The organism is Rhodococcus sp. P4_F3_2 (assembly GCF_056401335.1).
The window spans coordinates 57,539-113,362 of the sequence record NZ_JBFUJN010000006.1 but is presented as its reverse complement, the minus strand read 5'-3'; the positions used below and the strand labels follow the sequence as shown (position 1 = coordinate 113,362).

Below are 55,824 nucleotides of genomic sequence, written 5' to 3'. Positions count from 1 at the left end.
CGGCAGAGATCGACAGGGAAGCAGCCGTGTGCCGCAGATCGTGCGCTGTCACGCGAGGAAACGGGGAAACCGATCACCATCAAACGCGCACTCACCAACCCTCGCATGATCGGGAAGAAGCAGAGCGGCGACAAACTCGTCGCCACCACCATCCCGCCGATCCTGCAGCCCCGAACCTACAAGCGGCTGTGCGAACTGCTCCTCGATCCGGAGCGCGCGAAGTACACCGGCGACCGCACCCAAGTCGCACTCCTCGGTGGCGGGCTCGCCAGGTGCGGAGGCTGTGGCCGACCCATGTACGCGGCATCCACCGTCGGGCGGCCCACCGTCTATGCCTGCTCCACCCGCAGCAGCGACTGCCCCTCCATCGTGTCCGTCCAAGCTGAACTCCTTGAGGCGGATGTCATCGAGCGGGTCCTCGCGCGGTTGTCGTCCCCGAAGTACCGGAAGGCGTTGACGAAGTCGGTCAACGAACTCGGCTCCCGCGAGGAAGGCGAAAGCCGGGTTGTCGAACTCAATGCCCGATTCACTGCTTTGGGGGAGGACTTCGCCGACGGGCTCATCGACCGCGAAACCATGCGCGCCGGCACCGACCGCGTACGAGCGAACATCGCCGCAACCGAACTGAAGATGGCGCAACGGGAAGTCCTCATCGACCTCCCCGAACCATCAGCTGAGGACATTGTGAAGTGGTGGGAAGAGGCAGACACGCGCCGGCGCCGCGATGTCGTGTCCATCGTCGTCGACCATCTCACCGTCAAACCCACCGAGCGGCGAGGCCGCGACGGACTCGACCCGCACCGCGTCGACTACGTCTGGAAAGCGCAGTGAGTGGACACCGCGTTAGATCTCTACAGGCGGCCTGCCGTGTCGAAAACTCGGGTGTTGTTCCGCTCGGACTTCTTTAGCCGGAAAAACGTCGGTGGTGGCGTAGCTGCTAGCCGTTCGATGATGAACGGAAGCGCGTGCACCAATGTTGAGGCTGGACCGGCGATTGTGTGGTAGCCCGTCGCATGCACTTGATGTATTCCGATCCAGTGTAAGCCGGCGGCCCGACAAGCTTCGCGTTCATTTTCCCTACGGAGTTGCATTAGATCGCCGGTGACGAACACGTCGCATCTGTGCATCGCTACGTGGTCGAAGAGTTCGATGTCGTCCATGCCTTTACTGCTGATTTCCTTCACCCCGACGAATTCATGTCGCCGAAATATGGAAGCGAGATGCGAGATCATCCCCTGATTGACATTCTCATCTAGAAAGAACTTCATGCGCGCCGCCCGACGGATTCGACCTGACGATCGAAGTCAACGGCGTCGGCCACATCCATCGGGCTGACAGTTGGGAAGTATTCGCTCACATACTCTGCGGAAACTTCGCCCCCCTTGACCAGGTTTGCGATGGTGCCATAAGCGACTCGCGTTCCGCGTATGGTCGGCCAACCGCCCATGCGAGTCTCACGCACCTCAAGGTGTGGACGAGGATTGAGGAAGTCGACGACTTTCTCACCCTTCCAATTGATAAAGGGTTTGAAGACGTCCTCCAGGCTTACGAGGATCTGCTGACGAGGTGACTTGACCAGGTCGGTAACTGCCTCGCCTTCGACCAGAAACACCGAAGTACCATCTGTGGTCAGCGTATACCGAGAAGGATGATCGGTGAGATCCATATCCTGGAGCGATTGAAATGCCCGTCTGATTCGCTGGAGGGGGATTTCTTTGCGCAAACTTGCGACGGTTCGAAGTGCTACGACATCGCGAAATGAGTACAAAGCGCGTGGCTTTCCAGCAACTTCTGGAGCCAACAATGGGCTTGGCCCCTTGCGCCACGCGGCAAGTTGGCCGGATGTTGCCCCGGTGAGGGTACAAACGAGATTAACTGGAAACGACAATTCGATCACCCCCTTCAAGTCGTGGCCAGCCGATTGCGTCCATTGTGTCAGTGAGGTGCGGATCATGAAAGCGTGTTGATTCGTCGGAGGGCTGAGACGGGCACGCGCGGGTACCGTACTCCATGTCGACACTTCACCTGTCGGCCGGGCCTCGGGGGTGTTTGCCGCATCCGCCGGGGCTGATCTTTATCGTCCGCGAATCATCGCATGCCGCAACCGGCCAGCATCACCCGAACCGTACTTACCGGTCTCAAAAACGGGAAGGCCCCACCAAACGGTGAGGTCTTTGCCGTGGGATCAGTAGGTCGGCGGAATCGGCCCGCCAGCGAGTTGTACATGCGCAGTCCACTGAGTTCCGTCATGCCATCTGACATACGCAGGGTTGGATTGATCCTGATACCAACCCGGAGGGCAGTGGGGAACGGGCTGCGGAGGGCCGGCATGTTGCCGTTGCTGCCACCACTGGAAGGGGGTTTTAATGCTCCACCAAATCGCGATGGCAAGGTACTTGTAGAAGAGCCAGCAAAGGTAGAACGTCCACCACATCATGAGAAGGCCGATGTAGAAGGACCAGGTGACGATTCCCATGTTCCCGTATTTGGTTGGGATTTGGGGTGAGCGAATGGGTGTGGACCAGTAGAGCGGTCCTACGCCGCCTCCGATTCGGAGTCCCACAGTTGCTGCCCTTTCGGTGAATGTTGTGACGCTACTCGGCGAGTTCGATGATGCCGATCTGGAACTGAGGGACGACGATCTCTTTGCCCGATGATGTGAACTGATACTCGCCATCAACGACGACGTGCAACTTCACGGTATCGCCCTCAACGAATGACTCAAGCCCCGTAATTGTTCCGACCAATTGTGCATTCTGGGAATTGCCGATCCCAAGAGGGGAAGTCCCGACGTTCGCCAGGAAACGATCAGTTCCAGTGATGGTGTCGAACTGGTAGATCGACGCGTAGAGGACTATCCGTCGATCCTTGTTTGCCCATGGGTCCTTGACTATCAGTGCGAGATCCCTATCGTCGATTTCCTGGTACGTGGCAGGGTCGGTAGATGTGGGGTCTTTGCGAAGCATCAACTGTGTGTAGGTCGCGTCGTCGATTGTGACGGTTTCCGRCTTCGATCCAGCGAGGTTGGCGACGACGGTTGTGCCCACAACGAGCGCAACGACGCCCGCAGCTAAGGCGATGAGAAACCAGATGACCTTGGTGAGCGCGGTCATCGGAGGCTTCGCGCTTACCCTTGCTAGGTTCGTCGAGCGCGCTTGTGTCTGACTGGTCCATTGCTGCCCGTCCCAGTACCGCACGATTGTGGGGTTCTGCGGGTCTGGGTACCAGCCGGGCTGTGAGTTCATCGTCGCGTCCTTGCTCGGCCCCGTAGTGGGGAAGTGTCAGCAATACATACCAGACAGTCCGGACACTAGCGAAGGTGTATGTGGAAATACTTGGCTGGTGCTCTGAGTTTCAATCGGTGTATGGCCAAAACTGAACCGATTGTGATTTCTCCGGCTGTCGTCGACGGTCTCCGCATGATCTTCGCGCGCCTCGCGAACGACACATCAGCGTTTCGCAGACCGGCGGACATCACCGAATCGGTAGATCGTGACGTCATAACGCCGCGTCTGCTCACCGCCGTTCAAGCTGGCGAGTTCCTTGGTGTGGACCAGACGACCGTTCGAGAGCTATGGCGAGATGGCAAGTTGAAATGCGTTCATATTGGTCGGGGGAGGAAAGTGTCGACTGTCGAACTTTGGCGCTACATCAACGAGCATGAGCAGTTTGACCGCGATCATTGAGTGCTGTTGTGGGTCAACCATTCTCCGTTTATGCGGAGAGTGGTTGACCGAAGTTGTGAACCGGCGACCATTCTGCCCACTTTTTGCCCACAAGCTATCGGCACAGAGCCACACAGCGTGCGCTTAAGCGGAACAGTATGACGAGGTGAGTGGGCGTCCAGCGCCCCTACCTGCAGTGGAATAACGGTTCGAGTCCGACTGGGGGCACCGCGTAGTCCAACATTCGGTGCGATATCGAAGAACCCCGCTCGTCCTCATACGGACGGGCGGGGTTTTCGTGGAGCAACGACTGCTCACCAAGTGGCTACTGGGCCCAGACGGTCGTTCCGGCAGGCGCATTCAGTGTGTTGACGAGATCGATGCCGGCTACGACAGCCGCGCCGCCGCCACCGAGGATCGTTCCGGCCACACCGCCGATTCCGGCTCCTGTTGCGAGGCCACCCAGGCACAGTGCCGCAGCGACGGGGAGTCCGACGATGGTCAAGCCCAGCGGAGCGCCGACAGCGCAACCGATTCCGGCGCCGACGATGGTGCCGAGCAGGCTGCCGACCTGAGTGCCGAGACCGAGCTGACTCTGGAAGTGCGCAATCGCCCGATCATTCTCCTCGGGCGAGGCTACCGGCGTCCATTCCTTTGCCGCAGGCGCACTCTCGGGTCGAGGTGTTGCCTTCGCCGAATCGGTGATCGGTGTCAGTGTGAGGGTCTTACCGTCTTCACTGATCGTGCGATCGAAGGGGAACTGCAGATCCCCGAGGTTGTATGCGAGAGGCAGGGAAACAAGGTCGGCTCCCTTGCTGTCCTGCAAGACGACGGAGTTGCCGTCGCCGGATACCTTGAACAGCCCGGCGTCGATAGTGGTGACGATCGACTTGTCGACGATCTTCGCTTCGTAATTCACGTCGGTCGACGGATCAGCTGACGCGATCCCTGTTGATGCTCCGACTGCAGCGACCGCTAGAGCAGTCACAGCCGCCTTCTTGAAGAAACCCATAGTTCAACCCCGTGTTCGCCTGCGTGTGCTCGCAGAAACTCGACAACTTCGGACATTGGTAAACCCCCGACAAAGCCTTCGTATTAAAGCAGACCGAAGTGACAGAAGGGATAGTTGCGCTCGGGCTGACCGGAAGCGGCCGGTGCAATCAAATTTGCAGTGTGCAGTACCAAGGGATCGAACGTGTGTGCGAAAATGTGGAGATGCGGCTAACCGAGCGATCCCCGGACCGCTGCCCGAACGGACACCCGCTGACGGCCAATACGTGCCTCGTCGGCTGGGAGGTGTGCGGTTGTGCCTCGACCGAGAATGGCGGGCATCGGACCCATTATTGCAGGCGCTGCGGTGAAACTGTCCGGACGCCAGAGTGCGTCGGCGTGGATCCGCAGAAAAGTCGATGGAGTTGAAGGGGTGCCCTGCCTGCTTGGGTGGGGCAACCAGGCAGGGCAGTGGTTGGCCGTCCCTCTCAATACCGACCCACGGCGAACCATTGGCGTTGAAGGTACCCACCGTTCGTGACGCGCGCCACTTACGTACCAGTACCTTCGTTAGCCGAGGTCAGTGGTGGCGACGACGGAAGTCACCGACGTCCCCGCGGGGACGTGGTTCATGGAGAAATCGCGGTCCCGGTCAGGGTTGACGACGCTTGCCACCAGGAGCATGGCGGCGACAAAGAGAACTCCCGCGGTGAGGTAGGCGATTTTCACGGGCAGGCGCGGGCGTCGATCTGAATTCGTGGACATTCGCGTTCTCCATCGGTACATGTTGGACGAACGCTTAGTTTAACAATCAACTAATAAAAGGGGTCCGAACAGTGACGCAAGATACGAAAAGACCCTCGATCTCGGGGGAAATCGAGGGCCTTTCCGGTCGAACGTCGGTGTCGCCAAGCACATAGCGTCACCGACCCACTATCGGTGTCGAGCGTGACCCCTCATGTCCGACCCCACTTCTCGACACTATCCAGTAATTTGCGACATTGTGGACGATTCAGACATTGTCATTCGGATGGGGGACACCCCCGCCCGCGACACCTACTTTCGTCCAGCCGCCCATTTCATTCCCCAGTTGTAGGCCCGATCGAGATCTGACTGACTGCCGTTGATGTACTGAACTTCGCGGGTCACCGTCACGCCCTGACCTGAACTCTGGATGAGAGCGATTGCGCACAACCGCTCCTGGTTGCTGGCCGAATCGAGCCGCACTTCCACCTCGGGGCCGTTGGTGGGATACAGGGTGACGACGCCGTCCACGGCCGCCCAGTTGGGGGCGCCGTCGTAAATCATCGCGAAGATCAGGATTCGCCGGAAAGCGCTTGGGTCACCGAGATTGACGTGCATGTTCTCGCCGCCGGTGTTCGCACCACTTCGGTCGTCGCCGTCGAGGGAGATGTAGGGCGGAGAAGTCAGTGAACCGAAACTGTTGCCCAAGGCCTGAACTACTCCCTTGGACCCGTCGGCAAGTTCGTACAGGCATCCGAGGTCCAGGTCGACCGCGCCAGAACCTGCGCCGGCGAGTTTGGCGAGGAAACCGGTCTTCTTCGGTGGTGCTCCCTGCGACCAGTTGAGGTTCACGCGCATATTGCCTTGTCGTTCACCCGCCTTCGCGAGGTTGACCGTCGGTGCCGATTTGGTGAGCGTGATCTTGCTCAGGCTGACCGGTGCTTGCGACGGAGTGGACTCGCCGGAACGTCGGGTGTAGTCGATTGCCATCGTGATAGTCCTTGTCTGAACTCGAATGAGTCCGATCGTGTTACCCGTCGAGGAATCTCCACCGACGTGATCGGCGATCTCCGGCCATTGTCCCTCATGTCTGATTTCAACCCATCGGCATCAAACTTGCCGCACCAACTACCGGCAGACCAGTAGTTTGCTGATTACTGTGTCTGTGGGCAGACCTGACTCCGAAATAGGTCGGACGTACTGGTTGACACCGCAGTGCCTAATTACGAGAGAATTGCTGAGTCGGACGTCCGATTCGAATTGCGTCGTGGGAGCGGGAGGTAAGTGATGTCGGTCCTGTCTCTTCTGCAACCCCACCAGAGAGAAAGATTGACGCCCGCGCAGCGCGATGACGTCACTCGTGAGCAGATAGCCGTCACCTTCGGCGTGCTGCCGTGGGCCGCTGCTGTCCACCTCGTCGTCACACTCGGGCTGACGTTGTATGTGATTCCGCCGGACAGCGGACCGTTGCCGCGTCTGTGGCCATTCCTGTCCGGAGTGATCGGGTTGGTGGGGATGTGCGTCGGTCTCGCCATTCATTTCAACCTGATCGCACCCACGTACCGGATGTCCTACGCGTTTCTCATCGTCGAATTTGCTGTAGTCGGGATCCTGTATTCCTCGCTCGCCCTGGTCCTGTACCCGATCCTGGACGATTCCGGCGACCTGATCCTGATAGCGGTCACCACATCCATCACCGGTGCCGGAGCCGTGGCCACCGCGATGTTGCGGATGGTGGGGGTCACCTGGATCCTGTCCAATATGGTCATCCTCGGGGTGGCATTCTGGCTTCAACCGGGGCCCGAGTTCGAACGAATTCTCATTGGAATGATCGCCTACGGCGCAGCTCTGATCGGCGGCACGATAGTGGTCTCGGGCAACCTGGAATCTCGCTACCGAGCTGAATTGAGCGCCGCGTCGGAACGATCGGTTGTGCAGATGCTTCTCGAGGATTTCGAAGGCAACGCGGGGGACTTCGTGTGGGAGACGGACCAGAAAGGCAAGTTCAACCGAATCCCGACGCGGCTCGCGGTCGAAGCGGGGCTGGATTCCACCGAGTTGCAGGGAACGGCGTGGCAGGACCTGTTCATGGAGTTGGGCACCCTACGGATCCCCGGCGGAATCGATGCGCTCATGGAGTTGCAGAAAGCCCGCCACACGAAGACCGCATTCGTCGACGTGCTCGTTCCGGTCCGAGTGCACGGTGAAATCCGGTGGTGGCAGATCTCCGGACGCCCGCGCCCCGGCCGCACGCCTGACGAGTTCGTCTGGCGGGGAGTCGGTTCCGACGTCACGGAAGTGAAACTGCAGAGTGACGAGATCGTGCGGATGGGTCGGGTGGACGCACTCACCGGTATGCCGAACCGGCACAGCTTCTGGACCGAGCTCGAGCGACTGCTGCGCGATCCGTACACAAGCGAAAGTGGTCTCGCGTTGGCGATGCTCGACCTCGACAACTTCAAATCGGTCAACGACACACTGGGTCACACCGTTGGCGACGCGGTTCTGCGAGAGGTCGCGGATCGCCTGTCCGAGGCCGGTGGGATGTCACAGTTGTTCGCACGTCTGGGTGGAGACGAGTTCGCGATTCTTTTCACCGATGTAGGTGACAGTTCGCAAGTTCGTACTCTGCTCGGCCGCTACATCGAAACTCTGCATGAGCCGATCACAGTGGCCGGCACGCGGTTGGAGATCGGATGCAGCATCGGGTACTACCTCCCCGCCGAACTGCCGTCCTCCGCCGACGAAATGATGGGCGCTGCGGACCTCGCGTTGTTCGCGGCAAAGGAATCCGGGCGCGGGGCCGTGCGTGAATATCGAGACTCGATGAAGTCCGTGGCCGATCGGCGGGCCCGCCTGCTCGAAGATCTGGGAAACACCGTCGCGGAGAAGGACCTCGAACTCGAGCTGCTGCCCAGGATCGACGTGCTCTCCCGCGAGATCGTGGCCGTGGAGGTCCGCGTGGTCTGGCACAACGCCCGCCTCGGAGCTGTGACGTCCGCCGAATTCATGAGCGTCGCAGACGACACCGGTTTGGCTTATTCACTAGGAACGACCGTCTTCGAGCTGGCGTGCGAGGCGGCGTCGCGTCTTCCTGATCACCTGCGGGTAGCCGTCGCGGTATCGACGCGTCAGCTCGAATCGGATTCCTTTGTCGACTCGATAGGTGATTCGCTTCGACGATCGGACGCCGGCGCACATCAGCTCGAGCTTCAACTCAACGAATCCTCGGCGATCACCGACGAGTCCAAGTCTGCATTGCACGCGATCGCGGACATGGGAATCGCGCTGACCGTGGACGAGTTCGGTGCCGGATTCTCCTCGCTCGCATCACTGTCCGGCCTTCCGTTCACCAGAGTCCGGATAGAACGCTCCATTTCGGGTGCGGCGCCTGGTGGACGGCCGATTCTCGAAGCTGTCGTGGATCTGGTCGACGCGCTGGGAATGGAGGTCGTCGTCTCGGGAGTCGACGGTGAGGAGGACTTGAAGTCCGTGGCCGCTGCAGGGGTGAGGACTGTTCAGGGATACATCGCCGGCGGGGTCATGTCGGTCGACGCGGTCGCAGCGGCGGTAGCAGGCCGACGTGGATGACCCGGCGGTACTCCGTAGGCGTCGTGTCGAGACGTCTGTGCGCAAGCTCGGTCGCAGCGGCACGGAACAACACCTCTCGGATTACGATCGCCGTCGCTTACTCGATCGACGCCTGCGGTTCACCGCGCGCGTACTTCCGTGGTCGTTTCTGACTGCGGCGGTTGCGTTGTCAGCGATCGTGGTGCTCCTGCCGGTGGATGCCGGATGGTTCAGCTTCGCCTGGTCGAGTGTCATGCTGTTGTCGAGCGCTGGGTTCAGTGTCTATTGGCTCCGGCGCTCGCGTATGGGAGTCTCAGAGTCCCAGACCGCCGAATTGGTGGTGCTCACAGTCGAAATCATTGTCTGGGGAGTGCTCCTGGCGTGCTTGGCTCTCGTTCTCTTCCCGATGCTCGATCCTGGTGACGAATTGGTACTGAGTTCGACCTTGATCGGTGGGATCGCGGTCGGCGTGTTTCCCACCATGATGTTTCGCGGAATCACTGTCGTCTGGATCAGCCTGGTGGGAGTCGGGCTGGCCGGGGCGTTCTGGACGGAACCGGGTACATCGCGTTTCGTGCTGATCGGGGTGCTGGTCATCTTCGTAGGTTCGCTCTACAGCGGAACTTTGCTGTTGGCCAACCTCTTCGAGAGACGGCTACGCGCCGAACTCGTAGCCGAGGACGAACGAGATCTCGTCGAATTGTTGCTCAACGATCTCGAAGACGGAGCGCAGGATTGGCTCTGGGAAACCGATTCGCGCGGTATCGCCAGTACCGTGTCGTATCGATTTGCCGAGCAGGTCGGTTTACCGGCAGCGCAGATTCGGGGCCGCACCATGCACGAGATCCTGATCGGGATCGGCGCATCTCGAACAGATGCGGGCAGGAAGTCCCTTGATCTTCTCACCGCGAATTTTCAAGCCGGGACGGCGTTTCGGGACCTCACCATGCAAGTTGTCGTAAGGGGCGATACTCGCTGGTGGTCGATGTCAGGTCACCCCGCCAGCGGCGACGGGGCGGACTACGGGTGGCGCGGTGTCGGATCCGATATCACGCACTCTTATCACCAGCGTCAAAATATCTTGCGACTGGCGGAAGTCGATTCGCTAACCGGGCTCAAGAATCGGTACAGCTTCAACTCTCAGCTCTCGTCGAGGCTTCGGGACGGACGCAGAGTGTGGTTGGCGATTCTGGACCTGGACAACTTCAAGTCGATCAACGACCGGTTGGGACACCACGTCGGAGACGACGTGCTTCGCGATGTTGCGAGCAGGCTGCACAGCGTTCTGCGCTCGAACGAGATCTGTGGGCGACTGGGGGGTGACGAGTTTGCCATCGCCTTCGACGACTCCGCCTTCGACGACTCCGCCTTCGACGACATCGCGAGTGCAGATGAGGTTGAGGAACGATTCCAAACGATTCTCGACTCATTCGAACGACCATTTTCACTGGTCGGCAACCAGATTCGCATTCGTGCCAGTCTGGGGTACGGCTCGATGCCCGACGACGCCGACAGCCTCGAAGACCTGGTGATTGTTGCGGACCTCGCGCTCTACCACGCAAAGGAGAGCGGTCGGAACCAGATCCGCGCCTTCGATGCGACTTTGCGGGATCGTGCGACAGGTAGGGCCAGAGCACTGTTGGATCTTCGGCGTGCGTTGATCGACGAAGAGTTCGAGTTGGTCTATCAACCGCAGGTTTCAGCCGCGACGGGAGTTGTTGTCGGGTTCGAGGCTCTGCTGCGGTGGAACCATCCGACTTCAGGTCTCGTCTCGCCGGGAGACTTCATCTCGGTCGCCGAGGAAACCGGCTTGATCGTGCCGATCGGTGCAGGTGTTTTGCGGGCTGCCTGCACGGCAGCGACAACGTGGCCGGAGGACATTCGGGTTGCCGTCAATGTTTCTCAGGTGCAACTGCGTTCGAGTCGATACGTCGAATCGGTACGCCAGACACTGAACGAGGTGAACCTCCACCCCAGCCGACTCGAGATCGAAGTGACCGAATCGCTGGTCATCGACGACGCCGACCGAGATGTGTTGGTACAGCTCTCGGCGCTCGGAATCGCGATTGCGATGGACGACTTCGGTACAGGGTTCTCCTCGGTTGCCAGCTTGGCCCGGCTGCCGCTCGATCGGTTGAAGATCGATCGGGCGTTCGTCGCACCGCTGGACGCGGATCCCTCGAATTCGAGGTTCGCTGTCCTGCGAGCCGTCATCGCGATTGCCAAATCTCTCGGGCTGGACACCGTTGCCGAGGGCGTGGAGACGGAGAGGCAGCGCGCGATAGTGACGGAGTGCGGATGTGACGTGATCCAGGGGTACTTGGAGGGAATRCCGATACGGGCAGCCGAGATTCCGGACTATTTGAATGAGCGACCAGGCGGTCCGAGCAGGCTGGGTGTCGCGGCTACCACTGAGTGAGAACTTTGCGCCCGTTTTGGCGATCGATGTGTGACGGTACGCCGAAGTGATTCACATCGAACTGCAGAAGGGTGTCTTCGTGGTGGTCGGATCGGCGTACTTCCCAGGGCCGATGTTGGTGGGTAAGAAGGCAGTGGTCACAGGCGGTTCCCAGGGAATCGGCGCAGCGATCGTTCGAGCATTTGCCTCGCATGGCGCGTCAGTTCTGGTTGTGGACATGGCACCGCTGGGCGAGGTCGAATTCGACTCAGCTGCAGGTGGTTCGATCAACCATCTCGAGTACGACGTGCGTGCGCAGGAGGTCCCCGTCGCGTTGACCGAGTTCGCGCCGGACGTTCTGGTGAACAATGTGGGTCATTTCCTGAACCCGCCGACAGCGTTCGCCGGTACGGATCCAGGATTCTGGTCCGAGGCGGGCAACATCAATTTCGATCACGTCGTGCGCCTGACCCATGCCCTGCTTCCCGGCATGATCGATCGCGGAGTCGGTGGATCGATCGTGAACCTGACGACGGTGGAGGCGCATCGAGCGATCCCGGGCCACACCATGTACTCGGCATACAAGGCCGCGCTGACGCAGTTCACCAGAAGTCTTGGTGTGGAGATCGGTCGAACCGGAGTGCGCGTCAACGCCATTGCCCCGGATCTGATCGAGTCGGTACAGGTGCCGTATCGCAGGATCGTCCCTGCCGACGACTGGGACAAGTGGCCGGGGTGGGCGCCGCTGGGTGGACCGGGCCAGCCGGTCGACATTGCCGGCCCCGCGCTGTTCCTGGCTTCAGACCTGGCGAGATACATCACCGGAACCGTCATCCACGTCGACGGCGGCTCGCACGCTGCCGGAGGCTGGTTCCCCACCGAAGAAGGCGGCTGGACCAACCGGCCCCGAAAGGCTTGACACATGACAACTTTCAGTCTGAACGTTCCTAATTTCGGCACCACTCTCGCGGAGAACTCCTACGGGAAACTCGTGCAGGTCTGTCAGAGCGCGGAAGCTGCCGGCTTCGACCGGGTCCTCGTCACCGATCATGTGGTGATGGGCTCGGACAACTCGGCATATACGTGGTCGGCGTTCCCCACCGAGCCTGACGCCAACTGGCTCGAACCGCTGACCGTCCTGGCTTTTGTTGCCGGACAGACGAAGACAATTCGCTTGGGGACAGGAATCGTCATCGCGGCGCTTCGCGGGGGAGCGGTACTTGCCAAGACTGCCGCGACACTCGATCTGCTGTCCGGTGGCCGCCTCGACCTTGGCGTCGGAACCGGTTGGCAGAAACGCGAATACGACGCGGTCGGTATGGACTTCGGTAAACGAGGACCGTTGCTCGACGACGCTCTCGCTGTGTGCCGGGCCCTGTGGAGTTCGGCGCCGGCGAGCATCGACACTCCTCGTCTGAAGTTCGACGACGTGTATTGCGCGCCCCGTCCAGCCGCTGGAATCCCGATCTGGGTATCCGGTTCGCTCTCCAAAGCCGTCGTACGACGCGTCGCAACCTGGGGTGACGGGTGGATTCCGATCATGGGCGCCGCGGACGACGACCTACGTGAAGGGATCGATGTCATCGGGAAGGCCATGGCGGATCTCGGACGCGATCCAGCGGAATTGCAGGTCCGTGGGCGACTGACCGTTGTTCGCGGGGCTGACGGTTCGATCGATCTCCCGGCGACGATGATCGGTGCCGAACAGCTGCTCGAATCCGGTGCTACCGATGTGCTGGTCGCGCTGGCAGCTGTTGATCCGGATCCGGACACGGCGATGTCGGAGTTCGGCGAGCTGGTGTCGGCCTTCGCAAAGGTGACCCGATGACTATTGCGTTGAAGCGATAGTTCTATCGTGCGAAGTGTTGTAGTGCAGCCTGATCGAGGAGAGAACACATGACCGAGAGCATCGTCGTGGATACGAGCCTGGAAGGGTTGCTCGATGCCCGGATCAGCTGCCGCGCCTACGAGGACCGTCAGGTGCCACGTGAGGTGATCGAGGAGATCCTTCGGCTGGCGCAGAAGACGCCCTCGTGGTGCAACACGCAACCGTGGCAGGTTGCGATCACCGAAGGAGAGGGCACAGAACGATTCCGCGCCGGCCTCGGTGAGTACGTGATGGCCAACGCCCAGGAGTCGGACTTCGAGTTCCCCCGCGAGTACCAGGGCATCTACAAGTCGCGTCGGTTCGACTGTGCGATGGCGCTGTATTCGAGCGTCGGAATCGAGCACGGTGACCGCGCCGGTTCCGCGGCACAGACGATGAAGAACTTCGAGCTCTTCGGCGCTCCCCACGTCGCGATCATCACCACCGACGAGGCATTGGGCACCTACGGCGCTGTCGACTGTGGGTTGTACGTGAACAGCTTCCTGCTCGCGGCCCAGAGCCTGGGGGTGGCCACCATTCCGCAGGCGGCGCTCGCGGGTAGCTCCAAGTTCATTCACGAGCACTTCGGCATCGACGACACGCGCAAGGTCGTGTGCGCGATCTCGTTCGGGTACCCCGACACCGACCACCCGGTGAACGGATTCCGCACCGAACGCGAAACCGTCGACAACGTCGTGCAGTGGATGTCGAACTGATGGGGATGTCGAACTGATCACCTGCTGGTCGGGGGATTGAGTGTTGCGTAGTTCCACCTGAAAGACTGGTGGCATGTCCGACACACCCGAACTGTTCGATCGTCTGCGCCGATTTCCCGATGTCGAGGCACCCAATCTCTTTGCCGTCGACGCGGCTGATCGTCTGATCCTCGACGAGGCCGCCGACGCTCTTGCCGCGGCACCGGCGGGCACCGTCGTCGTGATCGGCGATCACTACGGTGCGCTGACCGGCGGTGTTGCGCTCGTTCACGGAATCGCCGGCGTGCGGGTTCACCAGGATCCGCTCACCGGAGAGTTGGCCCTCGCGAACAATGCGCGCGAACTCGGTTTCAGTGACGCCTTCACCTCCCACGGACTGGACGAGGAGTTGCTCAGCGGCGCCCGCGTCGTGCTCATGCAATTGCCGCGTAGCCTCGCTGAACTTGCCGAGATCGCTCAGCTGATCGCGCTCCACGCCGACCCGGCGGTTCGTGTCTTCGCCGGTGGGCGTGACAAGCACATCACCCCGGCGATGAACAAGGTTCTCGGCGAATCGTTTTCCGACGTCAGCGCCTCGCGTGGGCGTCAGAAGTCCCGCGTACTCAAGGCATCGGAACCGAAGGCCGATGTTGCCATCACGTTCCCGATGACCGAACGCCTCGACGAGTTCGACCTCGACGTCGTTGCTCACGGCGCCGTGTTTGCCGGTGCGAGCCTGGATATCGGCACCCGCTTGCTCCTGGAGAACCTCGGAAAGATTGCGGTCGATCCGTTGAGCGACGTGATCGATCTGGGTTGTGGCAGCGGCATTCTCGCGGCGGCGATCGCGCGGAAGTTCGCGGATGTCCACGTGATCGCAACGGATCAGTCCTCGGCAGCCGTCGCTTCGGCTCTGGCGACCGCAACTGCAAACGGCGTCGGCGATCGGGTGAGCGGCCTGCGCGACGATGCCGTGAGTTCGTTGCCCAGTGCGAGTGCCGATCTGGTTCTGTTGAACCCGCCGTTCCACGTCGGCGCGGCGGTGCACACCGGCGGAGCACTCAAGATGTTCGAAGCCGCCGGTCGCGTCCTGCGTCCGGGTGGCGAGTTGTGGACTGTTCACAACGCGCATCTGGGGTATCGCGAACCGCTGAAAGCCGCGGTGGGACCGAGCGAGGCGATGGCGAAGAACGCGAAGTTCATCGTGATGAAGTCGGTCAAACCGTCCTAGTATCGAAGAGTGTTGATCTTCCGGAAATGCGCCGGGAACTACAACCGACGCTTCGACGTTGTAAATTACGAGTGCTTTACTTTTAGTTAGGTACACGGACCGTGCCGGAAACTCGGATCCGTACGGCGAACCCGCGACGCACCCGTCGTAGGCCACCACGATGAAGGGATGATCACGGTGCGCACCACCAGCAACCCGGTGTTCCGCAATCTGCCCAAGCAAGAGGGCAACGGATACGCCTCGTTCGGATCTGCGACGGCGGGCGCCTCGCAGGCAACCCAGCAGTTCGGTCAGCCGCAGTACGCTCCGGCCGAGCCGTACCAGACCGGTCCCACCTCGCGGGCCATGACGATCGACGACGTCGTCACCAAGACGGGCATCACGCTCGGCGTGCTGACGATCTCGGCACTGGTGTCGTACTTCCTCGTCAACAACAACGCCGACCTCGCTACCCCGCTGGTCATCGGCGGCGGTCTCGTCGGCCTCGTTCTGGTTCTGGTCGCGACGTTCGGCCGCAAGATGGACAACCCGGCAATCGTGTTGGCGTACGCCGTCGCCGAGGGTCTGTTCCTCGGTGCGCTGTCGTTCATGTTCACCGATATTCAATTCGGTGGCGTCGGCGGATCGGCACTGATCGCGCAGGCAGTCCTCGGCACCTTCGGCGTGTTCTTCGGCATGCTCGTGGTTTACAAGACCGGCGCGATTCGGGTGACACCGCGTCTGACGCGAATGATCATCGGCGCGTTGATCGGCGTTGTCGTTCTGGCGCTCGGCAACCTCGTCGCGAGCTTCTTCGTCGACGGCGGACTGGGACTGCGTGACGGCGGAACGCTCGCCATCATCTTCAGCCTCGTCTGCATCGGCATCGCAGCCTTCAGCTTCCTGCTCGACTTCGACGCCGCTGATCAGCTGATCCGCGCACAGGCGCCCGAGAAGGCAGCCTGGGGCGTCGCATTCGGCCTCACCGTCACCTTGGTCTGGCTGTACGTCGAGATCCTGCGTCTGCTGAGCTACTTCAACAACGACTAGTTCTCGAGTCGTTCCGTAACACGAAGAAGGGCCCCGCGAGGGGCCCTTCTTTTGTCGTCTGTGGGCGATTACGGTGCTTGGATACCTAGCAACTGCTTGGTTTGGAGCGAAGGGGAGCGAATGTCGACAAACACCACCGAACCCGTGCTGGTGGCGGATGCCGGAGCAGTGCGAACGCTGACCTTCAACAATCCGGGCCGCCTGAACGCTTTCGATGCGGCCGGCTTTCGAGCGTTGACCAAGGCGCTTGACGACGCGGCGTCGGACGAAGCCGTGGCCGTGGTGATCGTCGAGGGCGCAGGCAAGGCATTTTCCAGTGGCGTCGACCTACGCGCACTCGCCGAACCAGGCACCGACAATTCAGACTTCGGCAATGCATTCGCGCCGCTGATCGTTGCGCTGGCGGAGTTCCCGAAGCCATTGATCGCCGCGGTGCACGGCGCTGCCGTAGGCATCGGCCTGACCATGCTGCTCTACTGTGACGTCGTCTACGTTGCCGAGAACGCACGCCTGCGGGCACCGTTCACGTCGCTGGGTACAGCTCCCGAAGCTGCCAGTAGTTGGTTGCTGCCCAAGGTGATCGGAACGCAGCGAGCCGCCGAGCTGATCCTGTCGGCCCGGTGGCTCAGCGGCGTCGAAGCTGCCGCCTACGGACTGGCGACAGCCGCCGTACCGGCCGACCAGGTACAGGGCCCGGCAGAAGCCGGGCGGCCGCTTTCTACGTGCTCAGGGGATCAGCTGAGGCGCTCGATCACCATTGCCATGCCCTGTCCGCCGCCGACACACATGGTCTCGACGCCGAAGGTCTTGWCCTGCTCCTGCAGGTTGTTGATCAGGGTGTTGGTGATGCGGGCACCGGTCATACCGAAGGGGTGACCCAGGGCGATCGCGCCACCGGAGATGTTGAGCTTGTCCTCTTCGATGCCCAGTTCGCGAGCGGATCCGAGGACCTGCACGGCGAATGCCTCGTTGATCTCGAACAGGTCGATGTCGGAGATCGACTTGCCGGCGATCTTCAGGGCGTTCTTGACGGCCTGGATCGGGCCGAGGCCCATGATCTCGGGGGACAGGCCCGAGACGCCGGTGGAGACGATGCGAGCGAGCGGGGTCAGGCCGAGTGCCTTCGCCTTGGTGTCGGACATGATCACCAGTGCGGCTGCGCCGTCGTTGAGCGGGCAGGCGTTGCCGGCGGTGACGGTGCCGTCGGGGCGGAAGACGGGCTTGAGGCCGCTGATGCCCTCGTAGGTGGTGCCGGCGCGGGGGCCGTCGTCCTTGGAGACGACGGTGCCGTCGGCGAGCGTGACGGGCGTGATCTCACGCTCGAAGAAGCCGCGAGCGATGGCTTCCTCGGCGCGGTTCTGGCTGCGCACTGCCCAGCGGTCCTGGTCTTCGCGGGTGATGCCGGTGGCCGAAGCGACGTTCTCGGCGGTCTGGCCCATGCCCAGGTACACATCGGGGATCAGGCCTTCTTCGCGAGGATCGGTCCAGGCGACTCCACCCTCGGCGAGCTTGGCGCTACGAGCCTGCGCTGCGTCGAAGAGCGGGTTCTTGGTGTTGGGTAGGCCGTCGGCGTTGCCCGTGATGAAGCTGGAGACGGACTCGACGCCGGCGGAGATGAAGACGTCGCCCTCGCCTGCGCGGATGGCGTGCAGTGCCATCCGGGTGGTCTGCAGCGAGGAGGAACAGTAACGGTTGACCGTCACACCGGGGAGGAAGTCGTAGCCGAGCTGAACGGCGACGACGCGGGCGATGTTGAAGCCCGACTGGCCGGCGGGCTGGCCGCAACCGAGCATGAGGTCGTCGATCTCGGTGGGGTCGAGCTCGGGGATCTTTGCCAACGCGGCGGCAACCATCTGGGTTGCGAGGTCATCCGGGCGGATGTCCTTGAGCGAACCCTTCATTGCGCGGCCGATGGGCGACCGTACTGCTGAGACGATTACTGCCTCGGGCATGAAAACTCCTTTTGTGTACTGCTCGTGGGCGGCTTGAAACGCCGTCGAGCAGGGCAAGTTGAATGCAGCTTCGACTTACAATTTACGTTGCCGCTCCCAGATGGTGGTCACGCAGTCTCACTCAGTTGACGTCGGGGCGCTGAACTGCGGGTTTGGTGCGTCTCGCGAAGGCTTTCCACTGAGTTGCCGCTGCCGTCAGTCGGGCTGCGACGGTGCGAGCTTGCGCCGCCTCCGAGACGTGGGGAAGTTCGGGTAGCGGGCCACCCTGCCACTCACCCAGAGCCGACGCGAGAACCGGGACGATCTGCTTCGCCGCGAGCTCGTAGCCGGCCGCCGACGGGTGGAAACGATCAGCCGAGAACATCGTGTCGGGCGAGGCCAGGAATTCCTTGGCCAGCAGGTCGGCTAGTGGAACGGGATGACCCCCGGCGTTTCTGGTCGCGGACGCCTGGGCGAGCGCGAGACGATGACCCCATTCACGCACCACGGAGCGCAGTGGTTGCGGGATAGCCGTGACCACCCCCAGATCCGGGCAGGTGCCGACAACAACGACGGCGCCACTCTCGCGTAGCCGTCGTACCGCGTCGCCGAGGCGTTTTGCCGAAGCATGAATTGCGTTCTTCGCCGTGACGTCGTTGGCGCCGATCAGGATCACGGCAGCATCCGGGGGAGGGCCGGCGACGAACATGGCGTCGACCTGCCCACTCAACCCGCGTGAGGTGGCGCCGCCGATGGCCTTGGTGCTCAAACGGATTCGCTTCCCGGTTTCACTCGCAAGCAGCTTCGCGACCTGCACACCCGGAACTTCCGACGCCGTCAGCGCGCCGACGCCGGCCGCCGACGAATCGCCGAAGATCATCAAGTGGAGATCGAAGGGCACGGCCCGCCACCAGAGTTCCGGGTTGTCGGCGCCGGGTGCGTACACCCCGTCCGCCTCGGGTGGCTTGGCGATATTGCGACCGATCACCCCACGGGCCGCCCCCGCCTGCGACATCAGATAGTTGTAGCCCAACCAGGAGAGCGTGCCTGCACTCGATCCGGCCACCACCGTGGCCACCGACGCTTTCAGTCCGGTTCGACTCACACTTGCCAATCTAGCCGGATTGCACCACCTTCGCCCGACGTCCGCGCGCACCGTTTTCTTTCATCTGGGAACATGGACGAATGCGCATCGCGGAACACGTCGTCGACCTCATCGGCAACACCCCACTCGTCAAACTCACGTCCGTCACTGGCGAAAACTTCGGCACGGTGGCAGCCAAGGTCGAATACCTCAACCCTGGCGGTAGCTCCAAGGACCGCATCGCCGTCAAGATGATCGACGCAGCCGAGGCTTCGGGTGAACTGAAGCCTGGCGGCACCATCGTCGAGCCGACTTCGGGCAACACCGGAATCGGCTTGGCACTCGTGGCGCAAAAGCGTGGATACAAGTGCGTTTTCGTCTGCCCAGACAAGGTCAGCGAAGACAAGCGCAACGTCCTGCGTGCCTACGGCGCCGAGGTGGTCGTGTGCCCCACGGCCGTCGCACCGGACAACCCGAACAGCTACTACAGCGTCTCCGACCGCCTCACCCGTGAGATCCCCGGCGCCTGGAAGCCCAACCAGTACTCCAACCCGGGCGGACCGGAGAGCCACTACGAGACCACCGGTCCCGAGATCTGGGCCGACACCGACGGCAAGATCACGCACTTCGTCGCGGGCGTCGGCACCGGCGGCACCATCACCGGCACCGGCCGCTACCTCAAGGAAGTTTCGGGCGGCAAGGTCAAGGTCATCGGCGCAGACCCCGAAGGCTCCGTCTACTCCGGCGGCACCGGTCGCCCGTACCTGGTCGAAGGCGTCGGCGAAGACTTCTGGCCGTCGGCATACGACCCGTCCATCCCGGACGAGATCATCGCCGTCTCGGATGCCGATTCCTTCGAGATGACGCGTCGCCTCGCCCGCGAAGAGGGACTGCTGGTCGGCGGTTCCTGCGGTATGGCAGTCGTCGCTGCCCTCGAAGTAGCCAAGCGCGAAGGCCCCGACGCTCTGATCGTCGTCCTCCTCCCGGACGGCGGCCGCGGCTACCTGTCCAAGATCTTCAACGATCAGTGGATGGCGTCGTACGGATTCCTGCGCACCCCACTCGACGGCAAGACCAACGTCCCCACCGTCGGCGACGTCCTGCGCGGCAAGTCGGGCGAGCTGCCGGACCTCGTTCACACTCACCCGTCGGAGACTCTGCGCGACGCGATCGAGATCCTGCGCGAGTACGGGGTGTCCCAGATGCCCGTCGTCGGTGCAGAACCGCCGGTCATGGCAGGCGAGGTCGCCGGAAGCGTGTCCGAGCGAGATCTGCTGAGCGCGGTATTCGAAGGCCGTGCGCACCTTGCGGATTCCGTCGAGAAGCACATGAGCAAGCCGTTCCCGCTCATCGGTTCCGGCGAGCCGGTCTCGGCTGCCACGAAGGCGCTCGGTGACACCGACGCACTCATGGTCGTCGACGACGGCAAGCCGGTCGGTGTCATCACGCGCCACGATCTCCTGGGTTTCCTGAGTTCGGATTCCTGAGTTCGGATTCCTGCGCCGGTGCCGGCGCCATTAGGCTGGGGACCATGAGTGAGCAACGCAGCAAGGCCGACAACATCAGCTGGCAGGGTTTCTCCACGAAAGCGGTGCATGCGGGTTACGAACCCGATCCGCTGACCGGTGCGGTCAACGTGCCGATCTACGCAAGTTCCACCTTCGCCCAAGACGGCGTCGGTGGAATGCGCAGTGGCTTCGAGTACGCGCGAACGGGCAACCCCACCCGTCGCCCGCTCGAGGCGAACCTTGCCGCGCTCGAATCCGGAACCTACGGCCGAGCGTTCAGTTCGGGAATGGCGGCCACCGACTGCCTGCTCCGTTCGGTGCTTCGACCGGGCGATCACCTGGTCATCCCCGACGACGCGTACGGCGGAACCTTCCGTCTCATCGACAAGGTGTTCACGCAGTGGGGGATCGAGTACACCCCGGCTCCGGTGTCCGACGTCGATGCGGTGCGCGCGGCGATGAAGTCCAACACCAAGCTGGTCTGGGTCGAGACGCCCACGAACCCGCTGCTCAATATCGGTGACATCGAGCTCCTTGCCGAGGTCGCCCACGAGGGCAACGCAAAGATCGTGGTGGACAACACCTTCGCGTCGCCGTACCTGCAGCAGCCGCTGCAGCTCGGTGCCGACATCGCGCTGCACTCCACGACCAAGTACATCGGCGGACACTCCGACGTGGTCGGTGGCGCTCTCGTCTGCAACGACGAAGAACTGGACACCGCGTTTGCCTTCCTGCAGAACGGATCCGGCGGCGTTCCCGGCCCGTTCGACGCGTTCCTGACGTTGCGCGGAATCAAGACACTGGCGCTGCGCATGGAGCGTCACAGTGACAACGCGGAGAAGGTTGTCGAATTGCTCGACGGCCACCCCGCGGTTGCCGGCGTCATCTACCCGGGCCTGGCTTCGCATCCGTCACACAAGGTCGCGGCCAAGCAGATGCGACGCTTCGGCGGCATGATCTCCGTCCGCCTCAAGGGCGGCAAGGCGGCAGCTCTCGACCTGTGCTCGCGCACCGAGATCTTCACGCTGGCAGAATCTCTCGGCGGCGTCGAATCTCTCATCGAGTTCCCCGGCGCGATGACCCACGCCTCGACGGCCGGTTCCGCTCTCGAGGTTCCCGACGATCTGGTTCGCCTGTCGGTCGGCATCGAAGACGCCTCCGATCTGGTCGGCGACATCGAGCAAGCGCTGTCCTGATCTTCGCTCTACAGTAATTCGACTTCGAATCTGCAGTGCGCCTTCACACCTCACGAGGGTGTGGAGGCGCACTTTCTGGAGGCATGCGTGAATCTCGAACAGATAAAGGCTGCACAGCAACTGCTCGCCCCGGTCATGCGACGCACCCCGGTCGTGGCCTCGCGAGTGTTGTCCGAAACCACCGGCTTCGCCGTGAGCTTGAAATGTGAAAACCTGCAGCGCACCGGCTCTTTCAAGCCGCGCGGTGCGTACAACCGCATTGCCAATCTTTCCGCAGAGGAACGGGCAGCGGGCGTGGTGGCGGCCAGTGCCGGTAACCATGCGCAGGGAGTTGCCTGGTCTGCAACAGAACTGGGAATCAAGTCGACCGTCTTCATGCCGACGGGTGCGCCGCTGCCGAAGTTGGTGGCCACCAAGGCATATGGAGCTCAGGTCCACCTGCACGGTTCGACTGTCGACGACGCGCTCGTGGCCGCTCGCGAATTCGCGGACCGGACCGGAGCGGTTCTGGTCCACCCGTTCGATCACGAGGACGTCGTGGCGGGGCAGGGGACTGTGGGGCTCGAAATCCTCGAGCAACTGCCTGAGGTCGGCACGATCCTCGTCCCGACCGGCGGCGGCGGTTTGATCGCCGGAGTGGCCGCAGCAGTCAAAGCTGTATGCCCGCAGGTCCGCATCGTCGGAGTGCAGGCCGAGACGGCGGCTGCCTGGCCGGCGTCGTTGGCAGCCGGGAAGCCGACCGCCTTGGCGTCGATGTCCACGATGGCAGACGGTATCGCCGTTGGCTGCCCTGGCGAGGTTCCGTTCGCCGAAGTTGCCGCCCATGTCGATGCCGTGGTGACGGTCAGCGAGGAAGCGCTGTCCAAAGCGCTCCTGCTGTGCCTCGAACGCGCCAAGCTCATCGTCGAACCGGCCGGCGTTGCGGCCGTTGCGGCCTTGATGACCTGCTCTCCGGAGGAGCTGGGACTGACAGGGCCGGTGTGCGCCGTGCTTTCCGGCGGCAACATCGATCCGCTACTTCTCACGCACGTCATCTCGCACGGTCTGCGAGCGGCCGGACGGTTCCTCGGCGTTCACATCACCATCGACGATCGGCCGGGCGCACTGGTCTCGTTGCTCGAAGTGGTTCGGGCGAACGGCGCCAGTGTGGTCGACGTCATCCATTCCCGTACCGGTGGCGAACTCGCGCTCGACGAAGTGGAAGTCTTCCTCACCGTCGAGACGCGGGGTCCGGACAACAAGGCGGAACTTCTCACCGCCTTCGACCGTGCCGGCTACGCCGTACGACTGCAGAACTGACGCGACTTACTCGTCGGGCCATCCGCCCAGAACCGTTACGCGGTACTCCTGGTCGACCAGCCTGGCGGGTACGTCGAGTTGATGTAGCCAGTCGATGGCCGAACCGCCCATGCCGACCGCAACCCGACTGAATGCGGCGGCCTGGGCGCAGGAAGATGCAATCACCGACACCGTGCGCCACATCGGCGTCGCCGTCGATTCGCGGTGCAGTGGTTTGACGGTGCTGGCCGTGGCGATCCCGCAGTCGGAAGGAAGCGCTACCTGGCACGTCGGGTCGCCGGGCAGGTCTTGAACCTGAATCTGCCAGCTGTCTTCCGGCGCCGGGCCGGCAACCGCGATGTCCCCGCCGAGGCCGACCAGTACTCCGCACCCGAGAAGCGTGGCGGTCGATGCCGCGCAGTGGTCCGCTGAACTGGCGCGGGCCGTCGCGGACAGATCGAGAACGACGTCGTCCGGGCTGTACACGCGGTTGTTCTCGACGCGGATCTTCCACCAGGAGTGAGGGTCTGCCGACCCGGCCGTCGGCGTGAGTTTGCCGTCGGTCAGTCGTGCGACGGCCAACGCGTCTTCGAGGAAGTGCGCGAACATCGGAGTCACGGCGACGCCGTCGACGTTGCTCGCGGCGCTGACATAGGTACGAATCTCGGAGTCGGCACGATCTCGATTGGTGGCAGCGTCGGCAGCGGTGAGGTATCCGCGAACCAGGCTGGCCGCGGAGGGAAGGACATCAGGGTCGGTGACGACAACCCGGGCCTGCACACCCCACGTGAGCCACTCGGAGGCCGAGCGCGGAGTGCTCACGAACCGTTGGAGACGGCGTCCGGGGTTCCGAATCCGGCGACCACGACGGGCCGCTTCGCTACGGGATTCTTGGTGTGAGAAGCCGAGGTGTCCGGCGCGAGTGCCGTGGCAGTGGGAGAAGAAACGAGTGAAAGTCCGCCGCTTGCGAGCGCTCCCGCCACAGCCGTGGCTGCGAGGGCGAGGCGAACGGGTCGATACACCGTAGTGCGTCCCCGGGCGGGTCGTGGCCGATCGTCGCTCATGCACTCAGCTTGCACGCCGAACCTGAGAAAAGCCTTGGTGTCTGTAGTCATTTGCGTAACGCCCACCGAGATAAATGAGACATTGGTTACAGGAGTCGCGAGACTGAGCCGTGTCGAATGCATGTTCGAAAGGGTAGATGTTCGCACCGACAAGTTTCGGGTACGACCACGTACGTAGATTTTCAGAGGTTTATCGGAGGTTCGGATGGCAGTCGGTGTCCTGGCGATCGCTGTGTCGATCGGCACCGCACTGGGCGTGATGAGTGGAACTCTCGGAGCGCCCGCACAAGTCGAGAAGAACGAGTCTTCGAATGCTGCAGTCTCACTTGCAGCCTGGAACGGACCGGCACGAACTCAGGACACACCTGAGGGAATCGTGCCTTCCGTACCCTCCAACTTTCCGGGAGCGACATTGGCGCCCGTTGGAGCGGTGGCGGTGTTCGCGCCGTGGATCAAGAAGGCCGGTGCTCTGTGCTCGGAGATCACGCCCGCGGTGATCGCTTCGCTGTACTCGGTCGAGAACGGATTCAAGTACGGACCCGATACCGACATCTCACCGGAAGGTGGGCGCGGGCCTGGCCGCTTCACCACCGCAGCGTGGACGGCATACGGCAAGGACGGTGACGGCGACGGAAAGATGGACATCCTGGGCGTTGCCGATCCGGTGATGACAACCGGATACCGGTTGTGCGATCTCGTGAAGCAAGCGCAGTCCTGGCAGAAGTCCGGTGAGGTCGAGGGCGATAACGTCGACCTCGCGCTCGCTGCCTACGACGTCGGGCCGGACGCAGTTCGCGAAGCGGGCGGCGTCCCCGCCGACAAGGCGGGCGAGGTTCCCGCGGAGCAGGCGGTCGCCGCTCCGTTTGTCGCACAGATCAAATCGTTGCAGGACTCGTTCGCTCTGATGCTCGCACCCTTCGACTACAACAACCTCGCCGCTGCCGTTGGCGGCGTCGTCGAGGCCGGTCTGAAGTTCCTCGGATTGCCGTACGTGTGGGGCGGCGGAAACATCAACGGGCCCTCGATGGGCGGGTTCGACTGCTCGGGTCTGACGTCGTACGCGATCCACGCGGCCACCGGAGTGACTCTGCCCCGGACCTCGGAGACGCAGTGGGGCGTCGGCGTCGAGGTCCCGCTGGATCAGGCGCAGCCCGGTGACCTGTTGTTCGGCAACTGGCAGGCAGGCGGTCCCGGCCATGTGGCGATCTATGTCGGGAACGGACAGATGCTTCACGCACCCACATTCGGTCCACCCGACGGAGTCGGGTGGCGCTTCTTTTCAGAGCTGGTACAGCCGATCAGCTGTGGTAAGGCTCCGCGCTCAGCAGCGTGACCTTCATGGTGCTGCCGTTGGGCAGGTTGTACTCGCGCGTGTCGCCGACCTTGGCTTCGAGCAGCGCGCCGCCCAGCGGTGAGTTCGGGGAGTAGACCTCGAGCTTGGCGTCACGTGCGCCTTCTTCGCGGGTAGCGATGAGGAACGTCTCGGTGTCACTCTCGTCGCCGTCGTAGTAGACCTTGACTACGGATCCGGGCAGTGCAACACCGGACTGAGTGGGGGCCTCGCCGACCTTTGCGCTGTTCAGCAGCTCCTGGAGCTGGCGAATGCGGGCTTCCTGCTGACCCTGCTCTTCGCGGGCAGCGTGGTAGCCGCCGTTCTCTTTCAGGTCACCCTCTTCGCGACGCTCGTTGATCTCGGCGGCGATGACCGGGCGATTGGCGATGAGCTGGTCGAGTTCGTTCTTGAGCCTGTCATGTGATTCCTGGGTAAGCCAGGTCACCTGGGTCTCGGTCATCTCGATCACTCCCTAGTAGTCGGAGCCGGGGGCTCCCTCGACGATCGCTGCAACAGCAGCGAACAACGACTCGGAAGCACCACCAGGGATGCAACCTTGCCGTCAAACCTTGCGTCAATGCAGCAATACACGGTTCCACCCGGAACCGTGTATCGGGCAATTCTATCACGCATGACTACCCGCCCTGTCCGGCGCCAAACGTCCGGCAGGGTGGATGCGTTCCGAGGTCAGCTCTTGGTCAGGTACTCCGGAACGTCGAAGCTACAGCCGTAGACGTCGGCCATGCCTGGCGGCTGGGAGGTCTTGACCTCGGTGTTGAACTCGAGGGTCTGATGCTCGGAGGACGGGACGTAGACCTCACGTCGTCCGGTTTCGGATCCGTCCTTCGAGCGAGCGCGCACGATGCACATCGCGTCACGTGACGAGTCGTCGCGCGTGACGGTGAAGCGAATCTTCACCGTGGAGTCGTTGGCGATGTCGAACGAGATGGTCTCGGTCTCGATTTCCTTGACCGCAAATTTTCCGTACGCGTAGTACGCGATTCCGCCGCCTACGACGATGACGAGTGCGGTCAGAGCCCACACCATCCACTTGCGGGGACTGCTCGTGCGAGTTGTGCTCGGGTACCGATCTTGGGGAAGCGGTTTGCTCATCACTCTGCTCTCGAAGACTCGAGTTCACGTGTCGTGCAGCAACTGACTGTGTCCCGCCGAATTACCGAAGGGGTCACGGCTGCGCCAGGAACTCTCGGGTGGAACTATAGAGGACGTGTCCCGTCGCGCCGTCGGTAGGTTTGTCGGCAGTCGGTACGTTTGACGGCAACCACCCGGAGTAATCCGAGCGGTGCACAGCGTGTGACTCGAAGACTGCCGGTGACGGCTACAGGTGAACTGCCGGTGACGGCTACAAGTGAACTGCCGGCAACGGCTACAGGTGAAGTTGAGGTGAACGAACACGTGAGCGGATTCCGGCTCATGGCCGTCCATGCCCATCCCGACGACGAGTCGAGCAAGGGTGCGGCCACCACCGCCCGTTATGCAGCCGAAGGCCACGAAGTGATGGTCCTGACGCTCACCGGGGGTGAGCGTGGCGACATTCTCAACCCGGCCATGGACGTTCCCGGTGTCCGCGATCGAATCAGCGAAGTTCGCCAGGAGGAGATGGCCGAGGCCGCTCGCATCTTGGGCGTGAAGCAGCGCTGGCTCGGTTTCGTCGATTCCGGGCTCCCCGAGGGTGATCCTCTTCCGCCGCTGCCCGAAGGGTGCTTCGCCCTCGTTCCGCTCGAAGAGTCGACGCGCGCTCTGGTCAAGGTGATTCGCGAGTTCCGTCCCCACGTCGTCACGACGTACGACGAGAACGGCGGATACCCGCACCCGGACCACATCCGGTGCCACGAGGTGTCGATGGCTGCCTACGAGGCCGCCGCCGATCCCGAGTACTTCCCCGAGGACGGTCAGCCGTGGGAAATCAAGAAGGTCTACTACTCGCACGGATTCATTCGTAAGCGCCTCGAACTCTTCCAGGAGGAGTACGAGCGTCGCGGTGAGCCGTTCCCGATGGCGGACTGGCTCAAGAAGTGGAAGACCGAGCGCGGCGACATGATGGTCCGAGTGACCACTCAGGTCACGTGCGGCGACTACTTTCCCCAGCGTGACGACGCTCTGCGTGCGCACGCGACGCAGATCGATCCCAACGGTTCGTTCTTCGCTGTGCCGCTCGATATTCAGCAGAAGATCTGGCCCACCGAGGAATTCGAGCTCGCCAAGACGCGGGTCACCACGTCCATTCCGGAAACCGACCTGTTCGCAGGTCTCGAAGAGGACGCTCAGAAGTGAATGCTCTGTCCGCCGAGGTAGTTCTCGGCACCACACAATTTCTTGCTCAGACCCCGAGCAACCCATCCGGCCCGGAGTTCGGAAAGTCGTCTCCGGTCGGCCTGCTGGTGATTCTTGCGCTGCTCATCGGTGTGATCCTCTTGGTTCGGTCGATGAATCGCCAGCTCAAGAAGCTGCCGGAAACGTTCGAACCGGATCATCCTGAACTCGATCAGCAGGCAGACGAAGGCACCGACCGGGGAGCGATCACAGCTCCGAGCCCGGCGGAACCGAACGTCTCTACCGAGAAGAAGCCGAAGCAAGAATCCTGAGACGAATGAGGTAGCGACGATGGACCCACGGCTGCGGAACAACCTGGGTGGGTCCTCGAGCCCCTACCTGCGTCAGCACGCCGACAATCCGGTCCACTGGCAACAGTGGGGCGAAGAGGCGATGGAGTGGGCGCGCGAGCGCAACGTGCCGATCCTTCTCTCGATCGGATACTCGGCGTGCCACTGGTGCCACGTCATGGCGCACGAGTCGTTCGAGAACGACGAGATCGCGGCCGTCATGAACGCGAACTTCGTCTGTGTGAAGGTGGACCGCGAAGAACGTCCCGACATCGACGCCGTCTACATGAATGCGACGGTCGCGATGACCGGTCAGGGCGGCTGGCCCATGACCTGTTTTCTGACTCCCGACGGTTCACCGTTCTACTGCGGCACGTATTACCCGCCGACGCCTCGCGGCGGAATGCCGTCGTTCACACAGCTTCTCGAAGCGATAGCCGACACCTTCACGAATCGGCGCGACGAGGTCGACAACGCGGCGCTGTCGATCGTCACGGAACTTCAGCGCGCGTCTGGCGGAATTCCGTACGGCGGAGCGCCTATCGACGCCGAGCTGCTGAACGCGGCGGGTCGAACGATCCTCGGTGACGAGGACATCCCGCGCGGGGGATTCGGTGGGGCACCGAAGTTTCCACCGTCGGCACTACTGGAGGGGCTGCTCCGACAGTTCGAGCGAACGGGTGCGGGCGAGATCCTCGGCGGCATCGAGCGCACCGCCGAAGCAATGGCACGCGGCGGTATCTACGACCAGTTGGGCGGGGGGTTCTCGCGCTACTCGGTCGATGCCGAGTGGGTGGTTCCGCACTTCGAGAAGATGCTCTACGACAATGCGTTGCTCCTGCGGTTCTACGCGCACTTGGCGCGGCGAACCGGCTCGGACCTGGCCACCCGCGTCGCCAGTGAGACCGCAGGGTTTTTGCTCTCCGATCTGCTGACCGAGAACGGTTGCTTCGCTTCGGCTCTCGATGCCGACACCGACGGCGTCGAAGGCCTCACGTACGTATGGACGCCGACGCAGCTGGTCGAGGTACTCGGGGCGGAGGACGGGCAGTGGGCGGCGGACTTGTTCCGGGTCACCGATACCGGAACCTTCGAAGAGGGTGCGTCGGTATTGCAATTGCTCCGTGACCCCGACGACTGGTCGCGCTGGCAGACGGTCTCCGACGCTCTACGCGCCGCCCGGGCTCAGCGTCCACAGCCTGGCCGCGACGACAAAGTGGTGACGGCCTGGAACGGGTTGACCGTCACGGCTTTGACGGAAGCGGGACTTGCCCTGGATCGACCCGACTGGATCGCGGCGGCGGCCGAGTGCGCTGGCGCTCTTCTCGACCTTCACCTGGTAGACGGCCATTTGCGTCGCGCTTCCCTCGGCGGGGCTGTCGGCACCCCGACGGCAGTGCTCGAGGATTACGCAATGTTGGCCACCGGCCTCCTGGCTCTCTACCAGGCAACGGGATTCGCGCGGTGGCTCGACGCGGCGCAGCAGTTGCTCGACGTCACGCTCGACCACTTCGCCGATCCGGCCGAGCCGGGAAGCTGGTTCGACACGGCCGATTTCGCGGAGTCCCTCGTCACACGGCCCCGAGACCCGTTGGACGGCGCGACGCCGTCCGGTGCGTCGAGCGTCGCCGAGGCTCTGTTGACCGCGGCGGCGTTGACCGATGCCGATCGATCCTCTCGTTACGCCCAGGCCGCGGCGGACGCGCTGGCGAGGGCCACGCTGCCGCTCGAGCGTGCGCCTCGGTCGGCGGGACACTGGCTCACAGTGGCGGAAGCGTCGTTGCGTGGTCCGATACAGGTGGCCGTCGTCGGGGAAGGTTCGCTGTTGGCCGATGCCCGGCGGCTTGCCCCGGGTGGTGCAGTGGTTGTCGGCGGAGCGCCGGATTCTTCACCGCTGCTTGCAGATCGCCCCCTTGTCGACGACGGTGAAGCTGCCTACATCTGTCGGGGATTCGTGTGTGATCGGCCGGTGACGACGGTGGTGGAACTGGCGAATCAGTTGAACACGACGAGCCATACCGCGATGTAGTGGCAGATCGCTGCGATGACAGTGGCAGCGTGGAAGAACTCGTGATGCCCGAACGTCGTCGGCCACGGGTTGGGCCATTTTGTCGCGTACAGAATTGCGCCGACGCTGTAGAAGATTCCGCCGACGAGCAGCAGCACCATCGGCGCCACACCGACCTGGTGTGTCAGTTCACCGACCACGGGAACGATCGCCCAGCCGAGGAGAAGGTAGAGCGGTACCCCTACCCATTTCGGCGCGGTGGGCCAGAGCATCTTGAGGGCAACGCCGGCCAGTGCACCTGCCCACACGATCGCAAGAATGATCTTGCCGGTGTGGGTGGGAAGGCCGAGCATGGCGAACGGTGTGTAGCTGCCGGCGATGAAGAGAAAGATCATCGAATGGTCAGCACGCTTCATCCACGTACGGCCCTTGACGGTCTGCCACTGGATGCGGTGATACGTCGCGCTGATGCCGAAGAGGCCGCAGATCGTGATGCTGTAGATCGCGGTTGCCCAAGCCGCCTTGGCGCCCACCTGAGCGCCGGCTACGGAGACGAGAACGATGCCCGCGACGACGGAGACACCGAGCGCCCACAGATGGATCCAACCGCGCATGCGTGGTTTGACCGGAAGCTCGTCGAGCCCGAATGCCGTCATGTGCAACCCCTCTCGTTCCGTGCTGTTGCGAACTACGTAACCTACGGTACCGTAGGTTACGCACCAGTAGCATAACCTACCTGCGGGTTTTCGACGCGTACAAAAAGCGTGACGGCGCTCGCATGTGGCTGTCACTGCCGGGCGTAGTCTTTGACACCATGGTGATGTCACGGTGAATCTGCGCGGACTGCTGTACAGCATCTACGAGCGACGGCTCCTCAGTCATCTCGACGGTCTCGCGCACCCACGGCACGTAGCCGTGATGTGTGACGGAAACCGGCGATGGGCTCGCGAGAACGGCTTCACCGATGTCAGTCACGGGCACCGCATGGGCGCGCTCAAAATTGCCGAATTGCTCGAGTGGTGCGACGCCGCCGGAATCGAGATGGCAACCATCTACCTGCTCTCGACCGAGAACCTGCGCCGCGAGCCGGAAGAACTCGACACGCTCCTCGAGATCATCACCGACGTCGTCGAAGAGATCTCCGGGCCCGGCAAGAACTGGAGTGTGCAGATCGTCGGTGCTCTCGATCTTCTGCCCCCCGAGCAGTCCAGGCGCTTGCGGGAAGCGGCGGCGGGGACCAGTGGCCGAACCGGGACACATGTCAACGTCGCGATCGGATACGGCGGGCGTCAGGAGATCGCCGACGCCGTCCAGTCGCTCCTGCGCGACAAGATCGGTGCGGGTCTGAGCGGAGACGAACTGATCCAGGCCGTCACGGTCGACGGCATCGACGGTCATCTGTACACGTCGGGACAGCCCGATCCGGATCTGGTGATCCGCACCTCCGGCGAGCAGCGGCTCTCCGGATTCCTGTTGTGGCAGAGCGCTTATTCGGAAATCTGGTTCACCGAGGCGTACTGGCCCGAGTTCCGTCGAGTCGACTTTCTTCGAGCCTTGCGTGACTACGCGGCGCGGCACCGCCGGTTCGGCGTCTAGTGAACCTACTTTTGTAATCTATTGCACAGCAGTGCAATTCGTTGGCGTTTGGATTCTCTGGGTTCCGAAAATCGCTGTGCTCTAACGGGTCGTCATGTCATGACTCGTGCGTGTAAGGCTGGTGGTGTAGCTACATCACGGTGACTGCTGGAGTATCTGGAGTCGGTGTCTTCGGTCGTGGCCAACCGCCGTTTCCACAGGTCATTTACGCTTTGTGCTTTGAATAGCGCAGCTACCCGCAGGATCGTAACCGGCTTCGTCAGTTTCTCTGGAACCCCGATGCTTTGGTGGAACTGCGTACGTAGTCCGCGAGATTGCACTACCGGGGAACGGCGGGATTGGTCGGTCGGTTCTTGGGTGACGGCCCTGATGTGAATGTAGTGCCGTTTCTGCTGGGCAGTCCTGCTCGATGGCAGGTTGCGATCCAGCCCTCAGGTATTAGCGATGACCGCTGCGACAATTACGGCCACCACCATCACGGCGAGCGACAAGTAGCCAAGGATCAAACCGGCCAAGGCCATCCCGCCGCGCTGCTCGCCGGTGGCTTTGATCTGGGCTCGGGACACGTGCCCGACTGGAATCGCAAGTGGAGCAACCACTATTCCTAGTACAAGAGCAACGACTGCTATTGAATTGGTGCGCGGACTGTACGGGTGACCACCTGCGACGCGATCGGCGGATACGAATTGGCCGTCCGGCGTGTAGCCGGCAACCTGGTAAACCGGTTGCCCGGTGTCTGTGAAGCCGATCGGTACTGGAGCTTCTGGCTGCTTCTTCTTGCGGCTCGCACTGTGGCAATAGCGACGATCACTATCAGAATCAAGAGGGAGAAGAATAGTAGTAGGGTCACGGTCCGTGACCGTACCGATGCTATTCATCAACCGTTAGTCGTCTAGTCGGATGACACGTGGTTGTTGTCGGCGCTTCTATCGGCGCGGAGCACGTCGCGCCCAGTTGGCGTCTAGTGATCCGAAATCTGTTGTGGTGCATCAGTTGGCGATTCGGGCTTCGGCTTCCGTGGTGGACTCATGGCGATCCTCCTCGCTATCTGAGCAAGGATGGCCGGGTCTTGGACATGAACGTGAATAGGTACGCCACTAGTGTCGGTCGATCGGCGCACGTGAGCCGCGAGATCAAACTCGGGAGTCGGTGTCGGCTTGATCCGGTGTTTCTCTTTGTCGGTCATCAAAAACAGACTAGTCGGACTGATGCGTATAAACTCCGCCGGTGACTACGAACCACGAAGTCGCAAGATACCTACTGTAGGGGCCAGAATGAAGACCAAAGACATCGCCAAGAACAACGGATTAGAGCCAACTGCTTTCGACAGGTGGCTGAAGCAGTCGCGTCATCCAAGTAAGTCTGGACTAACAGGTCTCAGCGTCGATGACAGTCTGAATACGGACGAACTGGTCCGCGAGTTCAACCAGCACCTAGCGGAGGAACGCGAGCGCAACGCTCAGGAGCAGGGGCGACTCGCTCAGGAGCAGGAGATTGTCAACCAGGCCGCAGCCGTGAAACAGCAGGCTCTGGCGAGCATGCTCATCACATCCGGCTTCAATTTCGAAGGCTACAAGATCACAAAGTACTCGGACTACATCTCAGGCGACTCTGCCGTGTCGATGGATCGTCCATCGCACGGCTGGCTTGGGGGTGTGAACAAAGATGTTGGAGGAGACTTGTTGGCCTCCCTAGCGCGAATAAGGCGTGACGCGCTGGCAGAACTGAAAGAAGAGGCATACTCGCTGGGATGCAACGCCGTCATCGGCCTTGATTTCGACTACCTGACGATGGACCCTGAGACTGCCACCAGTGGGGGTGGAACACTGTACCTCCCCTTCTTGTTCGCCGTGACCGCGAATGGGAATGCAGTCGTCATTGAAAGTGACGAGCGCACTGCTCTGGGATAACAGGTCTGCTGTACGAACCGGCGACGGCGAGCAATGGCGTAGCTCGTGTGTGATCGTCCTCGTCGTCGCTTCTCCTCAGCGCGAGGAAGAGGACCGCCAGGTCGCGAAGGGGCTGCGTGTCACTGTTGGCCTTCGCAAGAATCTGATCGGCGGTTTGGGCCAGACGAACGTCGGGCATGACCAGCGGTACAGCCCCGTAAATTGATCGCTTTGTCGCGGCTGATGTGCCAATGACACGTATTGCCCATTCACTGTTTCCCGGGTCTTTGACGTTTCGTCAAGAACGTTGTTTTGGTTTTGGCAGGTTCGGTGCATAGGGCAGCACCGGCGTTTCGGCGCCTAGAGCTTGCGCAGTCGGAGCCGGTTGATCGTGTGATCGGCGTCCTTGCGCAGTACCAGGGTTGCGCGGGGGCGGGTGGGGAGAATGTTCTCCACCAGGTTCGGGTGATTGATCGAGTTCCAGATCTCCTTCGCCGCGATGGTCGCGTCACGGTCGGAGAGGCCGGAGTAGTGGTGAAAGTGAGCGTTCGGATCGGCGAACGACGTGTTGCGTAGCGCGAGGAACCGCTGGATGTACCAGGCTTCGATGTCCTCGATGCGGGCGTCGACGTAGATCGAGAAGTCGAACAGATCGGAAACCATCAGACGCGGGCCGGTCTGCAGGACGTTGAGGCCCTCGATGATGAGGATGTCAGGCTGGCGGATCAGGTGGTACTGGCCCGGGATGATGTCGTACGACGTATGCGAATAGACCGGCGCCGCTACCTCTTCCGCCCCGGACTTGACTTCGGTGACGAAGCGCAACAGCTTGCGGCGATCGTAACTTTCGGGAAAACCCTTGCGGTGCATGATGCCCCGACGCTGGAGTTCCCTGGTCGGATAGAGGAATCCGTCCGTGGTGACGAGGTCGACGCGTGGATGGTGGTCCCAGCGGGCCAGGAGAGCTTGCAGCACACGAGCAGTCGTGGATTTTCCGACCGCGACCGAACCGGCGACACCGATGACGAAGGGCACCTGACGATCGGGATGCTTCTCACCGAGGAACGTCGCGGTGGCCGCGAACAGCCGTTGGCGTGCCGCCACCTGCAGGTGGATCAGACGTGCGAGGGGGAGATAAACCTCGGCAACTTCTTCGAGATCGATCTGCTCGCCGAGACCACGCAGGCCGTACAACTCGTCCTCGGTCAACACCAGCGGCGTCGACTTACGCAGTGTCCGCCACTGCTTGCGRTCGAACTCGACGTAGGGACTCGATTCGTTGGTGCGCGCCATCAGCCCAGCTCACCGGCATGTAGTGAACCCGGGGCCCGGCGGACGAAACAGCTATGCGAGCAAGCCAGGCGCGTGTGCGCACGATCCGAGTGCATAGTCGGATTGTGCTCGGTGCCACGTCCGGGACTTTCGCCGGGTGGCATTCCGGAGCGAGCGGCTAGGCTCGGTCGTTATGGATCCAGACACACTTGTTCGCCAATATCTGCTGCTCGGACTGGGTTTCGACCGTCTCGAAGACGGGTTCGTCGACGCGTTCACCGGTGATCCGGCGCTGCGTAAGCAGATCGAGAGCGCCCCGAAGCCCGATCCGCGTGAACTTGCCCGCACGGCACGTGAATTGCGGGGCGAGCTGGCCGGAAGTGGTCTGAATGCCGAGCGCGCTCATTTCATCGACGTTCACCTCCGCGCCCTGGAATGCTCCGGGCGCAAGTTCGCGGGTGAGGACATCGGCTTCGTGGACGAGGTGGAGGCGTACTTCGACGTACGAATCGAAAAGGGAAACGAGGACGCCTACAGCGACGCTCACCGGTTGATGGGTGAAGTTCTGCCCGGTCCGGGACCGCTGGCGCAGCGAGTGCAGGCGCATCGCAAGGCCGACGAGATCCCCGCGGCGAGACTGAACGAGTGCGTCGAGGCAATGTCGAGTGCGCTGCGCGATCTGGTCCGCGGCACGTTCGGGCTTCCGGCGTCGGAAACCGTCGAATACGAAGTGGTGGGGGACAAGCCGTGGTCCGGCTTCAACTACTACCTCGGTGACTACCGCTCCAAGGTTGCGATCAATTCGGATCTGCCGCAGTTCATGGCCAACCTGCCGCGGCTGATCGCGCACGAGTCCTACCCCGGCCATCACACCGAGCATTGCCGTAAGGAAGCCGGTCTGGTCGGTTCGGGTCAGCTCGAGCAGACACTGTTCCTGGTCAACACGCCGCAGTGCATCATGGCCGAAGGCCTCGCAGATCTGGCGCTGGAAGCGATCGTCGGTCCGGAGTGGGGCTTGTGGGCGCAGGACATCTACGCCGATCTCGGCTTGTCTTTCGACGGGGAAAAGGCGCAACGGCTCTCCGCCGCGTCGGGGCAACTGCTGAGTGTTCGTCAGGATGCCGCTCTGATGTTGCACGACGAGGGGCGCAGCCTCGACGACGTGGCACTGTTCCTCGAAAGGTGGTCGCTGTCGACGCCGGAACGCGCTCGCCAATCGCTCAAGTTCCTGTCTTCACCGCTGTGGCGGGCGTACACCAGCACGTATGTCGAGGGATACCGGCTGCTCGGGGGCTGGCTGGACGAGGTGCCGGTGGGCGCAGAGCGCACCGAACGCTTCCGCAGGCTGCTCGACGAGCCGCTGGTCCCCAGCTCTCTGCGTGCTGCCTAGTGCCGGGTGGAGACGGCGGGAGCGAACTTCGTAGACTGGACGCATTCGTTTCCGCATCCAGCTTGGAGATTCCTCGATGACCGCTGTGCCCGGCTCCGACGTCAACTCTGCATCACTCGCCGAACTCGACCCCGAAGTCGCCGAGGCGATGGCTGGTGAATTGGCTCGTCAGCGCGACACGCTCGAGATGATCGCGTCGGAGAACTTCGTTCCCCGCTCGGTTCTGCAGGCTCAGGGCAGCGTCCTGACCAACAAGTACGCCGAGGGCTACCCGGGACGTCGTTACTACGGCGGTTGCGAGCACGTCGACGTCATCGAGGATCTGGCGCGCAACCGTGCGAAGGAACTCTTCGGTGCAGAGTTCGCGAACGTTCAGCCGCACTCGGGCGCACAGGCCAACGCTGCTGTTCTGATGGCACTGATGAACCCGGGTGAGAAGCTGCTCGGCCTCGACCTTGCACACGGTGGTCACCTCACGCACGGCATGAAGCTGAACTTCTCCGGCAAGTTGTACGACGTCGCGTCCTACGGCGTCAGCAAGGAAGATCACCGCATCGACATGGACGAGGTGCGCTCGATCGCCCTCGCCGAGAAGCCGAAGGTCATCGTTGCCGGTTGGTCCGCGTACCCGCGTCAGCAGGACTTCGCGGCGTTCCGTGCGATCGCCGACGAGGTCGGGGCGTACCTGTGGGTGGACATGGCTCACTTCGCCGGACTGGTTGCCGCAGGCCTGCACCCGTCGCCCGTCCGGTACGCGGACGTCGTCTCCTCGACCGTCCACAAGACACTCGGTGGACCGCGTTCCGGCCTGATCCTGGCGAAGAAGGAGTGGGCCAAGAAGCTCAACTCCGCTGTCTTCCCGGGTCAGCAGGGTGGACCGCTCATGCACGCCATCGCGGCCAAGGCAGTCACCTTCAAGATCGCTGCCGGTGAAGAGTTCAAGGATCGTCAGGCACGCACCCTTTCCGGTGCGCGCATCCTTGCCGAGCGTCTGGGCAACAAGGACGTCGCAGACCAGGGCATCAGCGTCCTGACCGGCGGCACAGACGTCCACCTCGTTCTCGTGGACCTGCGTAACTCGCAGCTCGACGGCCAGCAGGGTGAGGACCTTCTGCACGAAATCGGCATCACGGTCAACCGCAACGCTGTTCCGTTCGATCCCCGCCCGCCGATGACCACCTCCGGTCTGCGTATCGGTACCGCAGCGTTGGCCACCCGCGGATTCGGCGATGCCGAGTTCACCGAGGTCGCCGACATCATCGGTACCGCTCTGGCCGGCAACGCGGATCTGCCGGCGCTGCGTGCGCGCGTCGCCAAGCTCGCCCTCGACCTTCCGCTGTACGACGGTCTCGAGAACTGGGGCCTGCTCAGCAAGAACGTCTAGGTATTCCTTCACCGACGGCCCGGTCCCTTTCGAGGGGCCGGGCCGCTGGTTTTTTGCCAGTCGCGGATTGTGGCATCGGTCACATGACCGATGGTGGCCGAGTTCGGCGCTTCCTAGCCTGAGAGCATCACCCCTCCGGCGAAGGAAACCCCATGACCGAACAGAATCTGCATTGGCTCTCCGCTACCGAGATGGCGGCGTCGGTCGCGTCGAACAGTCTCTCGCCCAACGAGATTGCCGAAGCGATGATCCAGCGCGTCGACGCTGTCAATCCGTCGATCAACGCGATAGTGCAGTTCGATCGCGAGCAGGTCACGCGCGACGCGGCCGAACTCTCACGGCAACAGGAATCGGGCGAGAAACTCGGCCCGCTGCACGGCGTTCCATTCACGATCAAAGATCTGACGGCAGTCGACGGGCTGCCGACCACGTTCGGGATGAAGCCGATGGCCGACAACATCGCGACGGGAAATGCCGTCGTCGTGGACAGGCTGCGCGGCGCCGGCGGACTGTTCCTGGGAAAGACGAACACTCCCGAAAGCGGTTACTACGGTGGCACGGACAACCACCTGTACGGGCCGACGCACAACCCGTGGAAGCTCGGCAACAGCGCGGGCGGGTCCAGTGGCGGCGCGTCGGCCGCTGTGGCTGCAGGCCTCGGGCCACTTGCCGAGGGCAGTGACGGCGCCGGATCGGTGCGTATCCCGTCGGCGCTCTGCGGGGTCGTCGGGCTCAAACCGACCACCGGCGTCATTCCTCAGACCATCCTGGCCGGGCGGTTCTACAACTGGGCGTACCACGGTCCGATCACCAGGACCGTCGCCGACAACGCGCTCATGCTCGACATCATGGCCGGGCCGGACAATGCGGATCCGCTCTCGATCGAGCGTGCGGAGACCTCGTACGTCGAAGCGGCGAAGGGTGACGTGAAGGGGCTTCGCGTCGCGTGGTCGACGAATCTCGGCCTCGGCCATGTTGATCCGGAGGTGCTGGCGGTGTGCCTCGACGCGCTGGCGGCATTCGAGGAATTGGGTGCCCAGATCACCGAGGCCACCCCGCAGTGGGGAAATCCGTCGGAGTCGATGTGGAACGGCATCTGGGTTCCCGGTTTCGCTTCCGAATACGACTTGCTCGACTGGGAGAACCAGCGCGGCGAGGTCGACGACAACCTCATCGAGATCATGCACGAGGCCGAGCGGCTCACCGGTGTCGACGTGGGGCGGGCCGACGCTTTCCGCGGCGTCATGTGGGACACGTGGACCACGTTCATGAACGACTACGACGTGTTGGTCTCGCCGACCTTGGCTTCGGCCACGTTCCCACTCAGTCAGTTCGCGCCGTCGTGGCTCGAAGGTGCGTCGTTGCGTGAGCAGTTGCTCGATTGGCTCTTCACCTACCCGTACAACATGCTCAACAACCCCGCGATCACCGTGCCCGCCGGATTCACCGCCGACGGTCGACCTGTGGGGCTGCAGATCGCCGCACGTCACCGCCAGGACGCACTGGTTCTGCGGACTGCCGCGAACTTCGAAGCGGTGCGTCCGTGGGCGGACAGGAAGCCGGCCGATTCACTGGTGGTGGCCTAGCTCACACGATTGGCTAGATTGGTGTGATGACGTCTGTATTGCCTGATCGCGGCGCTGGACCTGACATGTTCGCGCCGCGATCGCCGGCGGCCGGGGCATACGGCATTCTCGGCCTGTGCGCCGAAGAACTCCGCGCACGTGGACTCGCGTACTCGGCTGCGGCGGTCACGTACCGGGACCCGTCGAGCGGACGGCATCGGGCTCTGGCGAGTTCCGGATACGACGCCAGGGTGCTCGAGTTCCTGCTCGACGACTTCGTCGCCGATCGCAATCTCTTCGGCATCATTCGCGAGGCTTCGGGCGTGCCAGTGTTCTGGCAGGACGTGCCACGATTCGAGCAGGTCGAGATGGTTACCGATGTTCTGCGGCCGTCCGGGTACGCCGAGGGCGCGTCGGTCGCATTGGGGTTCTCCGGCCGTGAGGTGACCGGATTGCTGCACATGAGCTTCGCGGATTCCGGCGTCGTCGATCGCGTGCGCGAGGTGGTGGCGGCGTCCAGCGCGGCCTGCTCGCGCGTCGTGGGGGACCAGGTGGCGCTCGATCGTGTCCATCTGAGCCCACGGGAGATCCAGGTACTGCAATTGGTGGCCAGGGGCGCGGGCAATGTCGAGATCGCCGAGGAGTTGTTCGTCAGCCGTCGCACTGTCGCCACCCACCTCGAGAACATCTTCGTCAAGACCGGAACCAATTCGCGGGTTCAGGCAGCGGTGCGCGCCGCGAAGTGGGGTCTGATCGAGTCCTGAGTGACGCTGAATCACACGAGTGGCATTTTGTTACCTGGCGTTCACCAGATGTGCGGCTCGTTCCGTGGCGCGAGTGTCCGATCCGCAGTACCGTCGGCAGTAACGAGTAACCAGAAGTTACTTGTGCGGGAGGTTCTGATCGTGACTGAAACACTCAGTACGAGAGGGCCGGCGCCCGGCCCTTGTTTCAGCTGACACAGCGTCACCTGACACCAGAGCCGTCCGGCCCAGCGAGCTGAGTTTGCGCGGGTGCCGCGCAGACCTAGGAGCCCAACGTGACTGCATCACGCTCCGTCTCTGCCCACTCGGCCCGGGCTGATCTATCAGCCGGGAATCATTCGGGAGATGCACTTCGCACGTACGTCTTGGATACCTCGGTACTACTGTCCGATCCATGGGCTGTCACTCGATTTGCCGAACACCACGTGGTACTGCCACTGGTCGTGATCAGCGAACTCGAAGGCAAGCGACACCACCACGAACTGGGATGGTTCGCCCGAGAATCGCTCCGCATGCTCGACGATCTCCGGATCGAATACAGCCGCCTCGACCGTCCGGTACCGATCGGCACCGAGAACGGGACACTGCAGGTCGAACTCAATCACACCGACCCTGCGGTCTTACCCGTCGGATTCCGCACGGACAGTAACGATTCGAGGATTCTGGCGTGTGCGCTGAACCTTGCGGCGGAGGGCAAGGACGTAGTCCTCGTCAGTAAGGACATACCGCTTCGTGTGAAGGCAGGCGCGGTGGGACTACCTGCCGACGAGTACCACGCTCACGACGTCGTGCCATCGGGATGGACGGGCATGACCGAGCTGGACGTCGCCTCGACGGACATCGACGAGCTGTTCAACGAGGGTTTCCTGGACCTTGACGAAGCGCGAGATCTGCCGTGTCACACGGGTCTTCGTCTGCTCGGTGGTTCGTCGAGCGCCCTCGGTCGGGTGACTCCCGACAAGCGCATCCAGTTGGTGCGCGGTGAGCGTGAGGCGTTCGGACTGCACGGCCGCTCCGCCGAGCAGCGCATTGCGCTCGATCTCCTCATGGACGAGAGCATCGGCATCATCTCTCTCGGCGGCAAGGCAGGCACCGGTAAGTCGGCCTTGGCTCTGACAGCAGGGTTGGAAGCCGTTCTCGAGCGCCGCACCCAGCGCAAGGTCGTCGTCTTCCGTCCGCTGTATGCCGTTGGCGGACAAGAACTCGGCTACCTTCCCGGTAGTGAGAGCGAGAAGATGGGCCCGTGGGCTCAGGCCGTTTTCGACACTCTCGACGGGTTGGCTTCGCCAGAGGTTCTCGAAGAGGTTCTCGCCCGCGGAATGCTGGAAGTGCTGCCGCTGACGCACATTCGCGGTCGGTCGCTGCACGATTCGTTCGTGATCGTCGACGAAGCGCAGTCACTCGAACGAAATGTTCTGCTGACAGTGCTTTCTCGTCTGGGAACCGGCTCGCGGGTGGTTCTCACGCACGACGTCGCGCAGCGTGACAACCTGCGAGTGGGCAGGCACGACGGAGTTGCGGCCGTCATCGAGAAGCTCAAGGGGCACCCGCTCTTTGCGCACATCACACTCACGCGCAGTGAGCGGTCGCCGATCGCCGAGTTGGTGACCGACATGCTCGAGGAGTTCGGCCCCACTTCCTGAGAAGCGATCTCCCCGTGCGGACTTCGGTCTGCACGGGGAGATTCTTGGGTTTTCAGTAGTTCAGTTTTGCAGCGGTCCGAGTTCGTTGTCGAGAACCTCTTGCACGACACGCATCGCCGCCAGCCCCGCCGGCGCGCCGCAGTACGCGCTCGCGTGGATCACGGTTTCGACGATCTCGGTGCGCGTCAAGCCGTTTCGTAGTGCTCCGCGTACGTGGCCTTTGAGTTCGTTCTCCGCGCGCAGCGCGATCAGCATCCCCAGATTGATCAGACTGCGGCTGCGGCGATCCAGTCCGGGACGCGTCCATACCGAACCCCAGACATTGGCCGTCACGAAGTTCTGCAGTTCTTCGCTGTCGGTGCCGCGGGTGCGCTCGAAGGCGGCGTCGACAAAATCGGCCCCCATGACTTCGGTGCGCACAGCCAAGCCGGCGTCGAAGGAGTCAGGCGTGGTGTTCTCGGGCATGGCAGGTTCGCTCGCTTTCGGCAGGTGATTTCAGGCCGGAGCAAGCCTACTTCGTGTCCCGCTCCCGACGACTGCACGGCCGACCGCGGTCACCACACCCCACGCGACGTCTCGCAGACTGAAGTAGTCACGCCAGACGGAGACCTTGCCGTCGCGCAGTTCGAAAGTTCCGCACACCCAGAATTCGATGCGCAGCGGCCCGACGGTCAGGATGTCGGTGCGTTCGGTGAGCACCGTGGACTCGTCGCCGACGATGTGGTGCATCTCGGCCTCGAATTTCAGTGAAGGCTTGGTGACCAGACGAAGCGCTCGCACGACGGTCTTCTTGCCTCGCAGAGTGGGGAGCGAGACGTTCTGCCAGACGATGTCGTCTGTCATCAATTCGGCTGCTGCGTCCACGTCGAAATCGGTGAGGGCCGCGAACATTGCGTTCACCGTGGCTGTCGAACTACTCATGGGGTGTCCTTGGCTGATTATTCGGCCGGTGTTGCCCGGATGAAGGTACCGAGATGATCGTGATCGAAGTACTCCAAGGTTAGCGAGTTTCCGTCGAAGGTGGCCTTCGAGACCGTCCCGGCCGGTGCGTTCTCGCCGCTGAGCGGGAACGTGAAGGTGTTTCCGTCCCAGTGGGTCAGCGGATACGTCACCGCCGCGGGACCCATCGTCAAGGTCAGCGCACCGTTCTGCTGTGTCACGAGTGCGGGACCCCAGTACGGGTTGCCGTAGTCGCCGGTCAATTGGTTTGTCGGTGGGGCAGGCGCGGGGGAGGTCGGCGGTGTCTTCCCGGCAAGTTCGCCCTCGGGATCGGCTTGTGAGGCAAACGCCGCTTCGTACAGCGGGCGCCACTCGCGGGTGATCTTCCCGAACTGCACCAGATCGGCGAACTCGGCGGTCAAGGTCTCCGCGACGCCGGTGGGCGTGCCGTTGGTCAGAACGACGATGCCGACGTCAGCGGAGGGAATCGTCACGAAATTCGTCCCGGCTCCGACCAGGAAGGCGCCGGAGTGGCTGGCGGTGACACGGCCAGCGGCGCTGTCGGAAACGTTGAACCCGTAGCCGTAGAAGCCGGAGCGTTCCCCGATTTCCTGCGCGTGGCGCGAGACGATCTCCGGGTTCACTGCGGGCACGAGCGCATCCGTCTGAACGACCTGCTGCCCCTGATACTGACCGCCGGACAGCACCATGTCCAACCACTTGGCCATGTCGTTCGCCGAGGAGCTGACTCCACCGGCGGGGGATTGGGCGTCGGCGTCCCGAACCGGCCCTACCTTGTACTTTCCGTCTTCGAGGATGTGGCCCACTGTTCGATTTTCTCGGGCCTGGTAATCGGCGAACCGCGAAGACGTCGATGTCATACCGAGCGGGCCGTAGATCGTGTTCTGCGACAGCGTTTCCCAATCGGTGCCCGCCGCAGCTGCAACGGCCTCAGCGCCGGCTGTGACGCCGAAGTTCGTGTACTCGTATGTGATTCGGAATGGATTGAGCGGTAGTTGGCGTAGCTTCTCGATCACCTGGGCCCGGTTGTAGCCCAGGTCCTCCAGCCCGTCGCCGGCGTGGTCCGGTAATCCCGACCGATGCGTGTAGAGATCGGAGATCGTGAGGTGGTCGGTCACCCACGGATCGCCAAGCGCAAACCCCGGCAGTTTCGAGATCACCGGAGTGTCCCAGTCGACGGTCCCGATTCCGACTTCGTGGGCGACCACCGTGGCTCCTACCGATTTCGACACCGATGCCAGTTGGAACACGGTGTCGGCATCGACGGTGGCGCTCTTACCCAACTCGCGAACCCCGAATCCCTTTGCATACACAGTCTTACCGCCGTGCACCACGGCCACAGCCATGCCGGGGACGCCCGAACTTGCCATGAGATCGTTCGCGAGGCCGTCGAGCTTCCCGACCGCGTCGTCGAATTGCCCGTCCGGGATCGGCACCCCGGCGTCGAGACCGGGGCTGGCGTCGCTGACGACCGGCCCGGGCGCTGAGGTGGTGTCTGAATCGGACGAGCATCCGGCGAGCAGGGCGACCGTCAGTACTACCGGAACCGCCGCAGCCGACAGGCGCGAGCTGTTTCTACTGGTGATGGACACGAGATTCTCCCTAGCAGGGCTGTCGTCGGTACCACTCGGTCAATCCAGTATCGGGGAACGGCGGGCTGAGATACGGACAAATCGGGAAACCTTGTAGCTACTTCGGGGTCTTGGTCGCCAGACTGCCGAGAATGGAGCCTTCTGTGACGGGCTTCCAGGGGAGCAACAACGCGACCAGCAGCGCGGTGATCAGTGCTGCGCCGACCGTGAAGTACGACGCGATGGCGAAGCCTTCCAGGCATGCGGTCTTCATCGTGTAGATCAGACTGTCCTTCTGCTGCTCGAAGAGCGGACTGATGTCGCGCGAGCGGATCTCGATGACGCTGAGCACCGACTCACGAGCGAAGCCCTTCTCCTGTGCCGACATCACGGCGTCGGGAATGGCGTCGACGATCGGAGCCACCTTGGACGTGTAATACGAGGCGACGATCGAGCCGATGACGGCGACGCCCAGGGTCCCACCGAGTTCACGCGTCGTGTCGTTGACTGCCGAGCCTGCGCCGGCTTCGTCGAGGGGCACCGAGGACATGATGGAGTCGGTAGCCGGTCCCTGGACAATTGCGAGGCCCAGACCCATGAGAACCATCGAGATCACGACGGGTCCGAGGTAGGGCGTCTCGACGGTCGTCTGGCCGGCCAGGAACATGCCGCCGCTGAGGACGAGGAGGCCGAACACCATCACTGCGGTCGTGCCGAGTTTCTGTGCCGCCAAGGTGGCGACGGGAGCGCCCACCGCAACAGCGGCGGCGAAAGGCAAAGAGTGGATGCCGAATTCGAGTGGCRAGTATTCGCGAACGCCCTGGAAGTACTGCGTGATCAGGAACAAGAACCCGAACATGCTGAAGTAGCTGACCGCAATAGCCAAGGCGGGGAATGAAAACCGCCGGATTCGGAAGAGATTCATGTTCAGGATCGGCGCATCGGTGCGCAGTTCCCATGCGACGAATGCCGCCAACAACACTGTCGCAGAGAGGTATCCCGTGATGCTGAATGGCGACACCCATCCGCGATGTGGCGCGTCGATGATGGTCCACACCAGAATGACGATGCCGAGGAGCGACAAGATTGTTCCGACGAAATCGAATCGCCCGACGTGAAGCGCCTTCGATTCCGGAACAACCAGCAGCACACCGACGATGACCAGCAACGCAGCCGGAACGTTCATCCAGAACACCGAGTGCCAGGAGAAGTGCTCGAGAAGCCAACCGCCTGCCGTCGGGCCGATGGCAATCGCGAAGCCGGCCATTGCGGTCCAGGCAGCGATGGCGATGGCTCGTTCTCTGGCGTCGGTGAAGATGTTCGTGATCATGGCCAGGGTGGCCGGAAAGACCGCTGCGGCAAAGACACCCATGGCAGCGCGCGCCATGATCACCTGTTCGAGGTTGGAAGCCAAAGCGCCGACGAGCGACATCGCGCCGACGCCGATCAGACCGATGATCATCACTCGGCGGCGTCCGAAGCGGTCACCCAGGTGGCCGAAAGTGAGTAGGAACCCGGCGAAGGTCAACGTGTACGCGTCGACGATCCATTGCAGGTCACTGACGCTGGCGAACAGGTCGACGCTCATCGTCGGCAGTGCGACGTTGACCACTGTGTTGTCCAGCACGACAAGGAGTTCGGCGAGGCAGATGAAGATCAGCGCAGTGAATCGACGGGACTTGGTCATCATAGGCGCCGAGGGCGCCGGTGCAAGTGTGTGAGACATGTTTGTACGCCATCTCTGCTCCTGCGCGGACGGCAGCAGCGGTTGGAAGTAGAGGGGTTGGTCAGCTCGGGGCCGAGACCAGAGCCTTGAGGTGCGCGCCGATCCGATCGAGAGGCGCGGTGGTGTGCTGAGCTTTTGCCATCAGAGTCGCGCCTTCGATCGACGCGATCACGACGGTTGCCCACTGTGCTGCAGTCTCGGACGGCTGTCCCTGCTGCCAGAAGAACGATGTGAGAAGCGATTCCCACGAGGTGAAGGATTCGCCCGCAGCAGTTAATGCCGCCGGCGTCGACGCGCCCTCCACCGCCGCGGCTGCGACCGGACAGGAGGAGGTGAAATCGCTCTCTACCAAGCTGTTTCGAAATATTGTGACAACCGCGTCGATGATCTCCGGTGGGGAAGACTGAGCGATCATCGAACTGATGGCGGCGCTGACGCCTCGGCCGAAGTAGGCAACTGCTTCGCCGGCCAGCTGTCCTTTGCCTTCGGGAAAGTAGTGGTACACCGACCCGCGGGGAGCTCCCGAGCGTTCGACGATCTCGGTGAGCGACGTCGTCGCGATCCCGTGTTCACGGAAGGCATTGATGGCGCCGACCAGCATCAGAGTGCGGGAATCGGAGTCGGCCATCCCGCCATCGTATGCAATCGCAGAGCTGTTCGATTCATCTGGTGCCGCTGATTCTCTTGGTACTCCCCACTTGCGACGCGCTGCGGCGATCGGACAACGCGTCTGTGGGCCGGTCATGGCAACGAGGTGTCTCGAGGTGTGTTCATCACTGCCTCCCAGTATGTCGATCGGTATAGGAACGAATCTGAGACTAGATGTAACCGACAGACACAGTCAAGTGTTGTGTGCAGGTAGCGGGTATTGATCGATATTCATGGTGGCAAAACTCCCGGATCAGTGGTTATATCGTGCGGTATAGAGCTGTTGCTTCGAGTGTCAGCTCCGGAGGAGAGGAAACGGCATGCCGGTACCGACGTCAGTTGCACGAAAACGAAGAATCGAAGTCGCGGTCGGGAAGTATTTCGCCAATCCGCTGGTCACCGGATTGAATCGGATCGGCTTGATGCCGTCGTTGATGACCGAGATCGAGACGGTTGGACGCCGAACCGGTCTGGCCCGCCGAGTGCCCGTTGCGATCACCTACGACGGCGACGAGGCGTGGGTCATCGCGCAGCACGGCATCGACAGGGGCTGGGGCGCCAATATCTCTGCGACGCCGAAGGTTCGGATCCGTCGCCGCGGCGAGTGGGTGGACGGACAGGCCCAGATCATGCCGGACGACGACGTCCCGGCGCGGGTGAAGACATTCACGTCGGGGAAGTTCAGATCGGCGCTGACGGCCTCTGCCTTTCGCGGATTGCAGACCGATCCGGTCAGTGTTCGCATCAGGCTCGAACTCGATCCGTCAACCGATTGAATCAACGGGAGTTGAAGTAGTCGGTACGGAATGACCCGGTGCGTTCTCGTCGTTGACGAATGCAGCGGTGGCGCGATCGCCACTGCACACGACGAAGGAGCAGGGTCATGCGCATCGGAATCATCGGAGCCGGTCAGATCGGTGGCACGCTCACACGTAGGCTCGCTGCGCTCGGTCACGACGTGCGCGTCTCGAACTCGCGGACACCGGACACCCTTGCAGAACTGGAAGCGGAGACGGGCGCGAAGGCAGTCCGCAGCACCGAGGCCGCCGAGGGCGCCGAGCTGGTCATCGTGAGCATCCCGCAGAAAAACGTGGTCGATCTACCGGCGGGGATCCTCAGCGGTGCGGTCGCCGGTGCCCCGGTCATCGAGACCAACAACTACTACCCGCAACAGCGTGACGGTCTGATCTCGGCCATCGAGGACGGACAGACCGAAAGCGGATGGGTGCAGGAGCGCCTGGGTGTACCGGTATTCAAGGCGTTCAACGGAATCTGGTGGAAGCATCTCCTCGAGAAGGGGCTTCCCGAAGGTGCAGAGGGGCGCATTGCGCTACCCATCGCCGGCGACGACGACGCGAACAAGCAGGTCGTGTTCGATCTGATCAATCAGTTGGGCTTCGATCCTGTCGATGCGGGAACGATCGACGATTCCTGGCGTCAGCAGCCGGGAACTCCGGTGTACGGCAAGGACTTCGATCGTGAAGCGACGTTGAAGGCATTGGCCGAGGCGAGCCCCGATCGCACCGACGAATGGCGCGCAACCACTACGGTGTAGGGAAAAGAGTGGCGGTTTCCGAAGTGGAAACCGCCACTCTGTTGTTTGTTCAGTCCTTGACCTTCGCCATCGCCAGAACGTCGAGACGCTTGTCGAGTTCTTCCTCGCTCAGCCTGTCCGGGACGAGTCCGCGCTCGATGACGACCTGGCGGATCGTCTTCTTCTCTTTGAGCGCCTGCTTCGCGACGGCCGCGGCTTCCTCGTAACCGATCGCCGAGTTGAGGGGCGTCACGATCGACGGTGACGATTCGGCGAGTGTCTTGAGGTGCTCCTCGTGCGCGACCAGTCCGCTGACACACTTGTCGGCGAACAGTCGAGAGACGTTGGCCAGCAAGGTGAACGACTCCAGCAGGTTGCGTGCCATGACCGGGATGTAGACGTTGAGTTCGAACGCTCCGGCAGCGCCGCCCCACGCGATGGCGGCGTCGTTTCCGATCACCTGAGCCGCAACCTGAGTGGTTGCCTCGGGCAGGACCGGGTTCACCTTGCCGGGCATGATCGAGCTACCCGGCTGCAGATCGGGGAGTGCGATCTCGCCGAGTCCGGTCAGCGGACCCGATCCCATCCACCGAATGTCGTTGGCAATCTTCGTCAGTGAGACTGCGATGGTCCGCAGCGCGCCCGATGCTTCGACCAGTCCGTCGCGCGCGGCTTGCGCTTCGAAGCTGTTCTTCGCCGGAGTCAGCGCGTCGACGCCTGTCGACTTGACCAGCTCGGCAACAACTTTGGGGCCGAATCCATCCGGAGCATTGAGACCGGTGCCGACTGCTGTTCCGCCGATCGGCAACTCGCCGAGGCGGGGGAGTGTTGCGTTGACGCGCTCGATGCCGGCCTCGATCTGACGTGCGTAACCGCCGAACTCCTGACCGAGCGTGACCGGCACAGCGTCCATCAGGTGGGTGCGTCCGGATTTGACGACGGTCTTCCACTCGGACGCCTTCGTGGCAAGCGCAGCATGCAGATGTTCCAGTGCCGGAACAAGATCGGTGACCGCTGCTTCGGTAGCTGCGACGTGCGTGGCGGTGGGGAAGGTGTCGTTGGAGGACTGCGACATGTTGACGTGATCATTGGGGTGTACGTCCACGCCCGCGGCCTTCGCGATGGACGCGATGACCTCGTTGGCGTTCATGTTCGAGCTGGTTCCCGAGCCGGTCTGGAAGACGTCGATGGGGAACTGATCGTCGTGCTTGCCTTCGGCGATCTCGTTCGCGGCGGCGATGATTGCCTCGGCCTTGTCCGCGTCGAGCAGTCCGAGGTCCTTGTTGACCTGCGCACACGCTGCTTTCAGCAAGCCCATTGCGCGGATCTGGGTGCGCTCGAGTGGGCGCCCGCTGATCGGGAAGTTCTCGACTGCACGCTGGGTCTGTGCCCGCCACAGAGCGTCGATGGGCACCCGAACTTCGCCCATGGTGTCGTGTTCGATTCGGAACTGTTGATCGTTGCTCTCCGTCATGGCTCCACATTGCCACTTTTGGAGGGCGGGTAGGGGACTACGTCCCCCGTGAGCGGTTAAGGAGTGCAGGGACTCCCTAACCGCTCACGGGGCGGAGCCGATCAGAACGTCGGGGGAACCGCGCCCTCTTCGCCGTCGAAGTCGACGGAGCTGTACTCACGCAGCTTCTCGAGACGGTGGTACGCGTCGATCATGCGAACGGTGCCGGACTTGCTGCGCATCACGATGGACTGCGTGCTGGCGCCGCCGCCGTAGTAGCGGACACCGCGCAGCAGGTCACCATCGGTGACGCCCGTGGCGCAGAAGAATACGTTCTCGCCGGAGACGAGATCTTCGGTGGTCAGGATCCGATCGAGATCATGACCGGCGTCGATGGCCTTCTGGCGCTCTTCGTCGTCGGTGGGTGCGAGCTTGCCCTGCAGCGATCCACCCATGCAGCGCATGGCTGCTGCGGCGATGATGCCCTCAGGCGTTCCGCCGATGCCGACGAGCATGTCGGTGCCGGACTCGGGACGCGCTGCGGCGATGGCGCCGGCAACGTCACCGTCGGAGATCAGACGGATACGAGCGCCGGTGTCGCGCACGTCCTGGATCAGCTGGTTGTGACGCGGGCGGTCCAGGATGCAGATCGTGATGTCGGAGACCGACGCCTTCTTGACCTTGGCGACGCGCTTGATGTTCTCGGCGATCGGTGCGCTGATGTCGATGACATCTGCAGCATCCGGTCCGACAGCGATCTTCTCCATGTAGAACACGGCCGACGGATCGAACATCGCGCCGCGCTCGGCAACAGCCAGAACGGAGATCGCGTTGGGCATGCCCTTGGACATCAAGGTGGTGCCGTCGACCGGGTCGACGGCGAAGTCACAGTCGGGGCCGTCGCCGTTTCCGACCTCTTCGCCGTTGAACAGCATCGGCGCTTCGTCCTTCTCGCCCTCACCGATGACGACGATGCCGCGCATCGAGACGGAGGAGACGAGCTGACGCATAGCGTCGACGGCTGCTCCGTCGCCGCCTTCCTTGTCGCCGCGGCCTACCCAGCGGCCGGCAGCCATAGCACCGGCTTCGGTGACTCGGACCAATTCGAGTGCGAGGTTACGGTCCGGGGTCTCACGATGAGTGCTGCTGGCCGTCATGTGCGGTGCCTCCTGGCGCGGTCGCGGTCGACGGGGTGTGTCGACGCAGTGGTTTCTTCAGGCGTCATTGTCCCAGATGGGAGCGGCTACGTGCGCTGTCGGGTCGCTGCTGCGACGTTTTGTCTCGCTCGAAGGGGACCGGGAATCGTATCTACTGCGCAGTACCTGGATACTGGGGGTGTGGCATCGAAGAAACCCCGCATTCTCGAAGACAACAAAGACATGGTCTGGTCTCTCGTACCGTTGGTGCTGTTCTGCATCATCATTGCGGGCATCGCCAGCCAGTGCACATTCAGTCCTGGCGGCCCGACGCAGGGGCCTATCCCGAGCGTCGACGTGGACGCAGCTCTGAACTACGACGCGAAGGAACTTGGATTTCCCATCCGTAATCCCGGTGTTCCGGACGGGTGGACCCCGAACTCCGGCAGTCGCAAAATCATCTCCGGCGACGGTGGCGGAGATTCGAGCACTGTGGGATTCATCACGACCAGCGGTCGCTACATTCAGCTGACACAGAGCAACGCCGAGGAATTCCCGTTGGTGTCACACGTTGCCGGTGGACAGCGATTCGCGACCGGAGTCGAGACCGTCGGCGCCGACACGTGGAACGTCTTCGGCGGCGAGGGTGTCGAGTCGATCTGGGTCACGGACGTCGGGGATGTTCGCCTGTTGCTCACGGGCGCGGCGACGCCGGACGAGTTCCGGATTCTTGCCGAGAAGGTCGGCGCAGCGCAGCCGATCACGCCATAGGATTTCCGGTCGGAGCGGACGTTACTCGTCCGCTTCGGCCAGAGCCTTTTCGACGCGAGCCCTGGCGTTGGCCAAATGCTCTTCACAGCGCTTGGCCAACGCTTCGCCTCGCTCCCACAGTGAGAGTGACGCGTCGAGGTCCAGGCCGCCCTGTTCGAGAATCTTCACGACGCTCACCAATTCGTCGCGGGCTGCTTCGTAGCCGAGTTCGTTGATGTCGGTGTCGGTGGCGTTGCTCATTTTTCTCTTCCCATCACTGCGGCGCGAACGGCGCCGTCTGCAAGTCGAACTCGAATCTGGGTTCCGGGTGGCGCGTCCTCGACCGAGCGCAGAACCTCCGGATCGCCGTCGGCGACAACACGTTGCACGACTGCGTACCCGCGGGCCAGCGTCGCGGCGGGGCCGAGAGTGGTGAGCCGGGCGCGCAGATGCTCGATCGTTCGGGACTCGGAGTCGATCAACCGAGTCACATCGCGTCGCCCGGCGGCCTGGAGCCTTTCGACCTCTTCGGCGCGACGGTCCACCGCGAGCAGCGGTGATGCCATGACCGGTCGAGTGCGCAACTGTTCGATCAGATGAGACTCACGCTTGACCCAGCTGCGCAGTGCCGCAGCGCTGCGGTCACGAAGATCGGCAACCAGAGCAGCTTCCGCAACCGCGTCGGGTACGACGCGCTTGGCCGCGTCGGTGGGTGTGGCTGCGCGCAGGTCGGCGACGTGGTCACTGAGCGGGCTGTCCGGCTCGTGGCCGATGGCACTGACGATCGGCGTCGTGCAGGCCACGATGGCGCGGCACAGCGCTTCGTCGGAGAACGGCAGGAGATCCTCGACGCTACCGCCGCCGCGAGCGAGGATGATGACGTCGACTACCGGGTTGGCGTCGAGTTCCTTCAGCGCTTCGATGATCTGGGGAACAGCAGTGGGGCCCTGCACGGCGGTGTTACGCACCGCGATAGCCACTGCGGGCCAACGACGGTGGGCGACCGAGACGACATCCTTTTCGGCCGCGCTGGCTCGGCCCGTGATCAGGCCGATCGTGCCGGGCAGAAACGGAAGAGGCCGTTTGAGTCTCGGATCGAACAAGCCCTCCGCGGCGAGCAAGGCGCGCAGTCTCTCGATGCGGGCCAGCAGCTCACCGATACCCACGGCGCGAATCTCGGTGACACGCAACGACACCGTTCCGCGTCCGGTGTAGAACGAGAGCTTGCCGAACATCACGACACGCGAGCCCTCGGTCAACGGCACCGGAGAGTTGTGCAACAACTGTGGTGAGCATGTGATCGACAGCGACATGTCTGCCGACGGATCACGCAGAACGAGAAAGGCCGTTCGGGTACCGGGGCGTGCATTGATCTGGGTGATCTGACCTTCGACCCAGATGCTGCCGAGTCGATCGATCCAGCCGGCGACCTTGGCGGAAACCGTGCGGACCGGCCACGGCTGTTCAGCGCTGCTGGCGCCGGACGATCGCTGCGATGAAGCGGGGGGCGTTGCGGAAGTCACTTTGCCTTGGCTGTGGTGATGCGGTTGGTGAGCATGGTCTGGAACGGTGCGCGGGCGAGCGTCGCATTCTCGTAGTCCAGGACGGCGGTCAGCTCGTCGATGCTGAGCGTCCGGATGCGCGCACGGAGCTGTGCGAGTGTGAGGTTGGGGTAGTCGAGTTCGGTGACGATCTCGGGCTCTTCGGCAGGTCCGTCCGTCGTAGCTGCCGCGGATTCGGACTCGGCGTCGGGTGCGGGCTCCTCGATGGGGGCAGTCGGCTCGAGCGAGTAGAGCGCGAAGCGTCCCGCATTGGTCGGGGTGTCAGCGGTGGTCGCCCCGGCGCTCGACGCCGAGTCTGCGGGAGCGTCGGCGTCCTCGTCGAAGACCGCCCACTCGGGCTGTTCGTCCTCGGAAGACCAGTTGATCAGTGCAAATGCCTGATCGCCCTTGATCGCCAACGAGGTGATCGACTGCTGCACGCGCATGCTTGTCTGCAGCATCTGGCTCACGGCGGTCATCGGCAGGGCGACAGCGGTGGTGGGCAACTTCTTTGCCTCTTCCATCGCGGTGACGGCGAGTCCCGCGGCAACGCGCGCCACGAACGGTGGTCGGATCATTCCCACAGCTTGCCGCAAAGCTCCGACAATCGGTAGCCGACTTGCCTGTGACGGCCGTACTCGTTTACTTCGGAACCTTCGATCGGAGCCCGAAACCGAGGTGTTCACGTTTGCCGGAGTGTCTCACGTTCGAGGTGCCAGTAGGCTGGTCACATGTCTTCGGCTGTTCCTCTCAATCTCGGTATCGCGCACTCGGCTGATTCGCCGTCCACCCGCAAGGGCAGCGCCAAGCGCGTGCTCCTCGCCGAGCCTCGCGGCTACTGCGCCGGCGTCGACCGCGCGGKCGAGACCGTCGAGAAGGCGCTCGAGAAGCACGGCGCACCCATCTACGTGCGTAAGGAGATCGTCCACAATCGCCACGTCGTCGAGACGCTCGAAGATCAAGGCGTGATCTTCGTCGACGAAACCGACGAGGTTCCGGAAGGATCACTCCTCGTGTTCTCGGCGCACGGTGTGTCTCCGGCCGTCCACGACTCGGCCGCCGAGCGGAACCTGCGCACGATCGACGCTACGTGCCCCCTGGTCACGAAGGTGCACCAGGAAGCAAAGCGATTCGCTCGCGACGATTACGACATTCTCCTCATCGGCCACGAAGGCCACGAGGAGGTCGAGGGCACCGCAGGTGAGGCTCCCGATCACGTCACCATCGTCGACGGCCCGGATTCGGTCGACGCGGTCACGGTTCGTGACGAGTCGAAGGTCATCTGGCTTTCCCAGACCACACTGAGCGTCGACGAGACGATGCAGACCGTCGCGCGCCTGCGTGAGCGTTTCCCCAATCTGCAGGACCCGCCGTCCGACGACATCTGCTACGCCACGCAGAACCGTCAGGTCGCGGTCAAGGCGATGGCCCCCGAGTGCGATCTCGTGATCGTGGTGGGTTCGCGGAACTCGTCCAACTCGGTTCGCCTCGTCGAGGTCGCACTCGGGGCGGGCGCTGCCGCGTCGTACCTGGTCGACTACGCCCGTGAGGTCGATCTCGCGTGGCTCGAGGGTGTCCAGACCGTTGGCATCACGTCAGGCGCATCAGTGCCCGAGGTGCTCGTGCGCGGCGTGATCGAACTTCTTGCCGAGCACGGATACAACGACGTTCAGCCCGTCACCACAGCCAACGAGACCTTGGTGTTCGCTCTTCCCCGTGAATTGCGAGCAGCGCGCACGTCCTAGAACAAGAAAATGCGGGGCACCTTCCATCTGGAAGGTGCCCCGCATTTTTTGCTACTGGGCTCGTCTGTCAGGGCTCTTCGCGATCGCGGTACCGAACTCGCGGCGGCGGATACGCGGGAAGATCGACTCCGGGTGGGCGGCGGCGAGGGGGCAGCGGCGGCGATACGTCGTCACCCGAAGCGAAGAAGGGCTCCATTCGCTCCTCACGCCTGGGCGACGGACTGGGCTCGGGTGCCCGGCGGCGACCGTACGACGGGTAGTCGTCGTCTGCTGTCGGTCTGCTGTCCGGCTGAGGGCGACGCGTAGGCGGTTGGTGCGTGCGATCGACCCTGGGTGGCAGTGGGCTTCTCCGGGGCGGCAGCGGGCGATCGTCTTCGATCGGTTCGCGCCGGGGAGCGCTTCGGTAAGCGGGCTGTTCGTCCACCTCGGGGGCGCGGCGACGCGGGGGCCCGGGGACGGGCGCGTCCGAGACTCTGCGGCGACGCCCGGTCTCGGGCGCGGATTGTTCTCGCGTGGCAGCCGCAGAGGATTCTCGAGTGGCGGTCGCCGAGCGGCGGGAGCGGGTCGAGCGCGCAGGCCCGGTGGGACGCTGATTGAGCAGGAAGTACCGGAAACCGCCGACTATCAGCACGACGACGGTTGCGGCCAACATGATCGGAAAGCGGTTGACCAACGGGTACGCGATGTTGATCGCGATGTCGCGCAGTGCGGTGCTGTTGTCCTTGCCGATGAGCGTGTGCCCGATCGGCACCGCAGCGAAGAGCAGCAACGGAGGTTGGGCCATCGCGGTGAAAAGAGCCTTGTTCGAAGCGGCAACCACAGCGAAGAGACAGCCCAGGAAGTAGAACGTCGAAAACACCGCGGTGAGCTCGCCGCCGCCTCCGGTTGCATCGATCAGTACGCCGACGGCGGTGACACCGGCAGCAAGCAGGATCACTCCCCACCAGGGCAGGCCGGGGACGGTCACGATGAGCGATCGCTTGTCCAGCGGTACCCCGGAGCGAGCACGTTGGGTTGCAGACACATAACGACATTAGCGGTT

At 62.8% G+C, this 55,824-nt stretch carries 55 protein-coding genes and 2 pseudogenes (1 of these 57 running past the window's edge); 29 read left to right on the top strand and 28 right to left on the bottom strand.

From position 1 onward, the window contains the following. Nucleotides 1–61: pseudogene (locus tag AC1DWA_RS08940) on the bottom strand (tyrosine-type recombinase/integrase); its annotated part reaches 152 nt to the left of the window's first position; the annotation flags it as partial. A gap of 44 nt (nt 62–105) precedes the next feature. Here AC1DWA_RS08940 and AC1DWA_RS08935 point away from each other — a divergent pair. Beyond that, a complete protein-coding gene (locus tag AC1DWA_RS08935; RefSeq protein ID WP_400819674.1) occupies nt 106–831 on the top strand; it encodes a recombinase zinc ribbon domain-containing protein in 726 nt (241 codons plus the stop codon). Between the two features lie 20 nt (nt 832–851). On the opposite strand, the gene AC1DWA_RS08930 is transcribed toward AC1DWA_RS08935, so the two are convergent. The 4 genes from AC1DWA_RS08930 to AC1DWA_RS08915 form a co-directional block, all read right to left on the bottom strand. Next, nucleotides 852–1,268, bottom strand: a complete 417-nt coding sequence (locus tag AC1DWA_RS08930; protein ID WP_400819677.1) for a PIN-like domain-containing protein — start codon at nt 1,266–1,268, stop codon at nt 852–854. Continuing rightward, nucleotides 1,265–1,954, bottom strand: coding sequence for a DUF433 domain-containing protein (locus AC1DWA_RS08925; protein WP_400819680.1), 690 nt, complete (start codon nt 1,952–1,954; stop codon nt 1,265–1,267). The genes AC1DWA_RS08930 and AC1DWA_RS08925 overlap by 4 nt, the downstream gene beginning before the upstream one ends. A gap of 231 nt (nt 1,955–2,185) precedes the next feature. Beyond that, nucleotides 2,186–2,434, bottom strand: a complete 249-nt coding sequence (locus AC1DWA_RS08920; RefSeq protein ID WP_477846246.1) for a DUF2510 domain-containing protein — start codon at nt 2,432–2,434, stop codon at nt 2,186–2,188. Nucleotides 2,435–2,594: 160 nt separating this feature from the next. Beyond that, nucleotides 2,595–3,245 carry a DUF2510 domain-containing protein gene (locus tag AC1DWA_RS08915; RefSeq protein ID WP_477916606.1) on the bottom strand — a complete coding sequence of 217 codons (651 nt, stop codon included), beginning with the start codon at nt 3,243–3,245 and terminating at the stop codon, nt 2,595–2,597. Nucleotides 3,246–3,365: 120 nt separating this feature from the next. On the opposite strand from AC1DWA_RS08915, the gene AC1DWA_RS08910 reads away from it, so the two are divergent. Next, entirely contained in the window at nt 3,366–3,686 is a 321-nt protein-coding gene (locus AC1DWA_RS08910; RefSeq protein ID WP_400819686.1) for a helix-turn-helix domain-containing protein, read from the top strand. Nucleotides 3,687–3,990: 304 nt separating this feature from the next. Here the strand turns inward: AC1DWA_RS08910 and AC1DWA_RS08905 are convergent, their stop codons facing one another. The 3 genes from AC1DWA_RS08905 to AC1DWA_RS08895 all read right to left on the bottom strand — a co-directional run bounded on the left by AC1DWA_RS08905 (nt 3,991) and on the right by AC1DWA_RS08895 (nt 6,389). Beyond that, nucleotides 3,991–4,677 (bottom strand): DUF8020 domain-containing protein, encoded by a 687-nt coding sequence (locus tag AC1DWA_RS08905; RefSeq protein ID WP_020970276.1) that lies wholly within the window; start codon nt 4,675–4,677, stop codon nt 3,991–3,993. Nucleotides 4,678–5,225: 548 nt separating this feature from the next. Beyond that, nucleotides 5,226–5,420 carry a hypothetical protein gene (locus tag AC1DWA_RS08900; protein ID WP_477846221.1) on the bottom strand — a complete coding sequence of 65 codons (195 nt, stop codon included), beginning with the start codon at nt 5,418–5,420 and terminating at the stop codon, nt 5,226–5,228. Between the two features lie 291 nt (nt 5,421–5,711). Next, complete coding sequence (locus AC1DWA_RS08895; RefSeq protein WP_007728823.1) at nt 5,712–6,389, bottom strand: TerD family protein; 678 nt, start codon at nt 6,387–6,389, stop codon at nt 5,712–5,714. Nucleotides 6,390–6,686: 297 nt separating this feature from the next. Here AC1DWA_RS08895 and AC1DWA_RS08890 point away from each other — a divergent pair, with 297 nt between their 5' ends. The 8 genes and pseudogenes from AC1DWA_RS08890 to AC1DWA_RS08855 all read left to right on the top strand — a co-directional run. Then, a complete protein-coding gene (locus AC1DWA_RS08890; RefSeq protein ID WP_021345064.1) occupies nt 6,687–8,990 on the top strand; it encodes a putative bifunctional diguanylate cyclase/phosphodiesterase in 2,304 nt (767 codons plus the stop codon). Next, nucleotides 8,983–11,388 (top strand): putative bifunctional diguanylate cyclase/phosphodiesterase, encoded by a 2,406-nt coding sequence (locus AC1DWA_RS08885; protein WP_477916604.1) that lies wholly within the window; start codon nt 8,983–8,985, stop codon nt 11,386–11,388. The genes AC1DWA_RS08890 and AC1DWA_RS08885 overlap by 8 nt, the downstream gene beginning before the upstream one ends. 46 nt (nt 11,389–11,434) lie before the next feature. Continuing rightward, nucleotides 11,435–12,286 (top strand): SDR family NAD(P)-dependent oxidoreductase, encoded by an 852-nt coding sequence (locus AC1DWA_RS08880; protein WP_477846219.1) that lies wholly within the window; start codon nt 11,435–11,437, stop codon nt 12,284–12,286. Nucleotides 12,287–12,289: 3 nt separating this feature from the next. Continuing rightward, complete coding sequence (locus AC1DWA_RS08875) at nt 12,290–13,195, top strand: TIGR03619 family F420-dependent LLM class oxidoreductase (RefSeq protein ID WP_477846218.1); 906 nt, start codon at nt 12,290–12,292, stop codon at nt 13,193–13,195. 68 nt (nt 13,196–13,263) lie between these two features. Continuing rightward, nucleotides 13,264–13,950 (top strand): nitroreductase, encoded by a 687-nt coding sequence (locus AC1DWA_RS08870; RefSeq protein WP_020908534.1) that lies wholly within the window; start codon nt 13,264–13,266, stop codon nt 13,948–13,950. A 73-nt stretch (nt 13,951–14,023) separates the two neighbouring features. Next, on the top strand, nt 14,024–15,160 hold the full coding sequence (locus AC1DWA_RS08865; RefSeq protein ID WP_477846217.1) for a class I SAM-dependent methyltransferase: 1,137 nt from the start codon (nt 14,024–14,026) through the stop codon (nt 15,158–15,160). Nucleotides 15,161–15,337: 177 nt separating this feature from the next. Beyond that, nucleotides 15,338–16,189, top strand: a complete 852-nt coding sequence (locus AC1DWA_RS08860) for a Bax inhibitor-1/YccA family protein (RefSeq protein WP_029536818.1) — start codon at nt 15,338–15,340, stop codon at nt 16,187–16,189. A gap of 120 nt (nt 16,190–16,309) precedes the next feature. Then, a pseudogene (locus AC1DWA_RS08855) lies at nt 16,310–16,870 on the top strand (enoyl-CoA hydratase/isomerase family protein); the annotation flags it as partial. 53 nt (nt 16,871–16,923) lie between these two features. On the opposite strand, the gene AC1DWA_RS08850 reads toward AC1DWA_RS08855, so the two are convergent. Both AC1DWA_RS08850 and AC1DWA_RS08845 read right to left on the bottom strand, forming a co-directional pair. Next, complete coding sequence (locus tag AC1DWA_RS08850; RefSeq protein ID WP_477916602.1) at nt 16,924–18,141, bottom strand: acetyl-CoA C-acetyltransferase; 1,218 nt, start codon at nt 18,139–18,141, stop codon at nt 16,924–16,926. A 121-nt stretch (nt 18,142–18,262) separates the two neighbouring features. Continuing rightward, nucleotides 18,263–19,234, bottom strand: a complete 972-nt coding sequence (locus tag AC1DWA_RS08845) for an SGNH/GDSL hydrolase family protein (RefSeq protein WP_046378939.1) — start codon at nt 19,232–19,234, stop codon at nt 18,263–18,265. A 71-nt stretch (nt 19,235–19,305) separates the two neighbouring features. On the opposite strand from AC1DWA_RS08845, the gene AC1DWA_RS08840 reads away from it, so the two are divergent. From AC1DWA_RS08840 to ilvA, 3 genes are all read left to right on the top strand, one after another. Further along, nucleotides 19,306–20,691 carry a cystathionine beta-synthase gene (locus tag AC1DWA_RS08840; protein WP_003943292.1) on the top strand — a complete coding sequence of 462 codons (1,386 nt, stop codon included), beginning with the start codon at nt 19,306–19,308 and terminating at the stop codon, nt 20,689–20,691. Between the two features lie 44 nt (nt 20,692–20,735). Then, entirely contained in the window at nt 20,736–21,908 is a 1,173-nt protein-coding gene (locus AC1DWA_RS08835) for a cystathionine gamma-synthase (protein WP_003943272.1), read from the top strand. Nucleotides 21,909–22,043: 135 nt separating this feature from the next. After that, entirely contained in the window at nt 22,044–23,207 is a 1,164-nt protein-coding gene (ilvA, locus tag AC1DWA_RS08830; protein WP_477846245.1) for a threonine ammonia-lyase, read from the top strand. Nucleotides 23,208–23,213: 6 nt separating this feature from the next. Here the strand turns inward: ilvA and AC1DWA_RS08825 are convergent, their stop codons facing one another. Together AC1DWA_RS08825 and AC1DWA_RS08820 are read right to left on the bottom strand one after the other, a co-directional pair. Continuing rightward, nucleotides 23,214–24,008, bottom strand: a complete 795-nt coding sequence (locus AC1DWA_RS08825; protein ID WP_069146353.1) for an FAD:protein FMN transferase — start codon at nt 24,006–24,008, stop codon at nt 23,214–23,216. Continuing rightward, nucleotides 24,005–24,250: a hypothetical protein gene (locus tag AC1DWA_RS08820; protein WP_153211881.1), complete on the bottom strand. Its 246-nt coding sequence runs from the start codon at nt 24,248–24,250 to the stop codon at nt 24,005–24,007. Before AC1DWA_RS08820 ends, AC1DWA_RS08825 begins: the two co-directional genes overlap by 4 nt. A gap of 205 nt (nt 24,251–24,455) precedes the next feature. Here AC1DWA_RS08820 and AC1DWA_RS08815 point away from each other — a divergent pair, with 205 nt between their 5' ends. Beyond that, the gene (locus AC1DWA_RS08815) at nt 24,456–25,583 is read left to right on the top strand and encodes a C40 family peptidase (RefSeq protein WP_477916600.1); all 1,128 of its coding nucleotides are present in this window, start codon (nt 24,456–24,458) and stop codon (nt 25,581–25,583) included. Here AC1DWA_RS08815 and greA read toward each other — a convergent pair. After that, nucleotides 25,549–26,043 carry a transcription elongation factor GreA gene (gene greA, locus AC1DWA_RS08810; RefSeq protein ID WP_007726385.1) on the bottom strand — a complete coding sequence of 165 codons (495 nt, stop codon included), beginning with the start codon at nt 26,041–26,043 and terminating at the stop codon, nt 25,549–25,551. The two genes, AC1DWA_RS08815 and greA, sit on opposite strands and share 35 nt — an antisense overlap. 227 nt (nt 26,044–26,270) lie before the next feature. Next, nucleotides 26,271–26,696, bottom strand: a complete 426-nt coding sequence (locus tag AC1DWA_RS08805; RefSeq protein ID WP_021345049.1) for a DUF4307 domain-containing protein — start codon at nt 26,694–26,696, stop codon at nt 26,271–26,273. A gap of 303 nt (nt 26,697–26,999) precedes the next feature. On the opposite strand from AC1DWA_RS08805, the gene mca reads away from it, so the two are divergent. Genes mca through AC1DWA_RS08790 form a run of 3 tightly spaced genes read left to right on the top strand, consistent with a single transcriptional unit; the run spans nt 27,000 to nt 30,236 of the window. After that, nucleotides 27,000–27,878, top strand: a complete 879-nt coding sequence (gene mca, locus AC1DWA_RS08800) for a mycothiol conjugate amidase Mca (RefSeq protein ID WP_020908526.1) — start codon at nt 27,000–27,002, stop codon at nt 27,876–27,878. Next, nucleotides 27,875–28,189, top strand: a complete 315-nt coding sequence (locus tag AC1DWA_RS08795; protein ID WP_007726381.1) for a hypothetical protein — start codon at nt 27,875–27,877, stop codon at nt 28,187–28,189. Before mca ends, AC1DWA_RS08795 begins: the two co-directional genes overlap by 4 nt. A 19-nt stretch (nt 28,190–28,208) precedes the next feature. Beyond that, nucleotides 28,209–30,236, top strand: a complete 2,028-nt coding sequence (locus AC1DWA_RS08790) for a thioredoxin domain-containing protein (RefSeq protein ID WP_477846215.1) — start codon at nt 28,209–28,211, stop codon at nt 30,234–30,236. Here AC1DWA_RS08790 and trhA read toward each other — a convergent pair. Continuing rightward, the gene (trhA, locus tag AC1DWA_RS08785; protein ID WP_020970260.1) at nt 30,203–30,871 is read right to left on the bottom strand and encodes a PAQR family membrane homeostasis protein TrhA; all 669 of its coding nucleotides are present in this window, start codon (nt 30,869–30,871) and stop codon (nt 30,203–30,205) included. The genes AC1DWA_RS08790 and trhA overlap by 34 nt on opposite strands. Nucleotides 30,872–31,043: 172 nt before the next feature. On the opposite strand from trhA, the gene AC1DWA_RS08780 reads away from it, so the two are divergent. Beyond that, the gene (locus tag AC1DWA_RS08780) at nt 31,044–31,811 is read left to right on the top strand and encodes an isoprenyl transferase (protein WP_428689257.1); all 768 of its coding nucleotides are present in this window, start codon (nt 31,044–31,046) and stop codon (nt 31,809–31,811) included. 431 nt (nt 31,812–32,242) lie between these two features. Here AC1DWA_RS08780 and AC1DWA_RS08775 read toward each other — a convergent pair whose 3' ends face one another. Then, nucleotides 32,243–32,689, bottom strand: coding sequence for a DUF4190 domain-containing protein (locus tag AC1DWA_RS08775; RefSeq protein WP_428689256.1), 447 nt, complete (start codon nt 32,687–32,689; stop codon nt 32,243–32,245). Between the two features lie 396 nt (nt 32,690–33,085). Between AC1DWA_RS08775 and AC1DWA_RS08770 the strand changes: the two genes are divergently transcribed. Together AC1DWA_RS08770 and AC1DWA_RS08765 are read left to right on the top strand one after the other, a co-directional pair. After that, complete coding sequence (locus AC1DWA_RS08770) at nt 33,086–33,721, top strand: YbjQ family protein (protein WP_477846214.1); 636 nt, start codon at nt 33,086–33,088, stop codon at nt 33,719–33,721. Further along, on the top strand, nt 33,696–33,926 hold the full coding sequence (locus AC1DWA_RS08765; protein ID WP_477846249.1) for a hypothetical protein: 231 nt from the start codon (nt 33,696–33,698) through the stop codon (nt 33,924–33,926). The genes AC1DWA_RS08770 and AC1DWA_RS08765 overlap by 26 nt, the downstream gene beginning before the upstream one ends. Nucleotides 33,927–34,060: 134 nt before the next feature. On the opposite strand, the gene coaA is transcribed toward AC1DWA_RS08765, so the two are convergent. Beyond that, nucleotides 34,061–34,993 (bottom strand): type I pantothenate kinase, encoded by a 933-nt coding sequence (gene coaA / locus AC1DWA_RS08760; protein WP_003945270.1) that lies wholly within the window; start codon nt 34,991–34,993, stop codon nt 34,061–34,063. Between the two features lie 172 nt (nt 34,994–35,165). Here coaA and AC1DWA_RS08755 point away from each other — a divergent pair, with 172 nt between their 5' ends. The 5 genes from AC1DWA_RS08755 to AC1DWA_RS08735 all read left to right on the top strand — a co-directional run bounded on the left by AC1DWA_RS08755 (nt 35,166) and on the right by AC1DWA_RS08735 (nt 41,718). Continuing rightward, a complete protein-coding gene (locus AC1DWA_RS08755; RefSeq protein ID WP_020970259.1) occupies nt 35,166–36,362 on the top strand; it encodes a hypothetical protein in 1,197 nt (398 codons plus the stop codon). Between the two features lie 76 nt (nt 36,363–36,438). Further along, entirely contained in the window at nt 36,439–37,746 is a 1,308-nt protein-coding gene (glyA, locus tag AC1DWA_RS08750) for a serine hydroxymethyltransferase (protein WP_477846213.1), read from the top strand. 152 nt (nt 37,747–37,898) lie between these two features. Beyond that, nucleotides 37,899–39,332 (top strand): amidase, encoded by a 1,434-nt coding sequence (locus AC1DWA_RS08745; RefSeq protein WP_019744590.1) that lies wholly within the window; start codon nt 37,899–37,901, stop codon nt 39,330–39,332. A gap of 26 nt (nt 39,333–39,358) precedes the next feature. Continuing rightward, nucleotides 39,359–40,075, top strand: a complete 717-nt coding sequence (locus tag AC1DWA_RS08740) for a helix-turn-helix transcriptional regulator (RefSeq protein WP_007726367.1) — start codon at nt 39,359–39,361, stop codon at nt 40,073–40,075. 275 nt (nt 40,076–40,350) lie between these two features. After that, nucleotides 40,351–41,718 carry a PhoH family protein gene (locus tag AC1DWA_RS08735; RefSeq protein WP_003945274.1) on the top strand — a complete coding sequence of 456 codons (1,368 nt, stop codon included), beginning with the start codon at nt 40,351–40,353 and terminating at the stop codon, nt 41,716–41,718. Nucleotides 41,719–41,778: 60 nt separating this feature from the next. On the opposite strand, the gene AC1DWA_RS08730 is transcribed toward AC1DWA_RS08735, so the two are convergent. The 5 genes from AC1DWA_RS08730 to AC1DWA_RS08710 all read right to left on the bottom strand — a co-directional run bounded on the left by AC1DWA_RS08730 (nt 41,779) and on the right by AC1DWA_RS08710 (nt 46,603). Then, complete coding sequence (locus tag AC1DWA_RS08730) at nt 41,779–42,183, bottom strand: carboxymuconolactone decarboxylase family protein (RefSeq protein WP_019744588.1); 405 nt, start codon at nt 42,181–42,183, stop codon at nt 41,779–41,781. 30 nt (nt 42,184–42,213) lie between these two features. Further along, nucleotides 42,214–42,639 (bottom strand): limonene-1,2-epoxide hydrolase family protein, encoded by a 426-nt coding sequence (locus tag AC1DWA_RS08725; protein ID WP_019744587.1) that lies wholly within the window; start codon nt 42,637–42,639, stop codon nt 42,214–42,216. A gap of 17 nt (nt 42,640–42,656) precedes the next feature. Then, nucleotides 42,657–44,270, bottom strand: coding sequence for a serine hydrolase domain-containing protein (locus AC1DWA_RS08720; protein WP_279163688.1), 1,614 nt, complete (start codon nt 44,268–44,270; stop codon nt 42,657–42,659). Nucleotides 44,271–44,367: 97 nt separating this feature from the next. Then, nucleotides 44,368–45,939, bottom strand: a complete 1,572-nt coding sequence (locus AC1DWA_RS08715; RefSeq protein ID WP_477916620.1) for an MFS transporter — start codon at nt 45,937–45,939, stop codon at nt 44,368–44,370. Nucleotides 45,940–46,036: 97 nt separating this feature from the next. Continuing rightward, nucleotides 46,037–46,603, bottom strand: coding sequence for a TetR/AcrR family transcriptional regulator (locus AC1DWA_RS08710; RefSeq protein ID WP_003945239.1), 567 nt, complete (start codon nt 46,601–46,603; stop codon nt 46,037–46,039). A 340-nt stretch (nt 46,604–46,943) separates the two neighbouring features. Between AC1DWA_RS08710 and AC1DWA_RS08705 the strand changes: the two genes are divergently transcribed. Together AC1DWA_RS08705 and AC1DWA_RS08700 are read left to right on the top strand one after the other, a co-directional pair. Beyond that, on the top strand, nt 46,944–47,399 hold the full coding sequence (locus AC1DWA_RS08705; protein WP_021332755.1) for a nitroreductase family deazaflavin-dependent oxidoreductase: 456 nt from the start codon (nt 46,944–46,946) through the stop codon (nt 47,397–47,399). A 59-nt stretch (nt 47,400–47,458) separates the two neighbouring features. Continuing rightward, nucleotides 47,459–48,178: an NADPH-dependent F420 reductase gene (locus AC1DWA_RS08700; protein WP_019744583.1), complete on the top strand. Its 720-nt coding sequence runs from the start codon at nt 47,459–47,461 to the stop codon at nt 48,176–48,178. A gap of 49 nt (nt 48,179–48,227) precedes the next feature. Here AC1DWA_RS08700 and AC1DWA_RS08695 read toward each other — a convergent pair whose 3' ends face one another. Both AC1DWA_RS08695 and glpX read right to left on the bottom strand, forming a co-directional pair. After that, the gene (locus AC1DWA_RS08695) at nt 48,228–49,631 is read right to left on the bottom strand and encodes a class II fumarate hydratase (protein ID WP_279163689.1); all 1,404 of its coding nucleotides are present in this window, start codon (nt 49,629–49,631) and stop codon (nt 48,228–48,230) included. A 101-nt stretch (nt 49,632–49,732) separates the two neighbouring features. Then, on the bottom strand, nt 49,733–50,767 hold the full coding sequence (glpX, locus tag AC1DWA_RS08690; protein ID WP_019744581.1) for a class II fructose-bisphosphatase: 1,035 nt from the start codon (nt 50,765–50,767) through the stop codon (nt 49,733–49,735). Between the two features lie 180 nt (nt 50,768–50,947). On the opposite strand from glpX, the gene AC1DWA_RS08685 reads away from it, so the two are divergent. Next, nucleotides 50,948–51,517, top strand: a complete 570-nt coding sequence (locus AC1DWA_RS08685) for a DUF4245 domain-containing protein (protein WP_029255848.1) — start codon at nt 50,948–50,950, stop codon at nt 51,515–51,517. Between the two features lie 21 nt (nt 51,518–51,538). Here AC1DWA_RS08685 and AC1DWA_RS08680 read toward each other — a convergent pair whose 3' ends face one another. The 3 genes from AC1DWA_RS08680 to AC1DWA_RS08670 are packed head-to-tail and all read right to left on the bottom strand — an operon-like array spanning nt 51,539 to nt 53,615. Continuing rightward, a complete protein-coding gene (locus AC1DWA_RS08680) occupies nt 51,539–51,757 on the bottom strand; it encodes an exodeoxyribonuclease VII small subunit (RefSeq protein ID WP_477846212.1) in 219 nt (72 codons plus the stop codon). After that, nucleotides 51,754–53,019, bottom strand: a complete 1,266-nt coding sequence (gene xseA / locus AC1DWA_RS08675) for an exodeoxyribonuclease VII large subunit (RefSeq protein ID WP_003945258.1) — start codon at nt 53,017–53,019, stop codon at nt 51,754–51,756. Before xseA ends, AC1DWA_RS08680 begins: the two co-directional genes overlap by 4 nt. Then, nucleotides 53,016–53,615: a lipid droplet-associated protein gene (locus AC1DWA_RS08670; protein WP_477846211.1), complete on the bottom strand. Its 600-nt coding sequence runs from the start codon at nt 53,613–53,615 to the stop codon at nt 53,016–53,018. The genes xseA and AC1DWA_RS08670 overlap by 4 nt, the downstream gene beginning before the upstream one ends. 153 nt (nt 53,616–53,768) lie before the next feature. Between AC1DWA_RS08670 and AC1DWA_RS08665 the strand changes: the two genes are divergently transcribed. After that, on the top strand, nt 53,769–54,782 hold the full coding sequence (locus AC1DWA_RS08665) for a 4-hydroxy-3-methylbut-2-enyl diphosphate reductase (RefSeq protein WP_477916598.1): 1,014 nt from the start codon (nt 53,769–53,771) through the stop codon (nt 54,780–54,782). A 67-nt stretch (nt 54,783–54,849) separates the two neighbouring features. Here the strand turns inward: AC1DWA_RS08665 and AC1DWA_RS08660 are convergent, their stop codons facing one another. Next, a complete protein-coding gene (locus tag AC1DWA_RS08660; RefSeq protein WP_029255846.1) occupies nt 54,850–55,806 on the bottom strand; it encodes a DUF6542 domain-containing protein in 957 nt (318 codons plus the stop codon). Between the last annotated feature and the right edge of the window lie 18 nt (nt 55,807–55,824).

What these genes read in the sequence shown, in the direction of transcription:
- greA (WP_007726385.1), bottom strand. Translation starts at nt 26,043, where the DNA reads ATGACCGAGACCCAGGTGACCTGGCTTACCCAGGAATCACATGACAGG.
- AC1DWA_RS08705 (WP_021332755.1), top strand. Translation starts at nt 46,944, where the DNA reads ATGCCGGTACCGACGTCAGTTGCACGAAAACGAAGAATCGAAGTCGCG.
- AC1DWA_RS08895 (WP_007728823.1), bottom strand. Translation starts at nt 6,389, where the DNA reads ATGGCAATCGACTACACCCGACGTTCCGGCGAGTCCACTCCGTCGCAA.
- AC1DWA_RS08820 (WP_153211881.1), bottom strand. Translation starts at nt 24,250, where the DNA reads ATGAGCGACGATCGGCCACGACCCGCCCGGGGACGCACTACGGTGTAT.
- trhA (WP_020970260.1), bottom strand. Translation starts at nt 30,871, where the DNA reads ATGACGGCATTCGGGCTCGACGAGCTTCCGGTCAAACCACGCATGCGC.
- AC1DWA_RS08875 (WP_477846218.1), top strand. Translation starts at nt 12,290, where the DNA reads ATGACAACTTTCAGTCTGAACGTTCCTAATTTCGGCACCACTCTCGCG.
- AC1DWA_RS08870 (WP_020908534.1), top strand. Translation starts at nt 13,264, where the DNA reads ATGACCGAGAGCATCGTCGTGGATACGAGCCTGGAAGGGTTGCTCGAT.
- AC1DWA_RS08680 (WP_477846212.1), bottom strand. Translation starts at nt 51,757, where the DNA reads ATGAGCAACGCCACCGACACCGACATCAACGAACTCGGCTACGAAGCA.
- AC1DWA_RS08710 (WP_003945239.1), bottom strand. Translation starts at nt 46,603, where the DNA reads ATGGCCGACTCCGATTCCCGCACTCTGATGCTGGTCGGCGCCATCAAT.
- AC1DWA_RS08920 (WP_477846246.1), bottom strand. Translation starts at nt 2,434, where the DNA reads ATGTGGTGGACGTTCTACCTTTGCTGGCTCTTCTACAAGTACCTTGCC.
- AC1DWA_RS08695 (WP_279163689.1), bottom strand. Translation starts at nt 49,631, where the DNA reads ATGACGGAGAGCAACGATCAACAGTTCCGAATCGAACACGACACCATG.
- AC1DWA_RS08730 (WP_019744588.1), bottom strand. Translation starts at nt 42,183, where the DNA reads ATGCCCGAGAACACCACGCCTGACTCCTTCGACGCCGGCTTGGCTGTG.
- AC1DWA_RS08835 (WP_003943272.1), top strand. Translation starts at nt 20,736, where the DNA reads ATGAGTGAGCAACGCAGCAAGGCCGACAACATCAGCTGGCAGGGTTTC.
- ilvA (WP_477846245.1), top strand. Translation starts at nt 22,044, where the DNA reads ATGCGACGCACCCCGGTCGTGGCCTCGCGAGTGTTGTCCGAAACCACC.
- AC1DWA_RS08725 (WP_019744587.1), bottom strand. Translation starts at nt 42,639, where the DNA reads ATGAGTAGTTCGACAGCCACGGTGAACGCAATGTTCGCGGCCCTCACC.
- AC1DWA_RS08815 (WP_477916600.1), top strand. Translation starts at nt 24,456, where the DNA reads ATGGCAGTCGGTGTCCTGGCGATCGCTGTGTCGATCGGCACCGCACTG.
- AC1DWA_RS08700 (WP_019744583.1), top strand. Translation starts at nt 47,459, where the DNA reads ATGCAGCGGTGGCGCGATCGCCACTGCACACGACGAAGGAGCAGGGTC.
- AC1DWA_RS08900 (WP_477846221.1), bottom strand. Translation starts at nt 5,420, where the DNA reads ATGTCCACGAATTCAGATCGACGCCCGCGCCTGCCCGTGAAAATCGCC.
- AC1DWA_RS08930 (WP_400819677.1), bottom strand. Translation starts at nt 1,268, where the DNA reads ATGAAGTTCTTTCTAGATGAGAATGTCAATCAGGGGATGATCTCGCAT.
- AC1DWA_RS08790 (WP_477846215.1), top strand. Translation starts at nt 28,209, where the DNA reads ATGGACCCACGGCTGCGGAACAACCTGGGTGGGTCCTCGAGCCCCTAC.
- AC1DWA_RS08670 (WP_477846211.1), bottom strand. Translation starts at nt 53,615, where the DNA reads ATGATCCGACCACCGTTCGTGGCGCGCGTTGCCGCGGGACTCGCCGTC.
- AC1DWA_RS08740 (WP_007726367.1), top strand. Translation starts at nt 39,359, where the DNA reads ATGACGTCTGTATTGCCTGATCGCGGCGCTGGACCTGACATGTTCGCG.
- AC1DWA_RS08935 (WP_400819674.1), top strand. Translation starts at nt 106, where the DNA reads ATGATCGGGAAGAAGCAGAGCGGCGACAAACTCGTCGCCACCACCATC.
- AC1DWA_RS08910 (WP_400819686.1), top strand. Translation starts at nt 3,366, where the DNA reads ATGGCCAAAACTGAACCGATTGTGATTTCTCCGGCTGTCGTCGACGGT.
- glpX (WP_019744581.1), bottom strand. Translation starts at nt 50,767, where the DNA reads ATGACGGCCAGCAGCACTCATCGTGAGACCCCGGACCGTAACCTCGCA.
- AC1DWA_RS08755 (WP_020970259.1), top strand. Translation starts at nt 35,166, where the DNA reads ATGGATCCAGACACACTTGTTCGCCAATATCTGCTGCTCGGACTGGGT.
- AC1DWA_RS08805 (WP_021345049.1), bottom strand. Translation starts at nt 26,696, where the DNA reads ATGAGCAAACCGCTTCCCCAAGATCGGTACCCGAGCACAACTCGCACG.
- AC1DWA_RS08770 (WP_477846214.1), top strand. Translation starts at nt 33,086, where the DNA reads ATGAAGACCAAAGACATCGCCAAGAACAACGGATTAGAGCCAACTGCT.
- glyA (WP_477846213.1), top strand. Translation starts at nt 36,439, where the DNA reads ATGACCGCTGTGCCCGGCTCCGACGTCAACTCTGCATCACTCGCCGAA.
- AC1DWA_RS08775 (WP_428689256.1), bottom strand. Translation starts at nt 32,689, where the DNA reads ATGAATAGCATCGGTACGGTCACGGACCGTGACCCTACTACTATTCTT.
- AC1DWA_RS08905 (WP_020970276.1), bottom strand. Translation starts at nt 4,677, where the DNA reads ATGGGTTTCTTCAAGAAGGCGGCTGTGACTGCTCTAGCGGTCGCTGCA.
- AC1DWA_RS08745 (WP_019744590.1), top strand. Translation starts at nt 37,899, where the DNA reads ATGACCGAACAGAATCTGCATTGGCTCTCCGCTACCGAGATGGCGGCG.
- AC1DWA_RS08925 (WP_400819680.1), bottom strand. Translation starts at nt 1,954, where the DNA reads ATGATCCGCACCTCACTGACACAATGGACGCAATCGGCTGGCCACGAC.
- AC1DWA_RS08840 (WP_003943292.1), top strand. Translation starts at nt 19,306, where the DNA reads ATGCGCATCGCGGAACACGTCGTCGACCTCATCGGCAACACCCCACTC.
- AC1DWA_RS08865 (WP_477846217.1), top strand. Translation starts at nt 14,024, where the DNA reads ATGTCCGACACACCCGAACTGTTCGATCGTCTGCGCCGATTTCCCGAT.
- AC1DWA_RS08890 (WP_021345064.1), top strand. Translation starts at nt 6,687, where the DNA reads ATGTCGGTCCTGTCTCTTCTGCAACCCCACCAGAGAGAAAGATTGACG.